At 43.3% G+C, this 45,866-nt stretch carries 43 protein-coding genes and 1 other RNA gene (1 of these 44 only partly in view); 35 read left to right on the plus strand and 9 right to left on the minus strand.

What is annotated here, in order from left to right; all coding sequences use genetic code 11:
* The 3 genes in view from pgeF to I2I04_RS19810 are tightly spaced (at most 50 nt apart) and all read left to right on the plus strand, a layout consistent with a single transcriptional unit that may run on beyond the window.
* Positions 1–33 carry the 3' portion of a peptidoglycan editing factor PgeF gene (pgeF, locus tag I2I04_RS19800; protein ID WP_143258191.1) on the plus strand. Its footprint begins 780 nt before the window's first position, so the window shows 33 of its 813 coding nt (coding positions 781–813); its start codon lies beyond the left edge, outside the window; the stop codon is at positions 31–33.
* 50 nt (positions 34–83) lie between these two features.
* Positions 84–749, plus strand: coding sequence for a B3/4 domain-containing protein (locus tag I2I04_RS19805; RefSeq protein WP_143258192.1), 666 nt, complete (start codon positions 84–86; stop codon positions 747–749).
* Positions 750–777: 28 nt separating this feature from the next.
* Entirely contained in the window at positions 778–1,422 is a 645-nt protein-coding gene (locus I2I04_RS19810) for a M23 family metallopeptidase (RefSeq protein WP_195655754.1), read from the plus strand.
* Position 1,423: 1 nt separating this feature from the next.
* Here the strand turns inward: I2I04_RS19810 and I2I04_RS19815 are convergent, their stop codons facing one another.
* Positions 1,424–2,605 carry a lactonase family protein gene (locus tag I2I04_RS19815; RefSeq protein WP_195655755.1) on the minus strand — a complete coding sequence of 394 codons (1,182 nt, stop codon included), beginning with the start codon at positions 2,603–2,605 and terminating at the stop codon, positions 1,424–1,426.
* 183 nt (positions 2,606–2,788) lie between these two features.
* On the opposite strand from I2I04_RS19815, the gene ssrA reads away from it, so the two are divergent.
* Positions 2,789–3,185, plus strand: a transfer-messenger RNA (tmRNA) gene (ssrA, locus tag I2I04_RS19820).
* A gap of 249 nt (positions 3,186–3,434) precedes the next feature.
* The gene (locus I2I04_RS23695) at positions 3,435–3,614 is read left to right on the plus strand and encodes an Arm DNA-binding domain-containing protein (protein WP_195655756.1); all 180 of its coding nucleotides are present in this window, start codon (positions 3,435–3,437) and stop codon (positions 3,612–3,614) included.
* Here I2I04_RS23695 and I2I04_RS19830 read toward each other — a convergent pair.
* The gene (locus tag I2I04_RS19830; RefSeq protein ID WP_195655757.1) at positions 3,603–3,860 is read right to left on the minus strand and encodes a Cas9 inhibitor AcrIIA9 family protein; all 258 of its coding nucleotides are present in this window, start codon (positions 3,858–3,860) and stop codon (positions 3,603–3,605) included. The genes I2I04_RS23695 and I2I04_RS19830 overlap by 12 nt on opposite strands.
* Positions 3,861–4,439: 579 nt before the next feature.
* Between I2I04_RS19830 and I2I04_RS19835 the strand changes: the two genes are divergently transcribed.
* The 3 genes from I2I04_RS19835 (at position 4,440) to I2I04_RS19845 (ending at position 6,810) form a co-directional block, all read left to right on the plus strand.
* Positions 4,440–4,838: a hypothetical protein gene (locus tag I2I04_RS19835; protein WP_195655758.1), complete on the plus strand. Its 399-nt coding sequence runs from the start codon at positions 4,440–4,442 to the stop codon at positions 4,836–4,838.
* Between the two features lie 321 nt (positions 4,839–5,159).
* Complete coding sequence (locus I2I04_RS19840) at positions 5,160–5,915, plus strand: type IV toxin-antitoxin system AbiEi family antitoxin (protein WP_195471473.1); 756 nt, start codon at positions 5,160–5,162, stop codon at positions 5,913–5,915.
* A complete protein-coding gene (locus I2I04_RS19845; protein ID WP_195471475.1) occupies positions 5,908–6,810 on the plus strand; it encodes a nucleotidyl transferase AbiEii/AbiGii toxin family protein in 903 nt (300 codons plus the stop codon). Before I2I04_RS19840 ends, I2I04_RS19845 begins: the two co-directional genes overlap by 8 nt.
* Before the next feature lie 299 nt (positions 6,811–7,109).
* On the opposite strand, the gene I2I04_RS19850 is transcribed toward I2I04_RS19845, so the two are convergent.
* Positions 7,110–8,528 carry a DUF4419 domain-containing protein gene (locus I2I04_RS19850; protein WP_195655759.1) on the minus strand — a complete coding sequence of 473 codons (1,419 nt, stop codon included), beginning with the start codon at positions 8,526–8,528 and terminating at the stop codon, positions 7,110–7,112.
* A gap of 215 nt (positions 8,529–8,743) precedes the next feature.
* Between I2I04_RS19850 and dinB the strand changes: the two genes are divergently transcribed.
* The 3 genes from dinB to I2I04_RS19865 all read left to right on the plus strand — a co-directional run bounded on the left by dinB (position 8,744) and on the right by I2I04_RS19865 (position 12,987).
* Positions 8,744–9,835 carry a DNA polymerase IV gene (dinB, locus tag I2I04_RS19855; protein ID WP_195655760.1) on the plus strand — a complete coding sequence of 364 codons (1,092 nt, stop codon included), beginning with the start codon at positions 8,744–8,746 and terminating at the stop codon, positions 9,833–9,835.
* A 456-nt stretch (positions 9,836–10,291) separates the two neighbouring features.
* Positions 10,292–12,226, plus strand: a complete 1,935-nt coding sequence (locus tag I2I04_RS19860) for a heparinase II/III family protein (protein WP_195471510.1) — start codon at positions 10,292–10,294, stop codon at positions 12,224–12,226.
* 59 nt (positions 12,227–12,285) lie between these two features.
* Positions 12,286–12,987 carry a DUF4627 domain-containing protein gene (locus I2I04_RS19865; RefSeq protein ID WP_004320741.1) on the plus strand — a complete coding sequence of 234 codons (702 nt, stop codon included), beginning with the start codon at positions 12,286–12,288 and terminating at the stop codon, positions 12,985–12,987.
* Between the two features lie 142 nt (positions 12,988–13,129).
* Here I2I04_RS19865 and I2I04_RS19870 read toward each other — a convergent pair whose 3' ends face one another.
* Both I2I04_RS19870 and I2I04_RS19875 read right to left on the minus strand, forming a co-directional pair.
* Positions 13,130–14,308 (minus strand): C1 family peptidase, encoded by a 1,179-nt coding sequence (locus I2I04_RS19870; protein ID WP_195655761.1) that lies wholly within the window; start codon positions 14,306–14,308, stop codon positions 13,130–13,132.
* A 96-nt stretch (positions 14,309–14,404) separates the two neighbouring features.
* On the minus strand, positions 14,405–14,542 hold the full coding sequence (locus tag I2I04_RS19875; RefSeq protein WP_004301914.1) for a hypothetical protein: 138 nt from the start codon (positions 14,540–14,542) through the stop codon (positions 14,405–14,407).
* Positions 14,543–14,866: 324 nt separating this feature from the next.
* Here I2I04_RS19875 and I2I04_RS19880 point away from each other — a divergent pair, with 324 nt between their 5' ends.
* The 11 genes from I2I04_RS19880 (at position 14,867) to I2I04_RS19930 (ending at position 26,681) form a co-directional block, all read left to right on the plus strand.
* Positions 14,867–17,593, plus strand: coding sequence for a transglutaminase domain-containing protein (locus I2I04_RS19880; protein WP_195655762.1), 2,727 nt, complete (start codon positions 14,867–14,869; stop codon positions 17,591–17,593).
* Between the two features lie 81 nt (positions 17,594–17,674).
* Positions 17,675–18,112, plus strand: a complete 438-nt coding sequence (locus tag I2I04_RS19885) for a hypothetical protein (protein WP_099146236.1) — start codon at positions 17,675–17,677, stop codon at positions 18,110–18,112.
* A 104-nt stretch (positions 18,113–18,216) separates the two neighbouring features.
* Positions 18,217–18,771, plus strand: a complete 555-nt coding sequence (locus I2I04_RS19890; protein ID WP_143258199.1) for a 4Fe-4S dicluster domain-containing protein — start codon at positions 18,217–18,219, stop codon at positions 18,769–18,771.
* A 2-nt stretch (positions 18,772–18,773) separates the two neighbouring features.
* Positions 18,774–19,640 carry a CoB--CoM heterodisulfide reductase iron-sulfur subunit B family protein gene (locus tag I2I04_RS19895; RefSeq protein WP_099146235.1) on the plus strand — a complete coding sequence of 289 codons (867 nt, stop codon included), beginning with the start codon at positions 18,774–18,776 and terminating at the stop codon, positions 19,638–19,640.
* On the plus strand, positions 19,628–21,628 hold the full coding sequence (locus I2I04_RS19900; protein ID WP_143258200.1) for a CoB--CoM heterodisulfide reductase iron-sulfur subunit A family protein: 2,001 nt from the start codon (positions 19,628–19,630) through the stop codon (positions 21,626–21,628). Before I2I04_RS19895 ends, I2I04_RS19900 begins: the two co-directional genes overlap by 13 nt.
* 14 nt (positions 21,629–21,642) lie before the next feature.
* Positions 21,643–22,116, plus strand: a complete 474-nt coding sequence (locus I2I04_RS19905; RefSeq protein WP_143258201.1) for a hydrogenase iron-sulfur subunit — start codon at positions 21,643–21,645, stop codon at positions 22,114–22,116.
* Complete coding sequence (locus I2I04_RS19910) at positions 22,109–22,909, plus strand: 4Fe-4S binding protein (RefSeq protein WP_195471519.1); 801 nt, start codon at positions 22,109–22,111, stop codon at positions 22,907–22,909. The genes I2I04_RS19905 and I2I04_RS19910 overlap by 8 nt, the downstream gene beginning before the upstream one ends.
* 9 nt (positions 22,910–22,918) lie before the next feature.
* Positions 22,919–23,932, plus strand: coding sequence for a 4Fe-4S dicluster domain-containing protein (locus I2I04_RS19915; protein ID WP_195471522.1), 1,014 nt, complete (start codon positions 22,919–22,921; stop codon positions 23,930–23,932).
* The gene (locus I2I04_RS19920; RefSeq protein WP_195655763.1) at positions 23,925–24,767 is read left to right on the plus strand and encodes an FAD/NAD(P)-binding protein; all 843 of its coding nucleotides are present in this window, start codon (positions 23,925–23,927) and stop codon (positions 24,765–24,767) included. Before I2I04_RS19915 ends, I2I04_RS19920 begins: the two co-directional genes overlap by 8 nt.
* A gap of 250 nt (positions 24,768–25,017) precedes the next feature.
* Positions 25,018–25,443, plus strand: a complete 426-nt coding sequence (locus I2I04_RS19925) for a LapA family protein (RefSeq protein WP_143258205.1) — start codon at positions 25,018–25,020, stop codon at positions 25,441–25,443.
* 17 nt (positions 25,444–25,460) lie between these two features.
* Entirely contained in the window at positions 25,461–26,681 is a 1,221-nt protein-coding gene (locus I2I04_RS19930; protein WP_195655764.1) for a sodium ion-translocating decarboxylase subunit beta, read from the plus strand.
* Here I2I04_RS19930 and I2I04_RS19935 read toward each other — a convergent pair.
* The 4 genes from I2I04_RS19935 to I2I04_RS19950 form a co-directional block, all read right to left on the minus strand.
* A complete protein-coding gene (locus I2I04_RS19935) occupies positions 26,670–27,422 on the minus strand; it encodes a copper homeostasis protein CutC (protein ID WP_195655765.1) in 753 nt (250 codons plus the stop codon). The two genes, I2I04_RS19930 and I2I04_RS19935, sit on opposite strands and share 12 nt — an antisense overlap.
* Before the next feature lie 65 nt (positions 27,423–27,487).
* The gene (rny, locus tag I2I04_RS19940; RefSeq protein WP_195655766.1) at positions 27,488–29,023 is read right to left on the minus strand and encodes a ribonuclease Y; all 1,536 of its coding nucleotides are present in this window, start codon (positions 29,021–29,023) and stop codon (positions 27,488–27,490) included.
* A gap of 122 nt (positions 29,024–29,145) precedes the next feature.
* Complete coding sequence (locus tag I2I04_RS19945) at positions 29,146–29,436, minus strand: cell division protein ZapA (RefSeq protein WP_004304741.1); 291 nt, start codon at positions 29,434–29,436, stop codon at positions 29,146–29,148.
* A gap of 11 nt (positions 29,437–29,447) precedes the next feature.
* Complete coding sequence (locus tag I2I04_RS19950) at positions 29,448–29,741, minus strand: hypothetical protein (protein ID WP_004313411.1); 294 nt, start codon at positions 29,739–29,741, stop codon at positions 29,448–29,450.
* A 372-nt stretch (positions 29,742–30,113) separates the two neighbouring features.
* Between I2I04_RS19950 and I2I04_RS19955 the strand changes: the two genes are divergently transcribed.
* The 13 genes from I2I04_RS19955 (at position 30,114) to I2I04_RS20015 (ending at position 45,572) form a co-directional block, all read left to right on the plus strand.
* The gene (locus tag I2I04_RS19955) at positions 30,114–31,211 is read left to right on the plus strand and encodes an SMP-30/gluconolactonase/LRE family protein (RefSeq protein ID WP_195471530.1); all 1,098 of its coding nucleotides are present in this window, start codon (positions 30,114–30,116) and stop codon (positions 31,209–31,211) included.
* A gap of 55 nt (positions 31,212–31,266) precedes the next feature.
* Positions 31,267–31,638, plus strand: a complete 372-nt coding sequence (locus tag I2I04_RS19960; RefSeq protein ID WP_004304747.1) for a Lin0368 family putative glycerol transporter subunit — start codon at positions 31,267–31,269, stop codon at positions 31,636–31,638.
* 13 nt (positions 31,639–31,651) lie between these two features.
* A complete protein-coding gene (locus I2I04_RS19965; protein ID WP_004304749.1) occupies positions 31,652–32,131 on the plus strand; it encodes a Lin0368 family putative glycerol transporter subunit in 480 nt (159 codons plus the stop codon).
* A 30-nt stretch (positions 32,132–32,161) separates the two neighbouring features.
* The gene (gene xylB, locus I2I04_RS19970) at positions 32,162–33,679 is read left to right on the plus strand and encodes a xylulokinase (RefSeq protein ID WP_195471533.1); all 1,518 of its coding nucleotides are present in this window, start codon (positions 32,162–32,164) and stop codon (positions 33,677–33,679) included.
* A gap of 23 nt (positions 33,680–33,702) precedes the next feature.
* Entirely contained in the window at positions 33,703–34,737 is a 1,035-nt protein-coding gene (locus I2I04_RS19975) for a zinc-dependent alcohol dehydrogenase (protein WP_195655767.1), read from the plus strand.
* 42 nt (positions 34,738–34,779) lie between these two features.
* The gene (gene deoC / locus I2I04_RS19980; protein WP_004304755.1) at positions 34,780–35,496 is read left to right on the plus strand and encodes a deoxyribose-phosphate aldolase; all 717 of its coding nucleotides are present in this window, start codon (positions 34,780–34,782) and stop codon (positions 35,494–35,496) included.
* 46 nt (positions 35,497–35,542) lie between these two features.
* Entirely contained in the window at positions 35,543–38,056 is a 2,514-nt protein-coding gene (locus tag I2I04_RS19985) for a hypothetical protein (protein WP_195655768.1), read from the plus strand.
* On the plus strand, positions 38,053–39,855 hold the full coding sequence (locus I2I04_RS19990) for a c-type cytochrome (RefSeq protein ID WP_195655769.1): 1,803 nt from the start codon (positions 38,053–38,055) through the stop codon (positions 39,853–39,855). The genes I2I04_RS19985 and I2I04_RS19990 overlap by 4 nt, the downstream gene beginning before the upstream one ends.
* 16 nt (positions 39,856–39,871) lie before the next feature.
* Positions 39,872–40,756, plus strand: a complete 885-nt coding sequence (locus I2I04_RS19995) for an aryl-sulfate sulfotransferase (protein ID WP_195655770.1) — start codon at positions 39,872–39,874, stop codon at positions 40,754–40,756.
* Positions 40,757–40,798: 42 nt separating this feature from the next.
* A complete protein-coding gene (locus tag I2I04_RS20000) occupies positions 40,799–41,929 on the plus strand; it encodes a PTS cellobiose transporter subunit IIC (RefSeq protein ID WP_195655771.1) in 1,131 nt (376 codons plus the stop codon).
* A 14-nt stretch (positions 41,930–41,943) separates the two neighbouring features.
* Positions 41,944–44,418, plus strand: a complete 2,475-nt coding sequence (gene ccsA / locus I2I04_RS20005) for a cytochrome c biogenesis protein CcsA (protein WP_195655772.1) — start codon at positions 41,944–41,946, stop codon at positions 44,416–44,418.
* Positions 44,419–44,568: 150 nt separating this feature from the next.
* Positions 44,569–44,787, plus strand: a complete 219-nt coding sequence (locus I2I04_RS20010; protein ID WP_195471552.1) for a hypothetical protein — start codon at positions 44,569–44,571, stop codon at positions 44,785–44,787.
* A 323-nt stretch (positions 44,788–45,110) separates the two neighbouring features.
* A complete protein-coding gene (locus I2I04_RS20015; RefSeq protein ID WP_195655773.1) occupies positions 45,111–45,572 on the plus strand; it encodes a hypothetical protein in 462 nt (153 codons plus the stop codon).
* Positions 45,573–45,866: the final 294 nt, after the last annotated feature.

Below are 45,866 nucleotides of genomic sequence, written 5' to 3' on the forward strand. Positions count from 1 at the left end.
CGTACATTGTCGGGAATAATGATTAGAAAGTAATAATTGGTGTCCGTAATCGCAGGACGCTGATGATTGGTTTATGATAAGTTATGTTTGAAATAAAAGTATCTAAAGAAATAAAAGACGCATGCCCGGTTTTTGCCGGAGCCGCCGTGTATGCTGCGGTGAAGAATACTGCTTACAGCGAAGGGCTTTGGCAGGAAATCAATGCTTTTACCGGGCAACTGACTTCCACTACACAGATGGAAGACATCAAACATCAACCCGTTATTTTTGCTACTCGTGAGGCTTATAAGCGTTGTGGCAAAGACCCCGGACGTTATCGCCCGTCAGCCGAAGCTCTACGTCGCCGCCTAATGCGTGGAATCCCTTTATATCAGATTGATACGTTGGTAGACCTTATCAACTTAGTGTCTCTTCGTACAGGACATTCGATCGGTGGTTTTGACGCGGACAAAATACAAGGTACGCACCTTGAACTCGGTATCGGCAAAGCAGGAGAACCGTTTGAAGGTATCGGACGCGGGGTGTTGAATATCGAAGGATTACCTGTTTATCGTGATTCTTTCGGCGGAATCGGAACCCCGACAAGCGATCATGAACGTACGAAAATGGATCTCGGAACCACTCATATCTTGGCCATAGTCAACGGTTATAACGGAAAAGAAGGTTTGCAAGAAGCTGCTGAAATGATACAGACCTTATTAAGAAACTATACAGAATCGGATGGAGGCGAAATCGTATTCTTCGAATAATTAGAATGAGCGCTCTAAGAAAAAAGACATGAAAAACATACTTATCTTACTGACAGTTTTATTATTGCCACTGACTGCCGACGGGCAGAATAAATCTTCCTTCTCTGCCCGTGAAATGGCTGATGTACGGGTAGCTACTCCCGGATTATTTGCTAAAGGCAACCATATCTATCTACATTTGGATTCTCTGAAAGACCACGAATATGCTTTCCCATTACCCGGAGGAAAAGTAATCTCTGCCTATGGAACTCGCGGTCGCGGAGGACATTCGGGAACAGACATTAAAACTTGTGCAAAAGATACGATTCGTGCTGCTTTTGATGGAGTGGTGCGTATGTCGAAACCATATTATGCCTACGGAAATATCGTTGTTATCCGCCACGCTAACGGATTGGAAACGCTTTATAGCCACAATTTCAAGAATCTGGTTAAAACAGGTGATGTCGTAAAAGCCGGACAAGCTATCGGGCTGACAGGACGTACCGGTCGTGCCACTACCGAACATGTACACTTCGAAACCCGTATTAACGGGCAACATTTTAATCCGAATCTCATTTTTGACTTAAAGGAGAGGACATTGCGGAAAGAATGTATCAAGTGTACCAAGAACGGGAGTAAAATCATTGTGGAGACGCATACTCCTGATAGCCGGATTGCGCAGAGTCAGAAGTAAATTATCGCACAAACCGTATACAGACCGGCTTGTCTACCTTAATATCCTGCTGTACGTTTGTTAACAATCCGGTGTCTATGTCTCTTTCATACACCTGTATAACATTGTTGTCTCTGCAAGCGACTAACAGATATTTGCCATTAGGCGTAATGATGAAATTACGTGGATGAATCCCTGTCAGTTGATAGCCTGCTTTCGACAACATTCCGTTATCCGGGTGAATACTGAATAGGACGATACCATCTGCTTTCAAACGATTACTGGCATACAGGAATTTACCATCCGGGCTGATATGAATGTCAGCGCTTCCTTGTGCGTTTACCGTATCGGCAGCGATTGTTTGAATCTCTTTTAAATTTCCGTCTTTATATTCAAAAGCGATTACTGTGCCCGATAACTCATTAATCAGATAAGCGTAATGGCCGTTTGGCGAGAAAGTCAGATGACGCGGACCTGAGCCGGCTTTCACTTTAAAGGCAGCAGGCGATCCTTCTTTCAGAAATGCTTCTTTATTCTCTGCATTTGCAGTGGGGTTAATGATAAACTTATGTATTTGGTCTGTGCCCAAGTCATCGGCAAACAAGTATTTACCATCCGGAGTGATACGGACACAATGCAGATGCGGTTTTTCTTGTCGTTCCTTGTCCACTCCCGTACCTTCGAATTTTATAATATCGGAAGCGGGTAGGAGCGAGCCATCTTTTGCGATAGGGAAAACGGAGATGCTGCCGCCACTGTAGTTGGCAGTTATCACATTATTTCCACTGGCAATGATATAGCAAGGATCTTCACCTCCCGTTTGCTGTGAGTTTAATAATTGCAAAGTACCTTTTTCTTTATTGAAGGCAAATGCATTGGCGGCAGCTTGTGTATTGTTGAATTCACTGACTGCATAGACGAATTTCCCGTCGGCAGACGGAACAAGATAAGAAGGATTTTCAATTTCCGCTTCACTTAATGGAGTGGCAGTCCCGTCTTCTTCGTTGAAGCGGTAGCTATATATCCCTTTACTGGTTCCTGATGTGTAAGTACCCACCAACATGGTAAGTTCGTTTTCTGTTGTATCGGTTGTTTCCATAGGAGTCTTTTTTTTAGAAGTGCAGCCACTGATACTGATTCCGAATATGCAAACAGCGGCAAATACATTGAATATAGATGTTCTGGATAGATATGTCTTAGTCATAAATAGTCTATTATTGATTGATTTTTCATGATGCTTTTTCACCTTAAATATAAAATAGCTCCGTAAAGATAATGCTTTGATATAATATTTGCTAACGTCTTCTCGTAAATTAGAAAACATTTCCTATCTTTGCACTCTTGGAAAGCGTTCTAAACAATCGCTATTCTGTACGAATAAAAATTTGGGGTTGACTGGATTTGACAGCGGGCAGAAATGGTAGGTAAGCATGCAGTGGGTCGGTAATTTCCACTTAAATCTCAGTTATCAAAATTTTATCTGGCGAAACTAATTACGCTCTTGCTGCTTAATCGAATCACAGTAGATTAGCTTAATCCAGGCACTAGGTGCCAGGACGAGACATCACTCGGAAGCTGTTGCTCCGAAGCATTCCGGTTCAGTGGTGCAGTTACATCGGGGATAGTCAAAGGCGGCCTCGCGTTTTTGATGAAACTTTAGAGGATAAGGCAGGAATTGATGGCTTTGGTTCTGTTCCTGCACGAAAATTTAGGCAAAGATAAGCATGTAGAAAGCTTATGATTTCCTCGTTTGGACGAGGGTTCGATTCCCTCCAGCTCCACAAAGTTATAATGAAAAGAAGAGAAGAATCCTGTAATCAATTGAATTACAGGATTTTTTGTTTGTAAATAGTTGAATGAAAAAGAAAATGAAAGAAAGGTTCTTGTTGGACTTTGTGTTGGACTGAAACCTAATAAAAGGAAAGTCCAACGGTTTCTTCATATTTCATTGATATTCAAAATATTGTACTTTTATATTTGATTGATTATTAGGAACTTTGCAGGCAAAGATTACTAACTAAAAAATCAAGAATATGGTATCTATTTTATTTTTTATTAAACGTAGGAAGTTGCTCAAGGATGGGACAGCTCCTATATATATAAGGGTAACAGTATATAAGCTCTCATCAGAGTTTGCTACAGGTAAAAGTGTTAATCCTGCGCATTGGTTGGCAATGAAGGGGAGAGTCAAAGGAAATACTTTATATAAATAAGCAGTTAAATACTTTTTTAGACCAACAAGAATACTTATTGCATGATATACACATCACGGTAGTGTCATCAACACAACACATTCCGCTCTTTTGAATGGTTGCGCACAGATAGTTCACAGCCCCTTCCATACTCTTTAAGGGATTTGCCATCTTGACAGCGAACATAGGTTCTGCGATGCAACGCTCTTGGAGCATCGGCTGCATTGCTGCGATTGCAGCGTTGTTGGATTTCATTGTAGTAGCCATATCAGTTGGGTTTTATAAAGTGAGTAACCAGAAGATTATCATTAGGGCAGACACAAGGCTGATAACCCAGCCTACGCCTCGGAATATCGGTCGGAGAAACACCCACAACACCAATCCGAGTATTGCGCCGATTATCCCCACTAACCAAAGGAGAACCCTTTTTATGCGGTTGAAACTGGAGATGGATGCTCTGCCTCGTCTAATTGATATGTTGTTGTTCGTTTTCATCGTGCGACATTTTTTTTATGCGTCTATCGACTATCGAAGTTTTGCTTGCTCGTTAACACGGTAGCGTGCGGAGGCAAAGAAGGGCTGTTCGCCCTTTGGCGGAAAAATACGAGCCGTAGGTCTGGAGATTTTTCAGTCAAAAGGCAAAAGAATAGCCCTGCTCCGCACGTTTATTAATCCGAGCAAGCAAGGCTTCCTGAGTTGATAGTATCGCATAATCTGGAGCTAAGACTCCGTGGCGGTGAAAACGAATGACAGCATATTGGCACTGAAAACACGATAAATAACAATTAACATTACAGTGCAACAATACTGCACCTTCGATAATTATCTTTGCATCAAAAACTCAAAATGAACAGAAATCAAAAAGAGCAATATTTGCAGACACGTTGGCAAATTGAATATGAGCGACGGGATGTAGCCCAATCTATTCAGGATTTATTCCCTAAGTGCAAAGAAGTAAAGCTGGAAATCAAACTCTCGTTTGTATCAGCTTTCGGTAAGAATGAAAAAGAGATCAATGCAACTCTAAATCCATGCGACAAATTGTATTGGCATCATGATTGCCTCAATAAAGATTGTACTGGATTTGGATTCTCACTTACCAATGAAATCAGAACCGCGATCCAGACTCGGCAAACTATAGAGGGCAAACTTAATTGTGATGGCAAGGAAGATTGGAAATACATTAACAACACGGGATGTTCATGTAATTCATCATGTCATTATAAAATCATCCCTCTGTTTTAATGGCACTGACCAGTCCCGGCAGGGCGAGTCTGTGATAAGCCGATGACGCAGGAAGGGGGATTAGCACAGTCTCGACGCGTGGACTGCTGAAACAATAGGCGTGATGCGGTCAAAAGATGTCAGTGCCTGCACCGTCACCTTTTGACGGCATAACCGCTGCCAACAATGCAGACCGACCTGCCTCTTGCCGCGCACTTATGTGGAAATCTACGGCTCTCACTCGCTGGGCTCTCACTCGATGAAATTGGTGATAAAAAATTCTCTTAATAATTTGGCGACAATTTATTTTAGTGCCATCTTTGCAAAGATAATCATTCCGATATGGGAACTAAGATAAATAATATACGTCAGCGAACCGCTTCTAATGGTATCCTGCTTACATCGTGGCTGGAGAAGCAAGGTGTAAGCAGAAGCGAAATATCCGATTATGTTGAATCCGGATGGCTGCTCCGTATATCTACCGGAGTGTATAGGTTTGCCGGTGATACTCCGACTTTATATGGCGTGTTGGCATCATATCAGGCTCAAAACGACTTGAAATACCATATAGGAGCGGCTACTGCTTTGGAATTAAAAGGCTTTTCCCATTATATAAATATGGGTAAACCTACCGCAGTCATATTCGCTCCGGTGAAACCACCTCTACCTAAATGGATCAGTCAGGCAGAACTTGATATGAATCCTTTGGAGGTGTCATCCAAAGTTATAGGAGAAAAAGGGATAGAGCAGATAGAATATAACGGCATGACACTGACTGTGTCGAGTCCGGAGAGGGCTATAATGGAATGTCTGTTGCTTTCGCCTATGCGATATGACTTGATGGACATATATTATCTGATGGAGATGCTGACATCTCTCAGGGTCTCACTTGTCCAGCAGTTGCTTGAAGACTGCACATCGGTGAAGGTAAAGCGGCTTTTTCTGTTTATGGCGGAAAAGGCCCGACACCGCTGGTTTTCAAAACTTGATCTTTCAAGAATATCACTCGGAAGCGGCACGCGCAGTTTTGCTAAAGGTGGAGTGAAGATTGCAGCGTATGATATAGTAGTCTCTAAAGAACTTGCAGGTTATGAATGACATATACAGACGTAAAGTAGAACTTCTACTGCGGATACTCCCATTCGTTACCGACGAGGAGTGCTTTGCAATACATGGTGGAACCGCCATCAATCTTTTTGTGAAAAATCTGTATCGCCTATCTGTCGATATAGATGTGACTTACATACCCCTTGAAGACAGAAAGAGCAGCCTTGAACATATAAATGACGCTCTTATGAGAATCGCGGACAGGGTTAAAAGTCGTTTTCGCGACATTAGGATAATACCACGTCTCGACATAAGTAAAATCACGTGTGAAAGCCGGGGATGCCAAGTTAAAATTGAGGTCAACCAGACCAAACGTGGTCTCGTGTGTGGAGAAGCCGCACTGCGTCCGTTATGTGAAAAGGCACAAGATTTGTTTGGCATGGAAGTCGATGCCAGAATCGTGTCTATCCCACAGTTATATGGTGGAAAGATTTCAGCGGCTTTGTCCCGGCAGCATCCACGTGACCTTTTTGACATAAGCCAGATGGACATTCCGGTAGAAGATGTGAAGGAAGGTCTTGTATTCTGTCTGCTGGGCAGCGATCGCCCCATTCATGAATCATTTGCTCCAAACTTGATTGACCAACGCGATGCGATGGAACATCAGTTTGCCGGAATGAGTGAAATCCCGTTTACATACGAGGAATTTGAATCGACAAGAGACAAACTTATAAGGGATGTCAATTCGGCTATGACGGAAGATGACAAGAAATTTCTTATCGGGTTTGAAGACCTGACTGTTGACTGGAGCGATACCATTTACTCCGGCTTCCGGGATTATCCGTCGGTTAAATGGAAAATCCAGAACTTGCAGAAACTGAAAAAGTCCAATCCGAAAAAGTTAATGACGGAGGCTGACAAACTTCGAGAGATATTCAAAGTATAGTCTTAACAGTCGTATTAACAATGCTTAAAACGATGAATATCAATGGAAAAAGTATTATCCTTGTATCGATAAAAAGAATCACTCAAAGCATCGCCACAAGAGGTGGCGATGAGTAATCAAAATTAGGTTGCAAATTAGTGGCAGAACAAATCATCGTTCTTGCAACTGGCTGATATATGCGCATTTAACCAGCAAGGAACAAGTCCCTCCAACTCCACTTTATACTAATTATTAGTATTTATAAAAAGAACACTCAATATTGCAAAAGTAATATTGAGTGTTCTTTTATGATGGGGGTATCAATGGGATTTTATTACCTCTCGTGAACCATTTATTTTTATATCCGTATCAGGCAATAATCTTTTAATACGCTCTATTCCCTCTTTAGTAATTTTTCCATATAAACTCAACGATCCGATTTTTATCTTTGATATTTCGTCCGGTATATTGATTGTGTCGATAAATTGGATATCCAGCCTTTTTATTTCTTTGAGCTCTAACAGTACAGCCGGAAATTCTTTTACTCTGATATTGATGCCGCTTCCCCAGCCATCATTTTGAGCATCAGCACTCAATTTACTTTTTAATCCTTCCTTGTTAACATCTTTTTTCCTGATCATCCAGCCAATTTGCGGTCGCAGAGCAAAAGTCTTATTATTTTGTTCTAATCCGATGAAGCCTGCCCAGAATTCTAATGGAGTTTCTTTGACAGCATTGCTATATACTTCCAGATACTTTACATCTACCTTCACTATTTCATCAGGGAGACAATTTGTGCCTTCTAGCTGTTTCAGATTATTTCTTTTCCCTTCCTTATCATAAGGGAAAAACTTCACGATCCATCCATCGATAATGTTTGGGGCTCCGTATCGTTTCTGTGAATGATATTTAAACATATTGCGCCAAAAGTCCTTATTAACCTCCCCTTTGGATGCTTTGACGAATTCTTCCAAAAGAGGTTCCAGTTCAGAAATCCACCAATCGAGTTTGTATTCTTTCAAGCCTCTGGCTTTATGCAGTAGTTTTTCCCAGTCCTCCGGTGTTCCTTCGAGAGTTATTTCAGGTATTCCACAGACAATGCGTATGATTATAAACTCAAAGTAAGGTTTCACAGCTTCCATGATTGTTATTTCGGAAGCAACTTTCTCTAAAGAGGTAGTCGTTGAGAAATTGCAGGTGAGAAGTTCGGTCAGATGTTTGCCGGCATATTGGGATATTTGTTCAGTAAATTGCGGAAAGATTTTCTCCCATGAAAGAGTAGGGTCCTCCAGTTTTTTATCTTCTCTCACAATTAAGGATAGTTTGCCGGAGAAATCAACAAGCTCATTTCTCATAGATTCCTGATTGGCATTGATATGCCGTGCAAATCCCTGGCTGATTAATAGCCAAATCATATCCGGGGACAATACAAATGGCCTGTGATCCGCATAAGCCTGATACATACCGTTGAAAAAAGAATTAGGGCCAAAAGAAACGAGACTGTCGGGAGATTCGCTCTTTGCAATGATATGATAAGGAACCTCGATATTCTTCTTCTTTATCTCATAAGGCTCTATGCTCATATCCGATAATATAAGCCTCTCATAAATCTCATTCGGGGAGCATAGATTAAGTGATTTTTTAGGTTTTGAAAGCTTTTCAACCTTAAAAGTGATGCCATTTTGAGCGAATGTGGAAACACAGCAAAATATGAATAAGTAAAATAATGTGTTTTTCATAATCTTAAAGAGTTGTATGGTGGCACAAACTTATCAACTACCTCTATATTTTGAATAGACGATATGCAAATATAATATTATAAGAACTATCTTTGACAAGATATTGAATGTTTTTTGATTTATATCTATAAAAATCATAAGCATATTATTTCTTGAACCGATAAGCAGGATTTATTCGGGAATTTGTAGTAAGTTTGCTCTGCTAATCCTGAACAATGACGCAGAGAAAGATTATACATATCGACATGGACGCCTTCTATACCTCTGTAGAACAGCGTGATAATCCGGAACTTCGTGGCAAGCCTTTGGCGGTAGGTCATGCAGAAGAGCGGGGAGTGGTGGCTGCTGCCAGCTATGAGGCCCGACGTTACGGTGTTCGTTCCGCCATGGCTTCGCAAAAGGCGAAACGTCTTTGTCCCCAACTCATTTTTGTATCTGGCAGGATGGATGTTTATAAATCCGTTTCCCGTCAGATACATGAGATTTTCCACGAATATACGGATATCATCGAACCTTTGTCTCTGGATGAGGCTTTCTTGGATGTCACTGAAAATAAGAAAGATATTTCTCTGGCTGTGGACATAGCAAAGGAAATAAAGCAGAAGATCCGGGAACAACTCAACCTTGTTGCGTCTGCCGGAGTTTCTTATAATAAGTTTTTGGCTAAAATAGCTTCGGACTATCGCAAACCGGATGGCTTATGTACCATTCATCCGGAACAAGCTCTTGATTTTATAGCCCGTCTTCCTATCGAATCTTTTTGGGGAGTGGGTCCGGTGACTGCAAAGAAGATGCATCTACTTGGCATCCACAATGGACTTCAACTACGGAAATGCTCTCTTGAAATGCTGACAGCCCATTTCGGGAAAGCCGGTGCGCTGTATTATGAATGCTCACGGGGAATTGACGAACGCCCTGTTGAAGCAATTCGTATCCGTAAATCCATCGGTTGCGAACGTACATTGGAACGTGATATTTCAGCCCGTTCATCGGTTATTATTGAACTATACCATGTGGCGGTAGAGCTGATTGAACGTCTTCAGCGAAAAGACTTCAAAGGCAACACGCTTACCCTGAAAATCAAGTTTCATGATTTTAGCCAGATAACCCGAAGCCTTACTCAATCGCAGGAACTCACCACCTTAGACCGGGTACTCCCACTTGCAAAAGAATTGCTTAAAAGTGTCGAATTTGAGCAACATCCAATCCGGCTCATCGGCCTTTCCGTCTCCAATCCAAAGGAAGAAGCCGATGAACAACACGGTGTATGGGAACAGTTGAGCTTTGAATTTAGCGATTGGGATTGAGGGCGAAGGGGAAGAAATAGAGGGATGAAGAGGAAAGAATAGGGGATGAAAAAGAAGAGAATCAAAGAATGAAAAAAGAAAGAGGATAGAATATCCAAACAGATGCTTTGTCTGAAGTAAAACAGATACTCTATTTGAAATAAAATAGAGCCTTTATTTGCCCTAAACAGAGCCTCTGTTTGGAATAAATAGAACCTCTATTTTCTCCAAAGGGAGCCTCTGTTTTCTGAAACTGCATCTTTGTTTTTCCGAAATGAAAACCCGGTTTCCGTGTGACTTAAATTGTTTCTACAATGACTTAATTTGTTCTTATAATGACTTAAAAGCCTAAAATATAGCAATTAAGAGTACTATTTTTGAAGTATGTACTTTTTTGTCATCAGGTTCGTATGATTTACTCACCTCATTTTTTATCAGATACGTTATCTTTGCAATACTTAAATGAATGAAAATACCATGAATCGAATGAAACATTTATTTTGTGTTCTTTTACTAGCAGCTTTAGGAAGTTTTTCTTTCAAAGCAAACGCTTACACCGAACGCAATATGCTGCAAAAAGCGGCAGACGAGACTACGTTGAAAAACGTGTTGGTAATGAAACAAGCTTGGGTGCCTTATCCAGCTTATACAGATCGTGCCGCCTGGGATTCTCTGATGGGCCCTAATAAGCAACGCCTCATCGAAGCCGGCGAAAAACTCCTCAACTATAAATGGCAGCTGATACCTGCCACAGCTTATCTGGAATACGAACGTAGTGGTAACCGTAAAATAATGGAAGTTCCTTATGACGCCAACCGCCAAGCACTTAACGCCTTGATGCTCGCCGAACTGGCCGAAGGGAAAGGACGTTTTATCGACCAACTACTGAACGGAGCATATATGAGCTGTGAAATGAATTCATGGGTTTTATCCGCACACTTGCCGCGCCAGAGTAGCAAACGTTCACTTCCCGACTTCCGCGAACAGATTATCGACCTCGGCTCAGGCGGATATGGAGCTTTAATGGCCTGGGTACACTATTTCTTCCGTAAGCCATTCGACAAAATCAATCCCGTAGTATCCTTGCAAATGCGTAAAGCAATTAAAGAACGTATTCTTGATCCGTACATGAACGACGATGAAATGTGGTGGATGGCTTTTAACTGGAAACCGGGAGAAATCATCAATAACTGGAATCCCTGGTGTAACTCTAATGCCCTGCAATGTTTCTTACTGATGGAGAACAATAAGGATAAGTTGGCAAAAGCTGTTTATCGTTCCATGCAGTCGGTCGATAAGTTTATCAACTTTGTGAAATCCGATGGGGCCTGTGAAGAGGGAACCTCTTACTGGGGACATGCCGCCGGAAAGCTCTATGACTATTTGCAGATACTCTCTGATGGCACAGGTGGCAAACTGTCTCTGTTCAATGAACCGATGATCCGCCGGATGGGAGAATATATGTCCCGCTCGTATGTCGGCAATGGCTGGGTGGTGAATTTTGCTGATGCATCGGCACAAGGCGGGGGCGATCCTTTGTTAATCTATCGGTACGGTAAAGCTGTAAACAGCGATGAAATGATGCATTTTGCCGCTTACCTGCTGAATGGAAGAAAACCGTATGCTACCATGGGCAACGATGCTTTCCGTTCGCTTCAATCTCTACTCTGCTGTAATGAGCTGGCTAAAGCAACTCCGAAACATGATATGCCGGATGTAACCTGGTATCCCGAAACGGAATTCTGCTATATGAAGAACAAGAACGGTATGTTCGTTGCCGCTAAAGGCGGATTTAATAACGAAAGCCATAACCACAATGATGTAGGAACCTTTTCTTTATACGTAAATACAATTCCTGTGATTATTGATGCCGGTGTAGGTACATATACCAAACAGACGTTCGGTAAAGACCGCTATACCATTTGGACCATGCAGAGCAACTATCATAACTTGCCGATGATTAACGGAGTACCGCAGAAATTCGGGCAGGAGTATAAAGCTACAAATACCGTTTGCAATGAGAAGAAACGGATGTTCTCTACGGATATAGCTACTGCTTATCCGGCAGAAGCGAAAGTGAAAAGCTGGGTTCGCTCTTATGTTCTTGATGATAAAAAACTCATTATTGGTGATATTTATACGTTGGATGAGGCTATTGCTCCTAATCAAATGAACTTTTTAACTTGGGGCAATGTGACTTTCCCGTCAGCCGGAAAAATCCGTATTGAAGTAAAGGGACAAAAGGTAGAAATGCACTATCCGTCGCAGTTTAAAGCCGAACTGGAAACAATCAAACTGGATGATCCGCGCCTGTCTAACGTATGGGGCAAAGAGATTTACCGCATCACACTGAAGACTGAAGAAAAGAAAGTGACAGGTAAATATGGATTTGTTATTCAACAAGTGAAGTAGGATGAAATAGATTTTTAAAGCTAGAAAAAATAAAGTATAAACAATTAAATCACAGTAAGATGAAAAAAGTGTTATTTGCCGGCCTTTTGGTCCTTGCAGGAGTAAGCGTAAGTGCGCAGAACCTGATAAAAAACGAAAAATTCGCCACTGAAGTGAAGACTAAAGTGACTAATGCCAACAAAGCTACCGCAGGAGAGTGGTTTATCATGAATAATGAAGCCGACGGAGTAACTACTATTGCTTGGGAAGAAACAGGAGATGCCAAATATCCGAACGCAATGAAATTGGATAACTCCGGTGCTGAAAAGAATCTCTCTTGGTATAAGGCTTTCTTGGGACAACGTATTACCGATGGTTTGGACAAAGGTATCTATGTTCTTACTTTCTATGCAAAAGCTAAAGAAGCCGGAACTCCGGTTAGTGTATACATCAAGCAGACCAATGAAGAAAAGAACGATAATGGCAAGTACAATACTACTTTCTTCATGCGTAGAGACTATGATGCAGACGCTCAACCGAATGCTTCGGGCGCACAGTATAATTTTAAAATTAAAGATGCTGGTAAATGGACTAAAGTAGTAGTTTATTATGATATGGGACAGGTGGTTAATGCCATTAGCAGCAAGAAAGCAAATGCTAACTTGGAAGTATCTGATACAGACGATGATGCTGCTATTCTGAAAGATTGTTATGTGGCTATTCTTTCTCAGAACAAAGGCGGTGTTGTAGAAATCAGCGACGTGACATTGAAAAAGAAATAAAGAGTAAAGGATTTAATATAGTAGGTTAACAAAAAATAGGGCAGTGAAGTAGTGATACTTTGTTGCCCTATTTCTTTTGTTATATGGATAAAAGGATGTATGAACAGTCAATCCCCTGTCGGGATTGATTGTTTTATGCGATTTACTGAATACCGAGTTTCTTTTTCAGTTCCTTTGGCAGAGAATCTTTGTGTACCATCACACAGATTGTTTTAGCACGTACATAGCTTTCAGACATATTCAGATAGCCTCCGGATTTGTTGCTTTCCGCTCCCCAGGAATTCTTGGTGATATAATATTTAGTACCATTCTGGTCTTTCACAATACCGGTGATGTGCATCAGGTGGTCGTCAGTTGTCACAAACTTCTCGTAGCCATCCTGACGGATTTCCGGTGTTACATTGATTTCCGGATAAGGATGTTCAAACTTGAACACTTCCTCCATACGTTCGTATTTAGGCATTTTTTCGAAACGCGCACGGTCGGTAGTCGAGTAATCTTTCACGTCCTCCACTTGCGGGTTGATGGCGATTCCGTTTTTGAAAGAGAAACCCTGTTCGCTTACGTCACCGTCCCAACATACGGTATATCCTTTGTTCAGTGCATAGTCGATAGCCCCGATTAGTTCGTCCAACGGAAGATTATACATCGGCTGGTTTTCCCAGTTGTCGGGAACTTCAGGTGAGAATGTCTCATAATGAGGCTTGTGAGTGAAACTGGTCAGCTCAACATAATCATCCATATTCAATCCCAGACTTTCTGTGAAAGATTGAGGAGTATATTCTTTTCCTTTATAAGTGAACTTTTCGGGAAGCTTACCCAGATAAATATCGAACAGATTATTAATAAGCGCATCAAATTGCGGAGTACGCTTTTTAGAAGCGATATTTGCGTCTACCAATGCTTTGAGGTAGCGTGACAATGCTCCGTGATTGTGGTCTTTGTTATCGCCCGGCAATCCGGTGTACACTTCTTCCGGAACGATTCCCGCTTTCTTATAAGCGTTTTTGAAAGTGTGCGCCAAACTTCCTTCACTGATACTTCCTTTACCACGACGGAGATAATTGTCTTCCAGCTGATTCATGTACTTTTGGCGAACGATAAACATTTCCGAGAGATCATATTCTCCTTTTCCCATTCGGAGCAGTTCCGACTCCATGAAAGAAGCGGTGGCAAAGCACCAGCAAGTTCCTGTGGAACCCTGATCTTTGACAGGTGTTGCTTTGTGAGATACAACGGTTGTGAACTCATAACCGGGTGTTTGTGCAAAAGAGGTTACGGTCAATAAGAGGAGCGCAACCGACATAAATAGTTTCTTCATAATGTGCTTTATTATCTTTACATTTTGCAAATGTATAAAAAAAGCGAGGATACTCGAAAGTTCCTCGCTCTATTTTATTATAATTAGTGTGTTTATTTACATGGCAACCTGCTGTGACAGCAGTTTTTGGAGTTTACCGTTCAATGTTTGGCACATAGCACCATTTCCCATTGCTTGATAGCGTTTAATACGGTACTGTAACATCATAATTTTTTCATTTGCATTCTTTTTCATAATTTGTTTCCTCTTTTTTTGCCCTCCACGTTTTGAAGAGCGGTTTTACATCTTGTTTTCTCTAATAACACTGCAAAGATACGAATTGTTTTTGAATTATATGCTGTAGAACATAAAAATCTTCTTTTTCTTTTGAATTTTCTTTTTATAAGGGTCCGAACACAGTCTATATTACAAACCTGTTACAAAATTCCCATAATTTCCCGTCAATGACAATATTATTCTTATCTATCACATTTTTATGTACTTATCTAGGCATTCAGAAAATATTCTTGTATTTTTGTCAGTCAGCAGCCTTATTAATAGAATAAACCAAACACTTATATGAAAACATTCACCCATCTTTTATGCGTCCTGATTTTGTCGATTGTGTTGTTTGCTTGTAACAATACTCATTTCCTCAAAGAAGAATCTTACCGGAATCAAGTAGCTCATGACTTTGAGCGGAAGAAACAGGCACTTCCTCATGGAGACTTATTTGCGATCTTTGGTGATTCCGCTCTGTCAGTGTACGAGCGCGAAGCATTGATGTTTCTCTACGCTTATATGCCGATAGGGGATGTGACGGACTATCCGGGAGATTATTACTTGGAGAATGTCCGGCTGTCGAAGCAGACACGTGACGAGATGTCTTGGGGAAAAGCGATTCCCGATGAAGTGTTCCGTCATTTTGTTCTGCCGATCCGGGTGAATAACGAGAATCTGGACGATTCTCGCCGTGTCTTTTATGGCGAACTAAAAGACCGGGTGAAAGAATTGCCGATGAAAGACGCGATATTGGAGGTGAATCACTGGTGTCACGAGAAAGTAGTCTATCGTCCGAGTGACGCGCGTACCAGCTCACCATTGGCATCAGTCAAAACAGCGTATGGACGTTGTGGCGAAGAGTCTACATTTACGGTGGCTGCGCTCCGGGCAGTCGGTATTCCGGCACGGCAAGTGTATACACCCCGTTGGGCGCATACGGATGATAACCATGCTTGGGTGGAAGCATGGGCGGATGGACATTGGTACTTCTTCGGAGCTTGTGAGCCGGAACCGGTTTTGAACCTGGGATGGTTCAATGCCCCTGCCAGTCGGGGAATGTTGATGCATACCAAGGTTTTCGGACGTTACAACGGTCCGGAAGAGATCATGCTTGAAACACCCAATTACACAGAAATCAATGTGATTGATAATTATGCCCCTACTGCCAAAGCTATCGTAACGGTGACGGATGCCGAAGGTAAACCGGTGGCAGATGCCAAAGTCGAATTTAAGATATACAATTATGCGGAGTTCTATACAGTAGCCACGAAATATACAGATGCAGAGGGGAAAGCCAGCCTGACTGCCGGCAAAGGAGATATGTTGGTTTGGGCATCCCGCGACGGGCAATTTGGTTATGCCAAAATCTCATTTGGAAAAGATGATGCACTGCAACTCTCTTTAAATAGGAAAGAAGGTGAAGCCTATTCCTTGCCTATGGATTTTGTACCTCCGGTGGAAGGAGCGAATATTCCCGAGGTCACTCCCGAACAACGGGCGGAGAATGATCGGCGGATGGCGCAGGAAGATTCAATCCGCAATGCGTACGTGGCAACAATGATGACGGAAAAACAGGCCAAAGATTGGATAGATAAACTATATGGAAATGCTTTACAACCGGAAAAGAAAGAAGAACTGGTAAACTTCCTGGTTGCTTCGCGAGGAAATCACCAAACCTTGAAAGACTTCCTTTCGTCTATCAGAAAAGAGAAAGATGCTGTTTCGTGGGAAGAAATACGAGCCATGTGGATATTAGAGAGCCTTTCGGCTAAAGATCTCCGAGATGTAACTCTGGATATATTGAATGACCATTTGCTGACTAATATCTCGGATTGGGAGAAGATAGAGACTGATTTATTTAAAAGGATGTACCTCAATCCTCCTCGTATAGCCAATGAAATGTTGACTCCTTATAAAAAGGAACTTCGTGAAGCCATTGAGAAAACAGTGTACCAGTCTGTGCCTGATAGCATGAAACATGATCCTAAAGTATTAATAGAATGGTGCAGAAAAGAGATTAAAATCAATAATGAACTGAATTCCCAACAGATTCCTATCTCTCCGATGGGAGTCTGGAAAGCACGGGTGGCTGATGAAAAGTCGCGTGATATTTTCTTTGTGGCAGCTTACCGGAGCATGGGGTGGGCATCCGCCGCCTGGATTGATGAAGTGACAGGAAAAGTGCAGATTCTAAATAAAGAATTAGTTAAGGAAGATGTCAACTTTGATACGGCAGAATCTACCCAGTCCCGAAAGGGAGTATTGCAAGCGACTTACATGCCTATCCGTTCAGTGGAAGATCCTAAATATTATTCGCATTTCACTCTTTCCAAATTTAAAAACGGCACATTCCAGCTGCTTAATTATGACGAAGGGGAGACGGATATGGGCGATGGAACTACCTGGTATAATCTGTTAAGATACGGAAGAGAGTTTGACGAAGGTTATTATATGATGGTGACCGGAACCCGTCTGGCAAGTGGAGCGGTGCTTTCCAACAGTACGTTCTTTACTGTAGAACCCGGTAAGACAACCACCGTTGACCTTGTGATGCGTGAAAGCAAAGACCAGGTGCAAGTGATCGGAAATTTTAATTCGGAAGCGACCTATCACCCGGTGGGCAGCACTGAACAGCAGAGTATTCTGCAAACCTGCGGGCGTGGCTATTTTGTAGTAGCTGTGCTTGGGGTAGGGCAGGAACCTACCAATCATGCACTAAGAGATATAGCCGCTTTGGGCAATGACTTCGAACAATGGGGGCGTAAGATGGTCTTTCTTTTTCCTTCGGAAGAACAATACAAGAAATTTAATGCCGACGAATTCAAAGGACTTCCGTCGACCATCACTTACGGTATTGATATTGATGATAGCATCCGCAAGGAAATTGTGCGGGCTATGAACTTGAACAATTCCATTTTGCCGGTATTTATTATTGCAGATACATTTAATAGGGTAGTCTTTGTTTCTCAAGGATATACAATCGGTTTAGGTGAGCAATTGATGAAAGTTGTACATGGTTTGTAGGAAAGAGTTTGTATGAATAATCGTTAATTCTTGCCCTTAATGCTTTTTTTCGGAAAAGAATGATTACGTTTGCAGCAAATTATGACTAAGTACATTTTTTGCATATTAGCATGCGCATTTCTGGTATTGGGATTTAGTAATGTTTCCGATAAAGAATTGCAGGGATTTCAGAAAGAAGCTGAAATCTCGGCTAATGATATGCAATATACAGCAGAGTCATGTTGCCGCGTCTCTTCTGCCGGCTTCGATAAGTCAGGTAAAGATTCTCATTCGCAGTTTGTTGACGAGACATCCAATTGTAAGGTTAGTGACTGCATTTTTGACAATATCTCTTTTCCGAGAAGCATTGTTCCTTTCAAGAACCTGAAGTTCAATACCAATACTGTCATTATACAGATATTGAGCTCTCTGAATGTTCTGCTTCCGGAGAACCGTTTGGGGCATACCGGCCTTAATGTTAATTACACTAAATATTCGTGTAAGTATTACGTCTATACATTGGCGCATATTCTCATTTAGACCCAATTCTTATCGTTAGGTAGGGTGTGGTGTGCCTATTATTCTGATCCCTCTCTGCCATTTTTTCCTTTATTTTATTTATTATCTATTTTATTCATGTCAACATGGAAAACAAAGAATGTATTTCCTGTGACTTGGAACAAAAGACGGGTATTGATGTGTCTTATTGCTACCAGTGTGGTAAGTGTACGGCCGGATGTGTGTTGTCAGAGGAGATGGATTATGCTCCCAGCTATATTCTCCGGTTGTTGCAGACAAAAAATGCTCAAAATGACCGTCGTGTGTTAAGTTCCAATGCCATTTGGATTTGCTTGAGTTGCGAAAACTGTATTGCCCGGTGTCCTAAAGAGATCAACATTCCTGAAGTAATGGACTATCTGCGTGAGAGATCCCGTAAAGAAGGATGCATCAATAAAGAATCACGTCCTGTCGTAGCTTTTCACTCCGCTTTTCTCGAATCAGTGAAAAGAACGGGAAGGCTCTACGAAGTCGGATTGGTTGCAGGGTTTAAAGTCCGTACCTTACGTTTGACACAGGATTTGAATGTAGCTCCTGTTATGTTTGTCAAAGGGAAACTCAACCTTCTTCCGGAACGGGTAAAAGATGAGAATAAGATCAAAAAGATATTTGCACAAACCATTGAAAAGACTCAAAAGTAGCTATGAAAATAGGTTTCTATCCGGGATGTTCGCTAAACGGAACTTCTCGTGAATACAATGAATCAGTCAAAGCACTGGCACAGGTGATGGGACTCGAACTGATCGAGTTGAAAGACTGGAACTGTTGCGGTGCAACGGCAGCTCACTCCATGAGTAGAGAATTGTCTCTTGCCTTACCCACCCGTGTGCTGGCATTGGCGGAACAACAGGGATTTCAAGAAATCGTTGTCCCCTGTGCTTCCTGTTACAATCGTTTGAGTGTTGCTCAACACGAATTAATGAACAATGAAGTATTGAAGGATGAAATACTGACTACAGTTGGAATGCGTTACCTTGGAAATGTGAAAATATTGAATGTCCTCCAGATGATAGAGAAATACATGCTGGATACATTAAAAGAGAAAATAGTACGTCCGTTCGCTCATCAAGTGGCTTGTTACTACGGTTGCTTGTTGGTGCGTCCCCATAAAATATTAAACTTCGACCGTCTGGAAGATCCGCAAAGCATGGATAAAATCATGTCTCTGATTGGGGCGACTCCTATTGACTGGGCTTTCAAAACAGAGTGTTGCGGTGCCGGTTTATCCGTTTCCCGTACAGATCTGGTAGGACGTCTTTCCGGAAATATACTAAAAGATGCTGACGACCGGGGAGCTGAAGCTGTGGTTGTAGCTTGTCCGATGTGCCATTCCAATCTGGATATGCGTCGTCCTGCTATCAATAACTATCTGGCAAAACCTGTGACCATACCCGTTCTTTATATCACACAAGCTATCGGACTCGCTGTCGGACTGACTCCCAAAGAGTTGGGACTGGGTCGTCATTTTGTAGCTGTAAATTTGAAGGAGGCAGAAGTATGTCTAAAGTAGGAGTTTTTATCTGCCATTGCGGTGAAAATATCAGTGCAACTGTCGACTGCGAAAAAGTGGCCGAAGCGGCAAAAGAAATGGAAGGCGTTGCCTATGCCATTGATTATAAATATATGTGTTCTGATCCGGGACAGACTTTGATAAAGAATGCCATTAAAGAATACGGATTGGATGGCGTTGTGGTTGCTGCGTGTTCTCCGCGAATGCATGAACCTACCTTTCGGAGGGCCTGTGCGGAAGCCGGGTTGAATCCTTATCTGTGTGAAATAGCTAATGTTCGCGAGCATTGCTCTTGGGTACACGAGAAAGGGGAGGCAACCACCCGTAAAGCTGTTGATATTGTCAAAAGTCTGGTTGAAAAAGTAAAACGGAATCATCCTTTGGTTCCCATTCAAGTTCCTATCACCAAAAAAGCATTGGTAATCGGAGGAGGCATTGCCGGAATCCAGGCAAGTCTGGACATCGCCAATTGCGGACATCAGGTCATTCTGGTAGAGAAAGAACCTTCTATTGGCGGACACATGTCACAACTTTCGGAAACCTTTCCTACATTAGACTGTTCGCAGTGTATTCTCACTCCGCGAATGGTGGAAGTAGCCCGGCATCCGAATATCACTCTTTATACATACGCCGAATTGGAACATGTGGAAGGTTTTATTGGAAATTTCAAAGCCAGTATTCGCCTGAAAGCAAAGAGTATCGATGAAAAACTATGTACCGGTTGCGGACTTTGCACGACTAAATGTCCCAATAAAAAGATACCGAGCGAATTTAATGCCGGTTTGGGAATGCGTACAGCTATTTATGTTCCTTTTCCTCAAGCAGTGCCCAATAAACCGGTGATCGATAAAGAACACTGTACCCATTATCGTAACGGTAAGTGCGGAGTCTGCGAAAAGCTATGTCCAACGGGTGCTATCCGCTTCGGACAGGAAGACAGCATCATCACCGAAGAAGTAGGAGCCATTGTTGTTACCACAGGATTCAATGTGTTGAACACTGACTTTTTCCCCGAATACGGATATGGAAAATACAAAGATGTCATTACCGGGCTACAGTTTGAACGCTTGGCATCGGCTTCCGGTCCTACGTTCGGTGAAATACGCCGCCCGTCTGACGGACAGATCCCTCAAAAGATTGTATTCGTAGCATGTGCCGGTTCCCGTGACCCGGCGAAAGGGATTCCTTACTGCTCTAAAATATGCTGTATGTACACGGCTAAACATGCGATGCTTTATCAGCACAAGGTACACGGTGGCGAGTCGTACGTATTCTATATGGATATTCGTGCCGGAGGAAAGAATTATGAAGAATTTGTGCGCCGTGCCATTGAAGAGGATGGAGTGAATTACGTCCGTGGTCGCGTCGCCCGTATATATGAGAAGAACGGTAAATTGATTGTTAAAGGAGTAGATACCCTGTTGGGGGCATCGCCAGTCGAGATTGAAGCCGACATGGTAGTGCTTGCCACAGCGGGAGTCGCCAACAAAGGAGCGGAAGAACTGGCACAGAAGATGCACATTTCGTATGACCCTTATCAATTCTTTGCCGAATCTCACCCCAAACTGAAACCGGTAGAAACAAATACGGCCGGAATCTTTCTGGCAGGAGCCTGTCAGGCACCGAAAGATATTCCTGAAACAGTGGGAATGGCTTCGGGAGCCGCTGTAAAAGTGGCAGGACTGTTTTCACAGGCAAATCTGGTTCGTGAACCGTTGATAGCAGTTGTCAATCGCACTACTCCTCCGCTGTTCAGTACTTGCGTAGGGTGTTTCATGTGCCAGACGGCTTGTCCTTATCAGGCCATTGAACGTGAAGAGATAAAAGACAGGAACGGAAATGTAATAAAGACAGTCGCTAAAGTAAATCCGGGACTTTGCCAGGGTTGTGGTACCTGTGTTGCTTTCTGCCGTTCCAAATCTATTGATATACAAGGATATTCCAATGAACAGGTCTATGCCGAAGTGATGGCATTGCTGAACCATTAAAAAGAGAGTAAGCTATGAACGAAAATAAGAACGAGAATAATCAGGAATTTGAACCGCGCATTGTAGCTTTTGTCTGTAATTGGTGCACGTATGCCGGGGCAGACCTCACAGGTACAAGCCGATTGAAGTATGCGACTAATGTAGAGATCGTCCGTTTTCCCTGTACAGGAAGAATTGATTTTATGCTATTACTGAAAGCTTTTGCCGGAGGTGCTGATGGCATTATCGTTTCGGGCTGTCATCCGAATGATTGTCACTATACATCCGGAAACTTCCACGCACGCCGTCGTTGGATTGTATTCCGCGGATTACTCGACTTCCTGGGAATTGATGTACGTCGTATCCGTTATTCATGGGTGTCGGCGGCAGAGGGTGCCAAGTGGGCTGATTTGGTGAATGAAACAGTTGCCGGAATTCGTGAACTGGGACCTTATCTGGAGTATCAGAAAGCTTCGGACTATTTGGAAAAGGAGGTTGTCTATGAGTAAACTGACAGAAAAAGTAATTGCTTTGTTGCAAGAAGGAGAAGTAAATCTTGTGATAGGCTATGAAGAAGGAAACCACGGAACACGTCCTCTTTTTTGCCGACAGGCAGATATTGCCGACAGACTGATACTGGACGACCGTTGCACAAATAATATCGCCGTTTACCTGACGAAACCGGAATTGACAGGAACAGGCAAAGTAGCTATAACAGCTACGCTTCCGGCATTACGGACCATTGTTCAACTGGCATTCGAAAACCAGTTGAAAGAAGATAAGCTTCTGGTATTAGCTGTTGACGGACAAGGAGAAGTGATTCAGTTTAAAGGATTCGATGAAATAAATACGTATCTGGCAGACTTTCCTTTGGCTATTAGTGAGGAGAATCTTCAGCTGATTGAACGTCTGAAGAAGATGACTCGTGAAGAGCGTTGGAAATACTGGATGGGAGAGATGTCGAAATGTATCAAATGCTATGCTTGCCGGGCTGCTTGTCCGTTGTGTTATTGCAGCCGGTGTATTGTCGAGGTCAACTGTCCGCAATGGATACAACCCTGGTCTGCTCCGCTGACAAATATGGAATGGCAGATCAACCGGGTGATGCACATGGCGGGACGCTGCATCGGTTGCGGAGCTTGTAAACAAGCCTGTCCGGTGGGTATTCCTCTTCATTTGATGACACAAAGTATGATGGAAGACATCCGGGATGAGTTCGGGGTTGCCCCCGGCGCTATCAACCGTGCGGGAAATGTACTTTCTACCTTCAAGGCAGAAGATAAAGAGAACTTTATACATTAAAAGAAAGTAATGGAAAATCTACATATCAGTAAAAGCAGTCTGCAAGAATGGTTTCGCCAGATGGTGAAAAAGGAAATGCATATTTTCGCTCCGGTACAATCAGGAGATAAAGTAGACTTCAAGAGAGTGACTTCTTATGATGAGGTAGCGACGGATTATGTGCAGACTACTCAGTCGGTTAAACGCTTTGCGTTTCCGAAGACAGAAGTACTGTTCTCTTATCAGAAAGACGGAAAAGAAGCCACTTTACGGGAAACGGCCATCAACGCAATTCCCGAAACCATTCTTTGGAAGATCCGTCCTTGTGATGCGGCAGGTTTTACGCCTCTTACCGGCATTTTTAATTGGGATTATAAAGATAAACTATACAATGCACGACGCGAGAAAATGACATTAATCAGTTTCAGCTGTGCACAATGTGATGAATCCTGCTTCTGTACTTCCGTTCATGGAGGGCCTGGTAATACTACCGGCAGTGATATTCAGATTACGGAGTTGCCGGATCAGAGCGCGCTTGTAGAAGTGTTGACAGCAAAAGGGAAAGCATTGGTTAAATTCTTTGTGAAAGAATATACACCTGCGGAAGAAATAGATAAGGAACAATATCTGGCATCCGTTCCCACCCGTTTCAACGTTGATGATATACGTGAAAAGTTGACGGGAGCATTCGATAGCCCTGTTTGGAAACAACAGTCCGAACGTTGCCTGGGATGCGGGGCATGCGCTTATGTTTGTCCTACCTGTGCCTGCTTTGATATTCAGGAAGATGCTAAAGGTTCGTCCGGTCATCGTGTCCGTTGTTGGGACTCTTGCGGCTTTTCGCTGTTCACCCTTCACACGTCCGGACATAATCCGCGTCCGACACAAAGTGCCCGTTGGCGTCAGCGCATCTTGCATAAGTTCTCCTATATGCCCGAGCGGATACAGGAAACCGGTTGTACCGGGTGCGGACGTTGTTCGCGTGCCTGTCCGGTAGATATGAATATACTTGAACACTTAATATCGATAGCAAGCCATGAATGAGCAGTCAAACATATACCTTCCGCACCTGATGGTGATTGAGAAGATAACCCATGAAGCTCCGGGAGTCAAGACATTCCGGTTAAAATTTAAAGACGAGAAGGAGGGGGAAGACTTTCACTTTATAGCCGGACAGTTCGGTGAATACTCGGTGGTTGGTGAAGGAGAGTCCACTTTTTGTATTGCTTCGTCACCTACTCGTAAAGGATATATCGAGTGTACATTCCGTCAGGCAGGACGGGTAACTACCGGGCTTGCCAAATTGGAAGAAGGAGCTACCGTCGGTTTTCGCGGACCTTTCGGAAATACATTCCCCTTGGACGAGTGGAAAGGAAAGAACCTGCTGTTCGTGGCAGGTGGTATAGCGCTTCCGCCGATGCGTTGTGTCATCTGGAATGCATTAGACAGGCGGGAAGACTTTAAAGATATAACGATTGTCTACGGAGCTAAGTCGGTGAACGACCTGGTATATAAAGAAGAGCTGAAAGAATGGGAAAACCGTCCGGATGTAAATCTGATTACTACGGTTGACCCCGGAGGTGAGACTCCCGACTGGACAGGAAAGGTTGGTTTTGTTCCTTCGGTGCTTGAAGCTGCTGCACCTGCCAGTATGAATACCGTAGCAATAGTCTGTGGACCTCCGGTAATGATTAAGTTCACTTTTCCCGTGTTGGAGAAGTTAGGCTTTGCGGATGAGAATATTTACACCACACTGGAGAACCGGATGAAATGTGGTGTTGGAAAATGTGGCAGGTGTAATGTAGGGAAGCTGTATATCTGCAAAGACGGCCCCGTATTTACCAAAGCCCAGTTGAATGATATACCTCCTGAATACTGATTGTAAGGTATTCAAGGATTAAAATATTGTGTTTTCCGTTGTGAAACGGGAGTTACGTCGTATAAAAGCAAGGATATATACCGAAGTGACTTCAGGCAAATGATATCCGCCGATTGTTTTTATATGGTGATGAGGAATGCCCAATGGGATTAACTTTCATGTGTGTCTAATTTTAATAATGGTTTCACCATTGGGCGCCTCTTCTTTCTTTTTTTGAATGAGATTGTACAACTTAATTTTTTATATTACTATGATTCATTTATTACTATCTACTCTTGCGATGATGGGGCTTACGTTCCTCATAGGCTTCTTTGTAGCTGCAGTCATTAAGTTGATTGCCTATGCGGCCGATTCATTTGATTTTTATAGTTCCCACCGTTTGGAGCTACTCCGGTTGCGACGCTGGCGGCAGCATCGGCAAAAGGTGGAGAGATTAATCCGGCAGATACCCATTGCAGGCGAAGATGCTTTGGGAGATTCCCGTGAAGACTACAGTAGGGGGATTGACAGGAACTTTACTGGTTATCCCGGCTATTATCATGGAGTGAGCCCGGGAGCTTCAGAAAATAACCTGATGAATTATTATTATTCGCAGGACACCCGCGAATTCTTTCTTCGGGAAGAAGAGCAGGCCCACGTCATTAAGAAAAACTCAAAGAAACCTACTAACAAGTAATAAAAAGATATTTATTTATGGAAAATATAGACTTTGCGACCTTATTTCAAGGCATTGGCACTATGATGGAAAGCGGCTGTATGCTTGCCTGTGCCAGAATTTTCTTGGTACTCCTTGGTTTGTTACTTATTTATTTAGGTTGGAAAGGTGTACTTGAACCAATGGTAATGATTCCGATGGGATTGGGAATGGTAGCTATCAATTGCGGTACACTGATGATGCCTGACGGAACATTAGGCAATCTTTTTCTCGACCCGATGCTTTCCGATACGGATCAATTAATGAATACCATGCAGATAAACTTTCTTCAACCTGTCTACACACTGACATTCAGTAACGGACTGATAGCCTGTTTCGTCTTTATGGGGATCGGCGCGCTTTTGGATGTAGGCTTCCTGCTTCAAAAACCATTTGCCAGTATTTTCCTTGCTTTGTGTGCAGAGTTGGGTACTTTCCTGACAGTGCCTATTGCTTCTGCTCTTGGATTAACTTTGAAAGAGAGCGCATCTGTTGCCATGGTAGGTGGAGCTGACGGACCGATGGTATTGTTTACCTCGCTGGCATTGGCAAAACATCTGTTTGTTCCTATTACGGTAGTTGCCTATCTTTATTTAGGATTGACGTACGGTGGCTATCCTTATCTGGTAAAATTGTTGGTTCCCAAACGCTTCCGTGCTATTAAGATGACAACAAAGAAAGCACCGAAGAATTACGATGCTAAAGTGAAACTGGCTTTCTCTGCTGTTCTTTGTGCTATTCTCTGTTTCTTGTTCCCGGTTGCTTCACCTTTGTTCTTCTCTTTATTCCTGGGTGTTGCTGTTCGTGAGTCGGGTATGAAACATATCTATGATTTTGTGAGTGGTCCGTTGCTTTATGGCTCCACTTTTATGTTGGGCGTACTGCTCGGTGTACTTTGTGATGCACATCTGTTGCTCGATCCGAAGATCTTGAAACTATTAGTATTAGGTATTGTAGCATTATTACTTTCCGGTGTCGGAGGAATAATCGGAGGATATATCATGTATATTATTAAACGGGGTAATTACAATCCGGTAATCGGTATTGCAGCTGTTAGCTGTGTACCTACTACTGCAAAGGTTGCGCAAAAGATCGTAAGCAAGGACAATCCGGACTCATTCATTTTAGGAGATGCCCTGGGAGCTAATATCTCGGGAGTAATTACTTCGGCTATTATTACTGGTATTTATATTACGATAATTCCATATTTATCTATGTAAAGCGGCATCAATCGTTTCTTTTACTCTTCGTATGGAAGTCACATTGCGTTCATATTCATTGATGTGTACCGTGCCTCCCATGGAGACAGCTTCGTTTCTGAATCTCATCTCACTTTGAATGTTTTCGCGTGCCGAGAAATGAAACTCGTTGATTCCGGTTTCTGCGGCAATGCGTGCAATATTATTTTCATTCACTCCGCATCCGGCGAGTAACGTGATTCTTCCGGCGGTCTGTTTCTGTAATTCTTCTAAAAGGGGGATTCCCAGTTCAGCCGTAGGTTGCTGGCCGGAAGTCAGGATACGGTTACACCCCAGTTCGATGATCTGTTCCAATGCTCTTTGCGGATTACGGCATACATCAAATGCCCGGTGAAAAGTCACAGATAGCCCTTGGGCTGCTTCCATTAGTTTCTGCATTGCCGGTAAGTCTACTTCACCCTCTGCTGTCAGGCAACCGAATACGACTCCGTCTGCCCCTGATTTCCGTGCGATTGCGATGTCTTTCAGCATTGTCCGGATTTCGATATCCGAATAAAGGAAGTCTCCTCCACGAGGGCGGATAATAACGTGCAGGCGGGTGTGAGTCAATACTTCTCTTGCAATGGCAATTTCTCCGTAAGAAGGGGTTGTTCCGCCTTCCGGTATTCCGGCGCACAGTTCCACGCGGTCTGCGCCACCTTCCTGTGCGGCCAGGCAACTTTCCACTGAATTGGTACAAATCTCAAATTGATACTTTCCCATAGTCGTGATATTAAAAAAGGGCGAATTTCTTCGCCCTTATATGAATCTTCTTTTGAATCGTTACGTTATTTAGCGAAACTTACCGCACGTGTTTCACGGATGACGGTAATCTTCACTTGTCCCGGGTAAGTCATTTCATCTTGGATCTTCTTGGCGATTTCACCTGACAGGCTTTCTGTCTGCTTGTCGTCAATCTTGTCTGCACCGACAATAACACGGAGTTCGCGTCCTGCCTGGATAGCATACGTCTTTGTTACACCCGGATAAGCCATAGCCAGTTGTTCGAGATCGTTCAGACGCTTGATATAAGCCTCTACGATTTCGCGACGGGCACCCGGACGTGCACCGGAGATGGCGTCACATACCTGTACGATAGGAGCCAGCAGACTGGTCATTTCCGTTTCGTCGTGGTGAGCACCGATAGCGTTGCAGATATCCGGTTTTTCTTTGTATTTCTCGGCAAGTTTCATACCCAGCAATGCGTGCGGCAATTCTGGTTCTTCATCAGGCACTTTACCGATATCATGCAGCAAACCTGCACGTTTTGCTTTCTTCGGGTTCAGTCCCAGTTCAGATGCCATCACAGCACAAAGATTGGCTGTTTCGCGTGCATGTTGCAACAAGTTCTGACCATAAGAAGAACGATATTTCATCTTACCGATGATACGGATCAATTCAGGATGCAGACCGTGGATACCCAAGTCGATGGTAGTACGTTTACCGGTTTCGATAATCTCTTCTTCCACTTGTTTGCGTACTTTAGCTACCACTTCTTCGATACGGGCCGGATGGATACGTCCGTCAGTCACAAGCTGATGCAGGGCCAGACGGGCAATTTCACGGCGAATCGGGTCGAAGGCAGAAAGAACGATTGCTTCCGGAGTATCGTCTACAACGATTTCAACGCCGGTAGCAGCTTCCAAAGCACGGATATTACGTCCTTCACGTCCGATAATACGTCCCTTGATTTCATCCGATTCGATATGGAATACCGTAACGGAGTTTTCAATGGCGGTTTCCGTTGCTACCCGTTGGATAGACTGGATAACGATACGCTTGGCTTCTTTGCTGGCTGTTAATTTGGCATCATCCATAATGTCGTTGATGAATGATTGTGCCTGCGTCTTGGCTTCTTCCTTCAGAGATTCTACCAGGCGTTCTTTGGCCTCTTCGGCAGACAATCCGGAGATTGCTTCCAGTTTATCGATTTCCTGCTGTTGCAGTTTATCGAGTTCATCTTTTTTCTTATCGACAATCACAAGTTGTGCTTCCAGGTTCTCTTTTACCGCTTCGGCTTCCATCTTTTTACGTTGGATTTCTTCCTGACGCTGGCTAAGTACCATTTCACGTTGTTTCAGCTTGTTTTCCGCTTGCTGAATCTTCTGATTCCGCAATGCTACCTCCTTTTCAAGGTCTGCTTTCTTATTCAGGAATTTCTCCTTCACTTCCAGCAGCTTGTTTTTCTTAATTACTTCCGCTTCCGTCTCCGCTTCTTTCAGGATATTGTCGTATTTGGATTTCAGTACATACCGGAATAGTATATATGAAAGGATTCCTCCTACGATGAAGCAAGCAATTGCTGTTGCTATTATTGCTATCATTCTACATTTAATTTAAGTATATAAATAAAAACGCACCGCCAAATATCAAAGCAATTATTTTGCTTGGATATTGTGCAGTGCGTGGTTGTTTTATCTCTTATCAGCGAATAGCCGGTCGGGATTTATTCTTCCTTAAAATAATCCTCCAGCAATTCTGTCAGTTCTTTTACCTTCTCCACATAGGGGCTGGTATCATTACGTTGCATCAATTGCAGTCTCTCTAACGAGAACTGATAGGCTACCATGGCAATAATTTTTTCGGGTTCCAGATTTTTATAGACTTCCCGGTACTTATTAAGCCTGATATTTACCTGTTTGGCAGCTTCCCGTACCATCTGTTCTTCCTCACGGTTAATGGTCAACGGGTAGTTTGAGTCTGCTATCTGCAGGTTTATTTTTATTTTATCGTTCATACATCTTGTTCTTATTCATTCAACAAAGCGATGCATTTATCGACTTCACGCACTAATTTTGACAATCGCAGCTTCGTCTCTTTTACGTCGCTGCCGTTAAGGCTGATTGCCGTAGCTGTTTTTAGGTTTGTATAGCTGACTTCCAATTCATCGTATTGAGCTTGTACCTTCTCGTTTTTCAGCTTTTCATTTTCGAGAAGCTTCTTCAACTCGGCATTTTCACGCTTAAGTTCATCGTGCAAATAAATCAAATGCCGTAGCTGCGTTTCAAAGGAATTCAATAACTTTTTTTCTTCTTCTGTCATCACTACACCAAAATTGTACACAAAAATACGATTAACTCTGATATTACAAAAACTTTTCGCGAGAAAATGTTCTTTTTAGCCTAAATTAGCTATGAACGGAGGGAAAAGTGGAGCATTGCATAGGAAGCAAATACAGACAGCTTATAATATTAAGGTATATATAATATAAAGGCATAATCTGCTTTCAATTCTTCTAGCTTTTGGACTTTATCTCTTTATTCATCGCCTAATTCTGGAATTTTTGCATCATTTTGAGCAAATTTTGTCCTTTATTGAATTGTCATTTTCCTTCTTTGCTGATAAATACCTGTATGTTTGCGTACCGAACTAACGGACTCAATTTATAAACATAAACATTTGTATTATCTAATCATGAAAAAGTATTATTTACTATCTCTTGCGACAGCTTCTTTGATAGGAGCAACTTGTATTCAATGTACTTCTCCGAAACAAAAGAGTGGGGAGAATACTCTTCCGCAGAAGAGTGAATTGTTTGCAACCCTACCGGACTGTTGTCCGACACCGGACGGAATGGCTGTCGCTTCCAATGGGGATTTGGTCCTGGCTTGTCCGAATTTTGCAGATATTACACAACCAGCTTGTCTAATGCGTATCACTAAAGATGGCAAGATAACGAAGTGGCTCGATGTTCCGGTATTGGAAGAAACCGGTTGGGCTTCTCCGATGGGGATTGCTTTTAATGAAGAAGGCGACTTGTTTATTTGTGACAATCAAGGTTGGAGCGGAGCAGAGAAAGCACGGAATAAAGGACGCATTCTTCGCCTGAAGTTTGATAACGGTCAATTGAAAGAAACAATCACCGTAGCATCCGGTATGGAGCATCCTAATGGTCTTCGTATCCGCAATGGAAAATTGTATGTCACTCAAAGTTCATTATCGCAAATCAAAGATCCTTCGGGTTTGCTTGTCAGCGGCGTATATTGTTTTGATATGAATGACCGTGATGTGGCAGTTACGAATACATCCGAAGATAAAAATCTCATTACCACTGTTATCACGAAGAATCCTGAAGTGCAATACGGATTGGATGGAATCGTATTTAATGAAGCGGGCGACCTTTTTGTAGGAAACTTCGGTGATGGTGCCGTTCACCGCATTAAGATGGATGCGGAAGGTAAAGTGCTTAGTAATGATGTATGGGCACAAGATACCACCCAGTTACGTACTACGGACGGAATGTGCATAGACGATAAAGGAAATATATGGGTAGCGGACTTCTCGGCAAATGCGGTTGCACGTATTGATAAAGACGGAAAGATTCAGCGCATTGCTCAAAGTCCTGATTGTGACGGTAGCGACGGAGGCTTGGATCAGCCGGGTGAACCTATCGTGTGGAACGGACAAGTAATTGTATCCTGTTTCGACCTGGTGACCGGACCGGACAAGGTTAATACTAAACATGATAAGCCTTTCACGTTGGCCAAACTGTCATTGGAAGAAAAAGAATAGAAACTAGGTACGGATTACGCGCATTATTAACTAAGGAATACACATTATCAATCATATGAAAAAATATCTATCAACCTTTGCCGGCTCCGCTATCTGTGGTGGATTTGCGTTTGGCATCTGGCCGGAACTTTGGAAGACATACGGTCTGATGGGAGGCTGGCTGGCGGCAACGCTGATTATCGGCATTATGTGGTATATGAATCATTATCATGGAGCCATTCTCAATCCTCCGGGAAAAATATGGCTCGATCAGGGTTGGTGCATCGGTTCTGCCGGAATCGCCTGGGGAATTGTCCGTTTTCAGGGAGATATCACCAACTTCTTTTATGCAGTGCCCACTTTAATCTGTTGTCTGATAGGAGGTGCCCTGGCAGGAATACTAGTATGGAAAATCCGTTCGTGCGATTGTGCCCGGAAGATAAATTAAGGAGGAAAGAACAATGAGCGAATGGTTACAGACTTATAATGAGTTTTTCGGCATGTATCATGCCGGAATCATCACATCTATTTTCGGAGCTTTTGCCGTCACCTTTACAGTGCTGATGAGCTGGCCTAAATTAGTAAAGGACTTTGGGCCGATAGGTGGATTTATGGCAGCCGCCCTTATTATCGGTACTTTCTGGGTAGTCAATCACAAATTGCCCGGATTCGGTTTTTCTACCGGACTGTTGAATGACGCCGAAGGCTTGCCGATGCAATTCTGCCTGATTCATCAGGGAAATCGTGGCAGTGCTCCCTGGGTAGATATGGGATGGGCAATTGCAATGGGATTTATCTTGTCCGACGTACTTTGCGCGCCGAAAGGAACACGCGGAGGACTATTGAAAGAAGCATTTCCCCGTTGGCTGGTGATTATTCTGGGTGGTATTGTCGGCGGTATTTTCGTAGGACTTACCGGATATACAAATGCGGCACTCTAACTCTATTAACTGAAAAGAAAAAAAACATATATGTATATATTAGCACATGACTTGGGTACCAGCGGTAATAAAGCAACCTTATTCGACGAATCGGGCTTGCTGATTGCTTCGCGCACAGCCGCTTACCCAACAGATTACGCTTCCGGCAACCGGGCGGAACAGAATCCGCACCATTGGTGGAAAGCCATTGTAGACACTACACAAGCACTTCTCGAACTGGTATCTCCCGCTGATATTGCCGGTGTGGCACTTAGCGGACAAATGATGGGATGCCTTTGTGTGGACAAGAACGGTCGTCCGCTTCGTCCTCACATGCTTTATTGTGACCAGCGTTCGCAGGAAGAAGAGATGACTCTCTCCGAAAAGATAGACCCTCTTCATTTCTATGAAATCACGGGACACAGGATCAGTGCTTCCTACTCCATAGAGAAACTGATGTGGGTGAAGAAACACGAGCCGGAAGTCTTTGCGCAGACAGCCAAGATGCTGAACGCAAAAGACTATATCAATTATCGCTTGTGTGGCACTCTTGCTACGGACCCTTCCGATGCTTCGGGTACTAACGCATACGATCTGAACCGTTGGCAATGGAGTGAAGAAATCATAGAAGCGGCAGGACTTGACCTTGCTTTATTTCCGGACGTTCGTTCATCTATCGACGTTATCGGTGAAGTAACAAACGAAGCAGCCCGTGAAACAGGCCTACTGGCCGGAACTCCCGTCATTTGTGGCGGTGGCGATGGCAGCTGTGCCGGAGTAGGGGTTGGCTGTGTGGCTCCGGGTAGTGCATACAACTATCTGGGTTCTTCCTCCTGGGTAGCATTGACAGTGGAAAAGCCGATTGTAGACGAACAACGCCGCACTATGAATTGGGCGCATGTAGTGCCGGGTATGCTGCATCCGTCGGGAACGATGCAGGCGGCAGGCTCCTCTTACAATTGGATGATAAATCAACTCTGCCAGCATGAGCAGGCTTTGGCGGCTCAATCGGGCCGTAGTGTGTTCGAACTGATTGACGAACAGATACTTTCTTCTCCGATAGGAGCCAACAAACTCCTGTTCCTGCCTTATATGCTTGGTGAACGTACTCCCCGTTGGAATGTAGATGCCAAAGGAGCATTCATCGGTCTGACACTGGGGCATCAACACGGAGATATGTTACGTGCCGTTATGGAAGGAATCACTCTTAATCTGGGATTTATAGTCAATATTTTCCGCCAGCATGTTCCTATCGACCAAGTGACAGTTATCGGCGGATGTGCGCAGAATCCTGTTTGGCGTCAGATGATGGCGGATATTTATCAGGCGGAAATTCGTGTTCCTAATTATTTGGAGGAGGCTACTTCGATGGGAGCAGCCATCCTGGCAGGTATTGGCGCAGGTATCTTTAAAGACTTCTCTGTAATAGACCGTTTTGTCCGTATCGAACAGACCGTGCAGCCGATTCCGGAAAACCGGGCGAAGTATGAAGCATGGATGCCTGTTTTTGATAAAGCCTATCATGCTTTGTATGACATGTATACCGAGATTGCAAAAACAGAACTATAATCTATATAAAACCAAAAAATAAAATGAAAACAGTCATTGTGCCGGCTCCCGGCAAAATAGAAATACGACAGGTGGAAACTCCTGTCATTAATGCTTATCAGGCATTGGTAAAGACAGAAATGGTGGCTTTGTGTAATGCGACCGACAGTAAACTGGTAGCCGGAAAATTCCCCGGAGTAGATACGTACCCGTTGGCTTTGGGACATGAGAATGCCGGAATTGTGGTAGCTGTTGGCGAGAAAGTGCGTAACTTCAAGATGGGCGATCGTGTGATTGGCGGTCTTATTTCCGATTTTGGCGCACAGGGCATCAATAGCGGCTGGGGTGGTTTCAGTGAATATGTGGTAGTGAACGATTTTGAAGTATTGAAAGAAGAAGGATTGGCCACCCCTGAACAAGGATGCTGGGATAGTTTTGAAATTCAGAACGCAGTTCCTTCGCACGTACAACCGGAAGAAGCGGTGATTTCCTGTACGTGGCGTGAGGTGCTGGGAGCTTTCAAGGATTTCAATCTGACTCCGGGTAAAAAGGTGATTGTAGTAGGCTCCGGTCCTGTTGGATTGAGCTTTGTGAAGTTGGGCAAGTTGTTCGGCTTGGGACAGATTGACATTGTCGATATGCTTCCTGCCAAGTTGGAAGTAGCCCGCCGGATGGGAGCGGATAATGGATATACTCCAGCTGAAATCAGCACTCCGGAATTTATTGCCGCTGCCAATCGTTCTTACGATGCGGTTATCGATGCAGTGGGACTGGATGCGGTTGTCAATTCCGTATTGCCGTTGGTAAAGATGGGTGGAGATGTCTGCGTATACGGTGTTATGACAAAGAATCCGACGTTCGATTTGTCAAAAGCTCCTTATAACTTCGACTTGCATATGCATCAATGGCCTACCCGTTCGGAAGAAAAAGCGGCGATGACTACATTGGCGCAATGGATTGAAGAAGGCAGACTTTCTGCGTCCGATTTTATCACGCATCGTTTTACGATAGAAGAAATTGAAGAAGCCTTTGCTGCCGTTAAACGGGGGGAAGTATTGAAATGCGTATTAACTTTTTAAGAAACAAAAGATTTATAACAACTTATTAAACGACTCAAAATAATGGAAAAGAAGAATATAAACGAAGTGATTGCAGAATTATCAGTAGAACAGTTGGCAGGAATGATTGATCATACCTTTCTGAAACCTTTCGGTGATGCGTCTCCTATTGAAAAACTTTGTGCGGAAGCCCGTCAGTATCAGTTTGCGATGGTAGCCATCAATCCCGCGGAAGTGGAAACTTGTGTGAAGTTACTGGAAGGTTCGGGCGTACGTGTAGGCGCGGCTATCGGTTTTCCGTTGGGACAGAATACGGTAGAGTGCAAAGCGTTTGAAACCCGTGATGCCATTGCTAAAGGTGCAACCGAAATAGATACGGTCATCAATGTTCGTGCTTTGCAGAAAGGACAGACTGAAATCGTGAAGAAAGAAATAGAAGATATGGTTTCTATCTGTAAGCCTGCGGGAGTGATCTGTAAAGTCATTCTTGAAACTTGCTATCTGACGGATGAAGAGAAAGAAACGGTGTGCCGCATAGCCAAAGAGGCCGGAGTGGATTTTGTGAAAACGTCTACCGGATTCGGAACGGCAGGAGCAACAGTACACGATGTGGCATTGATGCGTCGTGTGGTAGGTCCGGGTATCGGAGTGAAGGCGGCAGGCGGTATTCGTGATCTCGATTCTGCGTTGGCATTGATTCAGGCAGGCGCTACCCGTATCGGTACATCAAGTGGTATTCAGATTGTAGAATCCTATAAGGAACTGAAGAAAGGTTTGTAATCGTTCTTTTTTTCAGGAAGGTAATTAAGGTAAATAAGAAGATAAAATGATAAGATCGAAATTAATGAAGCTGTTGAAGTGTGGAATGGCATGTTGTGTATTCCTCTCCATCGTAGCGTGGCAGACGAAAGACACTTCTCTTCAGCCTACCGACACAGGAGGTTTTATCGTCGAGATTCAGAAGAAATATGCGGAAGTTCAGGCGGTAAAAAAGAAAGGAAACCAAGAAGAGATAGAAAACAAGATCAAAGCCGTGCACCGGAGATTGACACGTACTTATCCGGTCTATTACGATTGGTGGTTACAGGATGGCACAACGGGTGATGTAGACTGGTTTAGTAAGAGTTTTAATCAGGAACTTTCCGTACGTTTGCAGAAACTGAACATCAACACTTCCGTGACTAATACTCCGGAAAGTATTGAGACGGCTTTCCAGTCTTATCTGAAAGCGTGTGAACAAAGACGTATCAAGCGTTTGGCAGCCTTCATAACCGATAAACCGGAGATTGTTTTTACAAAGTACAGAACATTGCGTCCTTCTTTCTTTGCTTATACCGAGGGCGTTTCGGATGCCCGTGCCGAATGTAATTACATTGCGGGCGGCGCGTTGGCGAAGATGAAGATGAATGGTATCTGGGCGGAGGTAGAAACGCTGTTGACAGATGAAGAAGGAGTGGTTCGTGATCCGAATCTCCACTTCGACGGTCAACACTTACTTTTCTCCTGGAAGAAGTCCCGTAAGGAGGATGACTTTCATCTGTATGAAATGGATTTGAAGACACGCGAAATCAAACAGTTGACTTTTGGAAAAGGACATGCCGACATTGAAGGTATTTACTTGCCGGATGATAATATCCTTTTCAACTCTACCCGTTGTGGAAGCGCAGTAGACTGTTGGTTTACGGAAGTCAGCAATATGTATCTCTGCGACAGGGAGGGACGTTATATGCGTCAGGTCGGTTTCGATCAGGTGCACACTGTCACTCCGACTCTGTTGGATGACGGTCGTGTGGTTTATACTCGTTGGGATTACAATGACCGTGGACAGGTATGGGCACAACCTCTGTTCCAGATGAATCCCGATGGAACAGGACAGGCGGAATATTACGGAATGAATAGCTGGTTCCCGACGACGGTGGCACAGATTCGCCAAATCCCCGGTACTCGTAAGTTGATGGGAGTTTTTATGGGACACCATTCTCCCCAACATGGCAAATTAGGTATTATAGATCCCGAAGCCGGACGTGATGAGAATGAAGGTGTCATGTTTGTGGCTCCGGTTCACAAACCGGAACCGGAACGTATTGACGGCTATGGGAAGTTTACTGATCAGTTTCAGCACCCTTTTCCGTTGAGTGAGACGGAATTTTTAATTTCCTATACTCCGTTGGGGTATTACGTCGGACATCCGATGGAATTCGGCGTTTACTGGATGAATGCGGACGGAGAACGTGAGTTGTTGGTTTCTGATGCACGTATATCCTGCAATCAGCCTGTATTGGTTGCTCCTCGCAAACGTCCGTTCCGCCGTTCGTCTTCGGTAGATTACACAAAGAATGAGGGTGTATACTACATGCAGAATATCTACGAAGGTAACGGATTGAAAGGGGTGGAACCGGGAACTATCAAACAGTTGCGTGTGATGGAAATTCAGTTCCGTGCAGCGGGTATAGGTGAAGTGAATGGTAATGATAAAGGTGGAGGAGCTATCATGAGTTCTCCGGTAGGAGTGGGTAATGCTGCCTGGGATGTGAAGAGAGTGCTGGGAGTAACGGAAGTATATCCGGACGGTTCCGCATTCTTTAAGGTTCCTGCACGCAGACCGCTTTATTTCCAGGCGCTGGATGAAAACGGGCGTGTGGTGCAGACTATGCGTAGTTGGTCTACTTTGCAACCGAACGAAATACAGAGTTGTGTAGGATGCCACGAACATAAGAATACGGTTCCTGTAGCAGGACATCCGGTATCTATGGCTATGAACAAAGGTATCAAGGCATTGGCTCCGGAAGATGAGATGGGTGAGCGTAATTTCAGTTATTTGAAAGAAATCCAACCGATTTGGGACAGACATTGTATTTCCTGTCACGATGGAGTGAAGCAACCGATGAGCCTGAAAGGTGAATTGAAAGTAGTAGATCACCGAAGCAAAAGAAAATATACGGATTCGTATTTGAATCTGACTCATGCTACTCGGAAAAAAGAAGAGGGATCCTGGAAAGGCAACGCGCATCATCCGGAAGTAAACTGGATCAGTGCGCTGTCCGAACCTACATTGCTCCCGCCTTATTTTGCAGGTTCTAACACGAGTAATCTGATTAAACGTCTGGAAAGCGGACATGGAGGTACTAAGTTGACTCCGCAGGAAATACGAAAAGTGGCTCTTTGGATTGACTTGCTTGTACCTTTTATCGGAGACTACCGCGAAGCGAACAACTGGTCGCAAAAGGATCTCGACTTCTACAACTATTATGATAAGAAGCGGGAAGCAGCCCGTGCGGAAGATCAGGAGAATATTCGTCAATACATTCAATCCCTTCAAACTAAACAAGAGAAAAAATGAAAAAGAAGATATTGATACCTGTTGGTATGGCTGCTCTGTTTCTTTGTGCGTCTTGGCAAGAAGCGGAAACGACGGTTTCACCGGACCGTTTGTTTTTGGCAGACAACGGGAAATCCTTGTTTGTAACAAACAGGGCAGGTTGTGAACTCATTAAAATGTCGCCCGACGGGCAGAAAATGGAAAAGAAAGTCTCTTTCTCGTCTCCTGTCAATGCCATGACGCAAGATGCGAATGGCAAACTTTGGGTGGTATGCGACGGAAACTACGGTACGATGTACGAATTGGACGGGAAGAAACTTTCGGTGCAATCTAAAACAAAAAGCGGAGCTACTCCTTCGGACATTCTGTATAATCCGTTGTCAAAGTCTCTTTGGGTGACGCAACGATTCAACAACGAACTTTGGGAGATTGACCCGGCAACCCGTAAGGTGAAAACTAAAATCGCTGTCGGCCGTGAGCCTGTATCAATGGCTGCTTTTGCGAGCGATTCCTGCTTGTTGATTGCTAATAATCTGCCGGAAATGCCTTCTACAGCTTATCCGATTGCGGTACAGCTCGACATGGTCGATGTACTTTCGAAAAAGGTTTCGGGACGTATCATGCTTCCGAACGGCTCTACGGACGTGAAGTCGGTAGCAGTGGACAAGAATCATACTTTTGCGTATGTCACTCACTTAATCTCTCGTTATCAGTTGCCTACCAATCAGTTGGATAGAGGATGGATGGCTACCAATACATTGTCTGTCATTGACTTGAAGGCAAGAAAATGGCTGACTTCCGTCATCTTGGATACTCCGCAGAAAGGAGCGGCCAATCCGTGGTCGGTCATTGTTACTCCGGATGATAAACAAATCATTGTAGCGGCTGCCGGCAGTCAGGAGCTAGTGCGCATCGATCGTATTGCTTTGCACGAACGTCTTGCCAAGGCAAAGCAGGGAGAAATGGTCACTCCTTCCATGAAAGCATGGGGTAATATACCCAATGACGCGGGATTCTTGTATGGCATCCGTGACTTCATTCCTACGCAGGGAAAAGGTCCGCGTTCGGTGGTTGCCACAGGAGGTAAAATTTATACAGCCAATTATTATACATCGGAACTGGTGTCTATGGATTTGAACGGCAAGAACGTGCAGAAGCATATTTTGGGTGCTCCGTTGGCTTTCACTAAAGTAGGTAAAGGCGATATGTATTTCCATGATGCGACCATTTGTTTCCAAAATTGGCAAAGTTGTGCAACTTGCCATCCGAATGATGCACGCATGGACGGGCTTAACTGGGATTTGCTGAATGATGGCATGGGTAATCCGAAGAATACAAAAACTCTTTTGCTTTCGCATCAGACTCCGCCTTGTATGGCAACTGGTATTCGTAAGAATGCTGAAGTTGCGGTACGTTCGGGCGTGAAGTATATTCTGTTTATGGAAGGAGAGGATGAAATCTATGAATCTATTGACGAATATCTGAAGTCTCTGAAACCTTTGCCCAGTCCTTATCTTCAGAATGGCAAACTTTCTGCGAAAGCGAAAAGAGGGAAGAAGATTTTTGAAGAAAACTGTGCAAGTTGTCATTCCGGAGAATATTATACCGACCTGAAACAGTATAAGGTAGATTGGACTACCGGACCCGATAAAGGGTTGTCGATGGACGTTCCGGCTTTGAATGAGTGTTGGCGTACGGCTCCTTATTTGTATGACGGGCGTAGTTATTCGATGAAAGATATGCTTAAGGTACACGGACCTCACAAACCAGTTTCCGAAAAAGAACTGGAAGAGTTGGAGGAGTATGTATTGTCTCTGTAATTTTGAATTTATATTTATGACAAGAATATATATTGTGATTCTGGCCTTTCTGTTTCCGGCATTTTTGTCTGCGCAGACAAAAACGTTTGCAGGAACGGATTATTCGCAAGGAATTGTCTTCGTGATGGAAAATAATCAAATCGTGTGGCAACACAAAGCTCCCGATTCCAATGATTTATGGGTATTGCCTAATGGCAATATCCTTTTCACCACCGGACATGGAGTGCTCGAAATGAGTCGTCAGAACGATACTATTTTTCATTATGAATCTAAAAGTCCGGTCTTTGCCTGTCAACGGTTGAAGAATGGAAATACGTTTGTGGGCGAATGTATAACAGGCCGTATGTTGGAAATCTCTCCCGAAGGTAAGATTGTGAAAGAAGTGTGCATCCTGCCGGAAGGAGTGAAAGAGAAAGGATTTGCTTTCATGCGTAATGCGCGGCGTTTGGATAATGGTCATTTTCTGGTGGCGCATTATGGTCCGCAGTGTGTGACGGAGTATGATACGAATGGAAAAGTGGTGTGGAACCTGGATGTTCCCGGCGGACCACATTCATTGACTCGTCTGCCTAACGGACATACACTGATTGCCGTAGCGGATAAAGATCAGAATCCGCGACTAATCGAAGTAACGGCAGAAGGAAAGACTGTTTGGGAATTATCGAATGCGGATATTCCCGGCAAACCGTTGAAGTTTTTGGGAGGCTTTCAGTATTTTTCCGACGGGCGTTTCCTGATTACAAACTGGACGGGGCATGTAAATCCGAAAGAGAAAGTACATATGTTGCTGGTAGACCGACAAAAGAAGATACTTTATTCTTTGGAAAATACTCCGGGCTTGAAGACCATGTCGTCCGTTTATAGTATGGATATTCCGGCAGGCGTTACCTCTTATCATTAATCAAAGTATAGATCATAAGAAAAAAACATTGAAATTTGCACTATGAAGTATCATCGAATAAAATGTAATTTGTATAAAGCGGAGGGAGACAGTTGGGAACAGATGGCGGAAGAATTACTTTCATCCGCCGTCCGAGAAGAGAGAGTGGTCCGTCTTGTACTCTTTACACGCTGTATGGATAATCAGGAATACAAGTTTCAACGTTCCTTTCTGGAACAATGGGTGGAGCGGCATTTCGTTTCTCCCCGTCCGGTCGTTTCGCTTGTGGCTCAAAAACCGTTGGTGGCAAACTTGGTGCTGGAGGCACATTCATTGGTGGAGGCTACGGATGAGGCACTCACAATAGAAGAACAGTTCACTTCTTCCTCTGTCCGCTACCTGCGGATCGTGACTCCTGACTATCGGGAAATAATAGCGGGAGGACTTTGTGCGGATGATTTGAATCTTCCCGTTCGCGAACAATCGGAACAGGCGTTCAGAAAGGCTGAAGAGATATTGAAAGCGGAACAGATGAATTTCGGTGACATTGTTCGTCAATGGAATTATCTGGAACGTATCACCGATATTGCACATGGCAATCAGTGTTATCAGGATTTTAATGATGTACGCACTCTGTTTTATGCTTCTTCGGCATGGGAATCAGGTTATCCGGCAGCAACAGGGATTGGCACACAATATGGAGGCATACTGATTGATTTCAATGCTGTCAGCGGAGAAGTGGATATCGTTCCTTTGGATAATGATTGGCAACGGGCGGCTCATGTTTATTCGGATGAGGTACTGATTAGTCATCGGACGGATACGGAGAAAGGAACTCCAAAGTTCGAAAGAGGAAAGTCTTTGTCCGACCGTAGGCAGGAAGTGATTTATATTTCCGGCACGGCTGCTATCCGTGGCGAGGAAAGTGTAACGACCGGAGATGTACTTTTGCAAACGGAAATCACTCTTGAGAATATCCAGCATTTGATTGGACTGGAGGAGGGAAGAGAAAATTTGCCAGAACATTCCGGTAAGTTGGGACTCCTTCGTGTCTATCTGAAGAATGAAGAAGATGTGCCGGCTGTGAAAGCCGACTTGGATAAACTTTGTCCGGATCTTCCTATTGCTTATCTTTATGCGGATGTATGCAGAGAAGAATTGTTGGTAGAAATTGAAGGGATTGCTTATTTATAATAAAAGAAAGACAGATGAAACAGATTCGACTGATAGCTTCACCGGTATTGATGTACATATTAGCGGGACTTTATGCCTTGATATTGGCAGTAGCCACTTTTGTGGAAAACTCTTATGGCCCCGCCATTGCCCGCGAGTATTTTTATTATGCTCATTGGTTTATACTGTTGCAGTTATTGCAGGCGGTTAATCTATCGGCTATGTTCCTTCAGGGGAGCTATTTCAAGAGAATCAGTAAAGGCAGTCTGATTTTTCATGGAGCTTTTCTTTTTATTTGGTTGGGGGCTGCTGTCACTCACTATGTCGGAGTGACGGGTATCATGCATATCCGTGAGGGGGAAACGGCAAACAGCATGATGAAAGATGAGGGAGCAGGGATGGAAAAGACTTCCCTGCCTTTCTCTGTCACGCTGAATGATTTCAGGTTGGAACGTTATCCGGGTTCTCATAGTCCGATGTCTTATGAAAGTGATTTGGTAATTAAGAGAGGGCATGAATCTCCTTTGCAGACAACGATTCGAATGAATAAAGTGATTGATGTGGATGGTTACCGTCTGTTTCAGTCTTCGTTCGATCCCGATGAACAAGGCACAGTGTTGTCTGTGAGCTACGATCGTCCCGGTATGCAACTTACATATACCGGATATTTCCTGTTGCTTGTTGGTTTTGTATGGACGTTGTTCAGTAAGAAATCCCGTTTCGGACGGTTGCGTAAAGAGTTGGGGGAAATGAAAAAGAATGCTCCTTTCTGTTTATTGCTTTTTCTGACTGTATCCGGCATTTCCAATATGCCAGCGTTGCGTGCACAGCAACCGGTTGCTTCCTCGCATCCATCTCCTGTTGCTTCGCAACTTCCTTGTATCTCTTCCACACATGCCAAAAAGTTCGGTAGCCTGGTAGTACTTAACCCTAACGGACGTCTCGAACCCGTCAACAGTTATACATCTGCCATTTTACGCAAATTGTATGGAGCCGATAAACTGAACGGTATGGATTCGGATCAATTCTTTCTGAATCTGCTTTCTTTTCCTGATGAGTGGGGAGCCTTTCCTTTTATCAAAGTCGATAATAAAGAACTCCTTCAACGCTTCGGCAGGGATGGCAAATACATTGCCTGGCAAGATGTGTTTGATGCAGACGGCAACTATATCCTGGCAAATGAAATGAACACGATTTACGCCAAACCGGCTTCGGAACGAAAACGGCTGGACTCGGATTTATTGAAACTGGATGAATCGGTAAATATCATATATCGTATCATGCAACACCAGTTGCTGCCGCTCTTTCCGGATGAAAATGATTCGCAGGGAAAATGGTATTCACCGGGTGATGATTTAAGTGCTTTTCAAGGGAAAGACTCTTTATTTGTAACCAAAATCATGGATTGGTATATCTATGAATTAGGTAACGGAATTCGTTCCAATAACTGGAAGGAAGCCGATAAAATCGTCGAAATGATGAATATCTTCCAACAGGCAAAGGCTAAAGTTCCCGCTATCGACAATCAGAAAGTGAAAGCTGAACTTCTCTATAATCAGTTGAATCTATTTTTCTGGTGTCGTCTGGCTTACCTGATTTTGGGCGGCATCCTACTTTTCATTGCCTGTGGAGAAATTATTGCAGACTTCACATGGGGGAGAAAACTAAGTGGTATCCTGATTGCTCTCCTGGCAATCGCTTTCCTTACGCATACGGCAGGGGTCTTGCTACGTTGGTATATTTGTGGGCACGCGCCTTGGGCGAATGCTTACGAGTCGATGGTATGTACTTCCTGGATGCTGGTAGGCAGCGGACTTCTGTTTGCCCGCCGATTCCGTATTCTTCCAGCATTAGCGGGACTATTGGGTGGAATCATGCTTTTTGTAGCAGGACTAAACCACCTGAACCCGGAAATCACTCCTTTGGTTCCGGTACTCCAGTCTTATTGGCTAATGTCTCATGTCGCTATTATCATGATCGGTTACGTATTCTTTGCGCTTTGCGCACTGACAGGACTATTTAACCTTGTATTAATGAATTTGCTTTCTGTCACCAACCGTGTGAAACTCCAGTTCCGTATCCGTGAACTGACATTACTGAATGAAATGGCAATGATCCTCGGCTTGTTCTTTATGACCGCAGGCACATTTCTAGGAGCTATCTGGGCAAACGTCTCTTGGGGAAGATATTGGGGCTGGGATCCCAAAGAAACCTGGGCATTGATTTCAATCGTTGTTTATGCATTGGTACTTCATATACGTTTCATTCCTCTTCTGAAAGGAAAGACCGACTGGTGCTTTAATCTGCTTTCGGTCGTAGCCATTCTTTCCGTTATAATGACTTGGTTCGGAGTGAATTACTATTTAAGCGGTCTGCATTCTTATGGAAAAACCGAAGGAGGGGATTTCTTATTGTGGATATGGGGACTGGGAGTCTGTCTTGTGTTTGTGTTGGCATTGTTTGCGCGTAAACGGTTGAAGAAAATCTCTGCCACATTTTTAATATTTTGATTGTCCTATTGTCGTGTTTCCAACCTTTTTCCACCTCGGCATATTGTTCCAGCTCCTTTGTTGTGATGCCTCGTCCTGTGTTCAGTCCCATTTTCTTTATATACTTGTTTTAGCATACTTTTCGCTTCTTGAACGGAAAGTTCGGAGCCTATGGGAAAAGTACGCTGGATAGATGTTTTCATCTGTCCCGACTGTTTTGTAAAACAAGATGAAACACTCTGTGTACATATCTATGTCTACGGCCTGCATGGCTTCTTTTATTTTGGTAAAGCCCTCGGGAGTAGTCAGCAATTTGTAATGTTTGTCCTGATTCTTCTCCAGAAAGTCGGTGACTTGCCGGATGCTAACCCCTTTGTAGATAGCCAATAAATTTTTGTATTCTTATCTCCTGTGAAGGTATCTGCAAAACGAGTTGTCTTATAAAGTATACTCATACTATAATTTTTTTTAGATGATTATTATATGTTGCAGTTGAGTAACTTCAGGAATGGACTTGTGTAACCGGATAGTTGCACAAGTGTAGCTGGGGAGTTGCTCAAGTGCAACATATTAATTCATGCGGATGAATTTGCTAAAAGATAATGAGCCTTTTGATATTTGTTTTTGAATATCTTCAGAAAAGTAGCGTGAAAAATTTGGTTGTATTCAAACTTATTTGTTCCTTTGCGAGATATAAACATAAAAAAACAAACATGAAAAGTTTACTGTTCTTAATGATTACTGCACTAATGTTTGCTGGATGTAGCAAAGATGAAGATAAAGATGAGTTTTATGAAAAACAAATTACTGCGAATGAATTAGAGTCCGGTACGGGGACTTATGTAATGAACAAAGGTTCGTATACATATTACTTAGTTTTTAAAAATGGGGGATTAGGATACTATACATATAAAGGAGGCAAATTTACAAGCATTCACTTTGTTGATTATTCCATAAATAGGAATGATCTCAACCTTGTTAAACATCCATACATGGAAGAAATTTTGGGAGGTGAAAAAGAATACTATACTCTTTATATCAGTTTTGTTCATTGGGGACATGAGAAAACCACAGATAATGGAACTGGAGGTGAGCAATTATTGATTAGAGGTGATAACTATCCTTATGAATTTGCGACAGGATATTATGATAAGAGTTCTATTTCTTTAAAATAATAAATCTAAAAACTTAAAGCTATAAGTGAAAAGATAATTCTCATTATAATTCTGTTTTGTGGATTTGTTCTCACTTTTTGCGAATCGGAGCAAGTAAAAATGGGAAGAAGAGTGCCATATGATAAGATAAACTCTGATTTATCATCAGGAGAGATTGAGGGTGAGTCGCATTACGTCATTGAAAATGACACTGTCCACAATTTTGTGTAAATGGAACCAGGATTCAGTTGTAAGTTTCCTCTTATATCTGTATTCTGTTTTCAAAAATAAGCATAAATTGGTTCATAATCAATC

It is taken from the genome of Bacteroides sp. 1001136B_160425_E2 (genome assembly GCF_015559655.1).
GTDB classification, from domain to species: domain Bacteria; phylum Bacteroidota; class Bacteroidia; order Bacteroidales; family Bacteroidaceae; genus Bacteroides; species Bacteroides luhongzhouii.

Coding starts and splice junctions, on each gene's coding strand:
- rny (WP_195655766.1), bottom strand. CDS start 29,023: ATGATAGCAATAATAGCAACAGCAATTGCTTGCTTCATCGTAGGAGGA.
- ccsA (WP_195655772.1), top strand. CDS start 41,944: ATGAAACAGATTCGACTGATAGCTTCACCGGTATTGATGTACATATTA.
- I2I04_RS19935 (WP_195655765.1), bottom strand. CDS start 27,422: ATGGGAAAGTATCAATTTGAGATTTGTACCAATTCAGTGGAAAGTTGC.
- I2I04_RS19955 (WP_195471530.1), top strand. CDS start 30,114: ATGAAAAAGTATTATTTACTATCTCTTGCGACAGCTTCTTTGATAGGA.
- I2I04_RS19845 (WP_195471475.1), top strand. CDS start 5,908: ATGAATGACATATACAGACGTAAAGTAGAACTTCTACTGCGGATACTC.
- I2I04_RS23695 (WP_195655756.1), top strand. CDS start 3,435: ATGGTATCTATTTTATTTTTTATTAAACGTAGGAAGTTGCTCAAGGAT.
- I2I04_RS19900 (WP_143258200.1), top strand. CDS start 19,628: ATGTCTAAAGTAGGAGTTTTTATCTGCCATTGCGGTGAAAATATCAGT.
- I2I04_RS19890 (WP_143258199.1), top strand. CDS start 18,217: ATGGAAAACAAAGAATGTATTTCCTGTGACTTGGAACAAAAGACGGGT.
- I2I04_RS19865 (WP_004320741.1), top strand. CDS start 12,286: ATGAAAAAAGTGTTATTTGCCGGCCTTTTGGTCCTTGCAGGAGTAAGC.
- I2I04_RS19950 (WP_004313411.1), bottom strand. CDS start 29,741: ATGACAGAAGAAGAAAAAAAGTTATTGAATTCCTTTGAAACGCAGCTA.
- I2I04_RS20015 (WP_195655773.1), top strand. CDS start 45,111: ATGAAAAGTTTACTGTTCTTAATGATTACTGCACTAATGTTTGCTGGA.
- I2I04_RS19930 (WP_195655764.1), top strand. CDS start 25,461: ATGGAAAATATAGACTTTGCGACCTTATTTCAAGGCATTGGCACTATG.
- I2I04_RS19805 (WP_143258192.1), top strand. CDS start 84: ATGTTTGAAATAAAAGTATCTAAAGAAATAAAAGACGCATGCCCGGTT.
- I2I04_RS19830 (WP_195655757.1), bottom strand. CDS start 3,860: ATGGCTACTACAATGAAATCCAACAACGCTGCAATCGCAGCAATGCAG.
- I2I04_RS19815 (WP_195655755.1), bottom strand. CDS start 2,605: ATGACTAAGACATATCTATCCAGAACATCTATATTCAATGTATTTGCC.
- xylB (WP_195471533.1), top strand. CDS start 32,162: ATGTATATATTAGCACATGACTTGGGTACCAGCGGTAATAAAGCAACC.
- I2I04_RS19885 (WP_099146236.1), top strand. CDS start 17,675: ATGACTAAGTACATTTTTTGCATATTAGCATGCGCATTTCTGGTATTG.
- I2I04_RS19945 (WP_004304741.1), bottom strand. CDS start 29,436: ATGAACGATAAAATAAAAATAAACCTGCAGATAGCAGACTCAAACTAC.
- I2I04_RS19850 (WP_195655759.1), bottom strand. CDS start 8,528: ATGAAAAACACATTATTTTACTTATTCATATTTTGCTGTGTTTCCACA.
- I2I04_RS19860 (WP_195471510.1), top strand. CDS start 10,292: ATGAATCGAATGAAACATTTATTTTGTGTTCTTTTACTAGCAGCTTTA.
- I2I04_RS20000 (WP_195655771.1), top strand. CDS start 40,799: ATGAAGTATCATCGAATAAAATGTAATTTGTATAAAGCGGAGGGAGAC.
- I2I04_RS19960 (WP_004304747.1), top strand. CDS start 31,267: ATGAAAAAATATCTATCAACCTTTGCCGGCTCCGCTATCTGTGGTGGA.
- I2I04_RS19840 (WP_195471473.1), top strand. CDS start 5,160: ATGGGAACTAAGATAAATAATATACGTCAGCGAACCGCTTCTAATGGT.
- I2I04_RS19880 (WP_195655762.1), top strand. CDS start 14,867: ATGAAAACATTCACCCATCTTTTATGCGTCCTGATTTTGTCGATTGTG.
- I2I04_RS19925 (WP_143258205.1), top strand. CDS start 25,018: ATGATTCATTTATTACTATCTACTCTTGCGATGATGGGGCTTACGTTC.
- I2I04_RS19990 (WP_195655769.1), top strand. CDS start 38,053: ATGAAAAAGAAGATATTGATACCTGTTGGTATGGCTGCTCTGTTTCTT.
- I2I04_RS19870 (WP_195655761.1), bottom strand. CDS start 14,308: ATGAAGAAACTATTTATGTCGGTTGCGCTCCTCTTATTGACCGTAACC.
- I2I04_RS19875 (WP_004301914.1), bottom strand. CDS start 14,542: ATGAAAAAGAATGCAAATGAAAAAATTATGATGTTACAGTACCGTATT.
- I2I04_RS19975 (WP_195655767.1), top strand. CDS start 33,703: ATGAAAACAGTCATTGTGCCGGCTCCCGGCAAAATAGAAATACGACAG.
- I2I04_RS19895 (WP_099146235.1), top strand. CDS start 18,774: ATGAAAATAGGTTTCTATCCGGGATGTTCGCTAAACGGAACTTCTCGT.
- I2I04_RS19905 (WP_143258201.1), top strand. CDS start 21,643: ATGAACGAAAATAAGAACGAGAATAATCAGGAATTTGAACCGCGCATT.
- I2I04_RS19835 (WP_195655758.1), top strand. CDS start 4,440: ATGAACAGAAATCAAAAAGAGCAATATTTGCAGACACGTTGGCAAATT.
- I2I04_RS19810 (WP_195655754.1), top strand. CDS start 778: ATGAAAAACATACTTATCTTACTGACAGTTTTATTATTGCCACTGACT.
- I2I04_RS19920 (WP_195655763.1), top strand. CDS start 23,925: ATGAATGAGCAGTCAAACATATACCTTCCGCACCTGATGGTGATTGAG.
- dinB (WP_195655760.1), top strand. CDS start 8,744: ATGACGCAGAGAAAGATTATACATATCGACATGGACGCCTTCTATACC.
- deoC (WP_004304755.1), top strand. CDS start 34,780: ATGGAAAAGAAGAATATAAACGAAGTGATTGCAGAATTATCAGTAGAA.
- I2I04_RS19915 (WP_195471522.1), top strand. CDS start 22,919: ATGGAAAATCTACATATCAGTAAAAGCAGTCTGCAAGAATGGTTTCGC.
- I2I04_RS20010 (WP_195471552.1), top strand. CDS start 44,569: ATGGGAAAAGTACGCTGGATAGATGTTTTCATCTGTCCCGACTGTTTT.
- I2I04_RS19910 (WP_195471519.1), top strand. CDS start 22,109: ATGAGTAAACTGACAGAAAAAGTAATTGCTTTGTTGCAAGAAGGAGAA.
- I2I04_RS19995 (WP_195655770.1), top strand. CDS start 39,872: ATGACAAGAATATATATTGTGATTCTGGCCTTTCTGTTTCCGGCATTT.
- I2I04_RS19965 (WP_004304749.1), top strand. CDS start 31,652: ATGAGCGAATGGTTACAGACTTATAATGAGTTTTTCGGCATGTATCAT.
- I2I04_RS19985 (WP_195655768.1), top strand. CDS start 35,543: ATGATAAGATCGAAATTAATGAAGCTGTTGAAGTGTGGAATGGCATGT.